This is a genomic window from Helicobacter pylori (assembly GCF_014496485.1).
Classification (GTDB): Bacteria; Campylobacterota; Campylobacteria; order Campylobacterales; family Helicobacteraceae; genus Helicobacter; species Helicobacter pylori_DD.
In genome coordinates this window covers 1-57,671 of sequence record NZ_JACTAX010000009.1, presented here as the reverse complement: position 1 = coordinate 57,671, position 57,671 = coordinate 1, and the positions used below count along the sequence as shown (strand labels likewise).

Genomic DNA, 57,671 nt, shown 5'->3' with positions numbered 1-57,671 from the left:
AAAGCAACTAGTGCCAATGAATCCTGACAATCAAGTCAATTATAAGCTCACTCTCAATATTAAAGAACTGGAAGAAATTACAAACCTCATCAAAGAGTTAGAAAGAATTTTAGAGTTAGATTAATATTTTTAGATAGAATTGAATGGATTAAAATGTTTTTAGGAATAGAGTTTGCTTATCTTATCTTTAAGAAATAAAATGAAGTGGAGGATAGGATGTCTAAGATTTCAAATCATTATAACCCGTCTTTGATAATGAGGGATTACCATACCCAAAGGGTTAGTCCGCACGCAAGAAAAGAAGAAAATAAGGAAATTCAAAATCTTTCAGAGAATGATGAAAAGATCAAATTGGCCAAACAAGCTAAGCAGGATAACCTAGCCATAGGGGATTTAGAAAGCCGTCTCAAAAGCTTAAAAGGCATGGATAAAGACGCTAAAGAATTGGTGGGGATTTCTAAAGCTTACGCTCATAACAATGAAAAAGATCGAAGCGATTTTGAGCATTTTAAAAGCCGTTTGGATAAAGCGATTGATTCTTTCAACCAAAAATCAGGCAACGATAGTTTGAAACTCCCTAGCAATATTGACATTGATGACACGAAGGCTTTGGAGAAATTTTCAAAATCATTAGAAAGTGAGAAAGAAAGCATTCAAAACTCTTTGCACCAGTGGAAAAAACAGCTCGCTGAAACGAATCATTTGAACAAGGAATACAACACCTTAGATAAAACAAGATTGAACGCTCAAAAATTCCAAGATGTCCATGACACAAGCAAGATCACCCCATCTCGCTTGCAAGACTTACTCGCTTGAAAGAGTTTGCTTATAGCGAGCCTTGTTTAGATGAAGAAGATAAAAAGGCTGTTTTAGAGGTTTTAAATTCTAAACAGCTCACGCAAGGCAAACGCTCTCTTTTGTTTGAAGAAGCTTTGTGCGAGTTTCTGGGCGTTAAGCATACGTTAGTGTTTAACAGCGCGACTTCAGCCCTTTTAACGCTCTATAGGAATTTTAGCGAATTTAGTGCTGATTGTAATGAAATAATCACCACCCCTATAAGCTTTGTAGCGACGGCTAACATGCTTTTAGAAAGCGGTTATACACCCGTATTTGCTGAAGTCAAAAACGATGGCAATATAGATGAATTGGCCCTAGAAAAGCTCATTACTAAAAAAACCAAAGCCATAGTGAGCGTGGATTATGCCGGTAAAAGCGTGGAAATAGAAAGCATTCAAAAGCTTTGCAAAAAGCATTCTTTGAGTTTTCTTTCTGACAGCTCGCATGCTCTAGGGAGCGAGTATCAAAACAAAAAAGTGGGAGGCTTTGCGTTAGCGAGCGTGTTTAGTTTCCATGCCATTAAGCCCATCACTACGGCTGAAGGGGGAGCGGTCGTTACTAACGATGGCGAATTGTATGAAAAAATGAAATTGTTTCGCTCTCATGGCATGCTCAAAAAAGATTTTTTTGAAGGCGAAATCAAAAGCGTAGGGTATAACTTCCGCTTGAATGAAATCCAAAGCGCTTTGGGTTTGAGCCAGCTTAAAAAAGCCCCCCTTTTAATGCAAAAAAGAGAAGAAATCGCTTTAGTTTATGATGAGATTTTTAAAGATAACCCTTATTTCACCCCTTTACACCCCTTGTTAAAACACCAAAGCTCTAACCACCTTTATCCTATTTTAATGCGCCAAAAATTTTTTACATGCAAAAAACTGATTTTAGAAAATTTGCACAAACTTGGCATTTTAGCCCAAGTGCATTACAAGCCTATTTATCAATACCAATTGTACCAACAGCTCTTCAACACAGCCCCATTAAAAAGTGCGGAGGATTTTTATAACGCTGAAATTTCCTTGCCTTGTCATGCGAATTTAAATTTAGAGAGCGTTCAAAACATCGCTCATGGCGTTTTAAAAACTTTTGAGGATCTTAAGATAGAATAAGTTTCATTTATAGGGCTTCAAATTTTAATCACTAAGAATGGTGCGGAAGAAAGGAATCGAACCTTCATGCCTTGCGGCGCTAGATCCTAAGTCTAGTGCGTCTACCAATTTCGCCACTTCCGCACACCGCACGCCATCGCATGCTATATAAGAAGTAGAAAATAAAGAAGCAGTATTTTAGCTTTTTAATCCTTTAAAAATACTGAAAAATTGAAGTTTTTTATAAATTTAGAGTTTTTTCTGGCTTTTAGGGGGTTTTAAATTCTTTTAAGGTATTCTAACAAGGCTATATCATTAGGTAGTTTTAAGGAAATTAAGGAACAAAATGGAAGTTTCACGCAAGAAAATTTACAACCCCGATTCTACAGAAAGTGTGAATGAAAGAAAGATTTTTGGGGGTAATCCTACAAGCATGTTTGATTTGAATAAAATCAAGTATCAATGGGCGGATCATTTGTGGAAAACGATGCTCGCTAACACTTGGTTTGCTGAAGAAGTGAGCATGAATGATGACAAAAGAGATTATTTGAAATTAAGCGCAGAAGAAAAGATCGGCTATGACAGAGCTTTAGCGCAACTCATTTTTATGGATAGCTTGCAAACGAATAATTTAATTGATAATGTCAATCCCTTTATCACCAGCCCCGAAATCAATTTGTGTTTGGTGCGTCAAGCTTATGAAGAAGCCTTACACAGCCATGCGTATGCGGTGATGGTGGAAAGCATTAGTGCCAATACTGAAGAGATTTATGACATGTGGCGTAACGATATGCAATTAAAAAGCAAGAATGACTATATCGCGCAAGTGTATATGGAATTAGCCAAAAACCCTACAGAAGAAAACATTCTCAAAGCGCTTTTTGCGAACCAGATTTTAGAGGGGATTTATTTTTATAGCGGGTTTAGCTATTTTTACACTTTGGCTAGGAGCGGTAAAATGCTAGGATCAGCGCAAATGATTCGTTTTATCCAAAGAGATGAGGTAACGCATTTGATTTTATTCCAAAACATGATCAACGCTTTAAGGAATGAAAGAGCGGATCTATTCACGCCAAAATTGATTAATGAAGTCATAGGAATGTTTAAAAAAGCGGTAGAAATTGAAGCCTCATGGGGGGATTATATCACGCAAGGCAAGATTTTAGGGCTCACTTCAAGTTTGATTGAGCAATACATCCAGTTTTTAGCAGATAGCCGTTTGAGTAAGGTGGGTATCGCTAAAGTTTATGGCGTCCAACACCCCATTAAATGGGTAGAGAGCTTTTCAAGTTTCAATGAGCAACGCTCCAATTTCTTTGAAGCTAGGGTGAGCAATTACGCTAAAGGGAGCGTGAGTTTTGATGATTTTTAAGGGGCTTGTTTGAATAGTATCAAAAACCATTTGATGTGTGAAGAAATCCACAAGCGTTTTCATTTGCACCCCAAAGTGAGAGAGGCCATGGAAAGCATTGAAAGGGAGGTTTTTGTGCCAGCCCCTTTTAAACATTTTGCCTACACTTTAAACGCGCTTTCTATGCAAGCGCAACAATACATTTCTTCGCCCCTAACCGTGGCCAAAATGACGCAATATTTAGAAATCGATCATGTGGATAGCGTGCTAGAAATTGGCTGCGGGAGCGGCTATCAAGCGGCGGTGCTGTCTCAAATTTTCAGGCGCGTTTTTAGCGTTGAAAGGATTGAAAGCCTGTATTTAGAAGCGCGTTTGCGCCTTAAAAATCTCGGTTTAGACAACATTCATGTTAAATTCGCTGATGGGAACAAGGGCTGGGATCAATACGCCCCCTATGATAGGATTTTATTCTCTGCTTGCGCTAAAAATATCCCCCAAGCGCTTATTGATCAGCTTGAAGAAGGCGGGATATTAGTTGCGCCCATTCAAGAAAACAACGAGCAAGTGATCAAACGCTTTGTGAAGCAAAATAACGCTTTGCGCGTCCAAAAAGTGTTAGAAAAATGCTCGTTTGTGCCTGTCATAGATGGGGTGCAATAAAGATTAAGGCATGATCAAACACTATCTTTTCATGGCGGTTTCGCAAGTCTTTTTCTCTTTCTTTTTAGTGCTGTTTTTTATCTCTTCTATCGTGCTATTAATCAGTATTGCAAGCGTAACGCTCGTGATTAAAGTGAGCTTTTTGGATCTGGTGCAACTCTTTTTGTATTCCTTGCCAGGAACCATTTTTTTTATTTTGCCGATCACTTTTTTTGCGGCTTGCGCTTTGGGGCTTTCAAGGCTTAGCTATGACCATGAATTGTTAGTGTTTTTCTCTTTAGGGGTTTCGCCTAAAACAATGACTAAAGCGTTTGTGCCTTTAAGCTTGTTAGTGAGTGCGATTTTATTAGTGTTTTCGCTTATTTTAATCCCCACTTCTAAGAGCGCTTATTACGGGTTTTTGCGTCAAAAAAAAGACAAGATTGATATTAACATCAGGGCCGGTGAATTCGGGCAAAAATTAGGCGATTGGCTCGTGTATGTGGATAAGACTGAAAACAATTCCTATGATAATTTGGTGCTTTTTTCTAATAAAAGCCTCTCTCAAGAAAGCTTTATTCTGGCTCAAAAAGGCAATATCAACAATCAAAACGGCGTGTTTGAATTGAATTTGTATAACGGGCATGCGTATTTCACTCAAGGCGATAAAATGCGTAAAGTTGATTTTGAAGAATTGCATTTGCGCAACAAGCTCAAGTCTTTCAATTCTAATGATGCGGCTTATTTGCAAGGCACGGATTATTTAGGCTATTGGAAAAAAGCCTTTGGTAAAAACGCTAATAAAAATCAAAAACGCCGTTTTTCTCAAGCGATTTTAGTTTCCTTATTCCCTTTAGCGAGCGTGTTTTTGATCCCCTTATTTGGTATTGCCAACCCACGATTCAAAACGAATTGGAGTTATTTTTATGTCCTTGGAGCGGTTGGGGTTTATTTTTTAATGGTGCATGTGATTTCTACGGATTTGTTTTTGATGACCTTTTTCTTCCCCTTTATTTGGGCGTTTGGCTCTTATTTGTTGTTTAGAAAATTCATTTTAAAGCGTTATTGAATGCGGTGTTTTAAGGCTACTATCGCTTATGATGGGGCGTATTTTTTAGGCTATGCCAAACAGCCTAACAAACTCGGCGTTCAGGATAAAATAGAGGGCGCTTTAAATGCGCTAGGGATTAAAAGCGTTGTGGTTGCGGCTGGGCGCACGGATAAAGGCGTGCATGCGAACAACCAAGCGCTGTCTTTTCACGCTCCAAAACACTGGAGCGCTGATAAATTATTTTATTATCTAGCCCCCAAACTCGCCCCGCATATTGTCTTAAAAAAACTAGAAGAAAAAAACTTTCATGCGCGTTTTGACGCTCAAAAAAGAGCGTATCGTTACCTTTTGACGAAGAATTTAAAAACGCCTTTTTTAGCGCCCTATATCGCTTGTGGGGATTATGGCTCACTAGATTTATTAAATACCGCTTTAAAGCAATTCACAGGCAAGCATGATTTTTCTTTGTTTAAAAAAGAAGGCGGAGCGGCAACCAATCCTAAACGCATCATTTTTAACGCTTTGGCTTATACAGCCTTTATCATGGGGCATGAGTGCGTGGTGTTTAAAATCATTGGCGATGCGTTTTTACGCTCCAGCGTGCGTTTGATCATTCAAGCATGCGTTCAATACTCCTTAGAAAAAATCACGCTCGCTGAAATTCAAGCACAAATCCACAACCTCAAAGCCACTATAAGAACGCCCATAATGGCTAATGGCTTGTATTTGCATAGGGTGTATTATTGAAATCTTAAAAGGTGTTCTTCCCAATCTAGAGCGCTTTTGATAATGGTGTCTAGGTTGTCATAAAGGGGTTTGAAAGGGGTGTTTTGCAAGATTTTAGCGTTATTGGCAATAAGGCTTGCTGGATCGCCCTGTCGTTTGTCTAAAATTTCCACTAAAAAATCGTTGTTTGAGATTTCTTTGACCTTTTCTATCACTTCTTTCACGCTATGGCCTTGATTGTAGCCGACATTATAGATCTCGCTCTTATTTTTTTCTAAAAGGGTTTGATAGCTCGCTAAATGCGCGTTAGCCAAATCATCTACATGGATATAATCCCTAATGCAAGTGCCATCTCTAGTGGGGTAGTTAGTGCCAAAAATCCCCATTTTTTTTCTTTTCCCCACCGCGCATTCGCATGCGATTTTGATCAAATGCGTGGCGTTAAGCGTGCGCTGCCCTAGCGTGTAAGGCGTGGTATAATCATTGTGCATGCATGCTCCAGCCACATTGAAATAGCGCAAAATAACGCATTTAAAATCCGCTATTTTAGAAGTGTCTAACAAAATCCTTTCGCTCATCATTTTAGACGCTCCATAAGGATTAATGGGGTTTAAGGGGCTTTCTTCATTCAAGCTAAAATCAGACTCGCCATAAACCACGGCCGTGGAAGAAAAAATAAAACGCTTGATTGCATGTTTTAAGCAAAGTTTGACAAGCTCTAAAGTGTTGAGCGTGTTGTTGGTGTAGTATTCTAAAGGCAAGCGCGTGGATTCTTCTACTGAGATTTTAGCCCCAAAGTGCAAAATAGCTTCAATGGGGTCTTTTAGCTGTTGCTTATTTAAAAAGGCGTCTAATTTGTGCGTTTCATTCAAATTCGCTTGAATAAAAGTAACCCTATTAGGGTAGTAATGCTCTAACGCTTTGATATGCTCTAAAAAACCGGTGCTTAAGTCATCTACAATAATGATATTTTCTTTGGTTTTTTCTAAAAACGCCCTTGCGGTATGCGAGCCTATATACCCGCACGCCCCTGTGAATAATAATGCCATAAAAACCCCTTTTGAAATGAAAAAATAACGAGTATTATAACATCTTAATCCCATTTATTATTTAAGGATTTTTTAAGAAAGTTTAACCTATAATTTCATCTTTATTGGCTTTTAAGGGCTTATAGCTCAGGTGGTTAGAGCGCACCCCTGATAAGGGTGAGGTCGGAGGTTCAACTCCTCCTAAGCCCACCATTTCTTTTACAATCTTTGGGGAATTAGCTCAGCTGGGAGAGCGCCTGCTTTGCACGCAGGAGGTCAGCGGTTCGATCCCGCTATTCTCCACCATTGTTTTCTCCTTAAATTTTTTCTTTTTATCAGTCGTGTCTTGGTTGAGAAATCTTAAACGATTGGATCGTCTTTGTTTAACGCCGCAAGTCTTTTAACTCAAAGCTCCTTGATAAAAGATTGAGTTGGATTGAGATTTTTTGTTTGCTTTGTTCTTTATATTGCGCAAAATCTCTTTTGCTTTGTAACTTTTCGCTTTCTAATTTCGCAAGCTTTTCAGTGTTCGCTTGTTTAGGGGGCTTAAAATTTTAGGGTTTTGAGTTTTTCAATGATTGTAAGCGTGTTGTTACTAAACTGTGGGTTTTGAGCGCTTCATTCTTTCTTTATCAGCTCAATTTAAGCCTTTCGTTAGAGCGTGGAAAAAATGTTAGAAACCCTTACAAAACAAGCTAATATATTCTATTCAATTTATTTCAAGGACAAACAAACATGAAAAAACTTCTTTATACCCTACTCGCACTTCTTTTAATCGGCCTTTTAACAACCTATCTTATCCTTTTCACAGAATGGGGGAATAAGATCATCGCTTCGTATATAGAGAAAAAAATCAACCCGAACGAGCGTTATTTGAGCGTTAAAACCTTTAAATTAAGATTCAACTCTTTAGACTTTGAAGCTCAAGCCAACGATGATTCCACGCTCATTCTTAAGGGGGATTTCTCGCTTTTAAAGCAAAGCGTAAATTTGAATTACCATATAGACATTAAAAATTTATACTCTTTCAAAGATTTGATACCCTACCCTTTAAGGGGGGCTATTGTTACTTCTGGGAACATTAAAGGGCATAGAAAAGCCCTTGTAGTTCAAGGCGTCTCTAATGTCGCTCAATCCCACACTGCCTACAACGCCCTTTTAGATGATTTCAAGCTTTCTCATTTAAGTTTGAATGCAAAAGATGCCAATTTAGAAGATTTGCTTTACTTAATCAATCGCCCCGCTTATGCGAACGCAAAAGTGTCCTTACAGGCAGATTTTAACTCTCTAAAGCCTTTAGAGGGGCATTTGATTCTAACAGCCAATAACGCTTTAATCAATAACGCCCTAATCAATCAAATGTTTCATTTAAACCTTAAAGACACGCTTGTTTTCAGTCTCTCGCACTCAAGCGATTTTAAAGAAAACAAAGCCATCAGCGATACCACCCTAACTAGCCCTTTAGTTAATTTCACAGCCCTAAAAAGCGAATATCTTTTCTCTGTTTTAAAACTCAACGCCCCCTACACTTTAGAAATACCCAACCTAGCCAAACTCTATAACATTACCAACCACCCCCTAAAAGGGAGTTTGACTTTAAACGGCGATATAGAGCAAAGCCCCAAACTTTTAAAAGTCAGTGGCCATTCAAATTTACTGGACGGCGCGCTAGATTTCACGCTTTTAAATAAAGATTTGAAAGCCCGTTTTTCCAATATTTCCACTTTAAAAGTCCTAGACTTATTCCATTACCCTAAATTTTTCCAATCCATTGCAGACGCTAACTTGGATTATGACCTTAGTGCTAAGCAAGGCGCATTGAAAGCCCGCCTAAAAAACGCAAGATTCCTCAAAAATGCATTCAGCGATTTCCTCTACTCCATTTCTAAATTTGATATTACTAAAGAAATTTATAACGATGCCAATCTGGTAAGCCAAATCAACCAGCAACGCCTGCTCTCTGATTTGAGTTTAAAAAGCCCCAAAACCCAATTGAAAATCCATAACGGCTTATTGGATTTAAACACCAAACAAATGGACATGCTCATGGATGCGGAGATTTTAAAATTCGTTTTTAAAATGAAACTTCAAGGTAACATGCACCAGCCAAAATTTTCCCTCATTTTAAATGAGAAAGCCATCCAACAAAACCTGCAACAAGGCTTGAAAGAGATCCTAAAAAACGACACCCTTAAAAAAGGTTTAGACCATTTGCTTAAAGATGATAAGCTCAAAGAAAAGCTTGAAAAAGGGCTTAAGGGGCTTTTTTAAAATTTTAAAGGATAGAAATGGCACACATTTTAGTTAGCGGGGCGACTTCAGGGTTTGGGTTAGAAATCGCTAAGGCGTTTTTACAAAAAAGCCATGTGGTTTTTGGCGCAGGGAGGCGAAAAGAGAATTTGCAAGAATTGCAGCTCGCTTACCCCAAACATTTCATTCCCTTGTGTTTTGATCTTCAAAACAAGCTTGAAACTAAGCGGGCGATAGAGGCTATTTTTTCCATGACGGATCGCATTGACGCTTTAATCAATAACGCCGGCTTAGCGCTAGGCTTGAACAAGGCTTATGAATGCGAGTTAGACGACTGGGAAATCATGATAGACACGAATATCAAGGGGTTGTTGTATCTCACTCGTTTGATCTTGCCCTCTATGATAGAGCATAATCAAGGGACTATCATCAATCTTGGCTCTATCGCTGGCACTTACCCCTATCCCGGTGGGAATGTCTATGGAGCGAGCAAGGCGTTTGTGAAGCAATTTTCTTTAAATTTGCGAGCGGATTTGGCTGGCACTAACATTAGGGTGAGTAATGTTGAACCCGGTTTGTGTGGCGAAACCGAATTCAGCATGGTGCGTTTTAAAGGCGATAAAATCAAAGCCCAATCCGTCTATGAAAGCACTCTTTACCTCAAACCACAAGACATTGCTAACATCGTGCTATGGATTTACGAACAACCCTCGCATGTCAATATCAACCGCATAGAAATCATGCCCACAAGCCAAACTTTCGCTCCCCTACCCACCCATAAAAACCCTTAAGGGGTTTAAAGAATTTAAGGGGTTTAAGAATAAATTTAAACTTTAACAACTCTTTAAGTTTCAAAAAAAAAGAATTTTGGTTGCTTTATTTTAAACTCATTATCTTAAGAGAATAGGAAATATTTTGAAATAATTCTCCCCTAAAATCCGCCTAACCCCCAAAAAACCGCCTTTTAAAGCCGTTTGATCAAGCCTTATTCAAACTAAACTTTGATCTTAAGCTGCTTGAGGATATCGCATGCCCCTTTAGCGCCTAATTTACAGCCTTTTTTAAAGTTTTCTATGGCTTGCTTTTCATTCCTTGTTACGCCTTCGCCATTGTATTGCATAGCCCCTAAATTGAAACACCCTCCGCCATTTTCCAATTCGCATGCTTTAGAATAACGAGCGAGAGCCTCTTTAAAATTCTTTACCACGCCATCGCCATGATGATACATATTCCCTGCGTTAAAGCACCCCGGGCTGTCTTTTAAGTCGCAAGCTTTATCATACGAAGCGAGCGCTTTTTTCAAGTCTTTAGGCGTGCCTCTGCCTGCATCATACAAGCTCCCTAATATCGTGCAGCCATCGCCATCGTTTAAATCGCACGCTTTAGTGAAATATTCCACCGCTTTTTTAAAATCCCTAGTTACCACTTTACCATCATGATAAATCCCCCCTAAGCTCGCGCACCCTTCAGCGTATTTCAAATCGCACGCTTTAGAATAGTATTGTAGGGCTTTATTGGTGTTTTGGGACACGCCTTGCCCGCTGTAATATAAATTCCCTAGCAAATGACACCCATTGCTGTAATTCAAATCGCAAGCTTTAGCGTAAAAGGAAGCGGCTTTTTTCAAGTTCTTTTCCACCCCATGCCCTTGATAATAAAGCACCCCCAAATTAAAACACCCGCTATTTTCTTTCAAATCGCAAGCTTTTTCAAAATATTTCTTAGCCTGAGTGAAATCTTGCTCTTTGTAGCTCTTTGCCCCCAAACCCACAAGCTCTTTAGAGTCTTGCTCTGCCATTAGCCCCCCTAAACACAACGCACCCAAGCACAAAACCCTAAAAAGGGATTTTTTGACATTTTCTAACATGATGTATCTCCTTATTAAAAATTTTATTATAGTGTTATTAAGCAAATACAAAATGCCATGATCTCTTTGTTATCTTAAGCTAACGCCCTCTTACAAATTTCTGTGATCTTATCCCACTCTTTGTTTTGAATTAAATCCTTAGGGGTAAGCCAGCTCCCCCCCACGCACAAAACATTTTCTAAATTCAAATAAGAACGCATGTTATCTGCACTAATCCCCCCAGTGGGGCAAAATTTCACCCCTTTAAAAGGGCCGTTAAAAGCGTTTAAAAGCTTAACGCCCCCACAATACTCTGCCGGGAAAAATTTTAAAGCGTGATAGCCCAATTCTAAAGCTTGCATGACTTCACTACTGCTAGAAACCCCAGGTATTAGGGGCATGCCTTTTTTCTTTGCGTGTTCTAAAAGCTCTATCGTAAGGCCCGGGCTAATCAAAAACTCTGCCCCCCTATTTTGCGCTTGCTCTAATTGAGTAAGATTTAAGATCGTGCCAGCACCCACGCGCATTTTTGGCACATTCTTAGCGATAAGCTCTATGGCTTCTAAAGCGCAACTGGAGCGCAAAGTAACTTCTATGATTGGAATACCCCCCTCTATCAGGCTTTGCGCTAAAGGCACAGCGTCTTTTATATTTTCAATCACCACCACAGGGACAATGGGGCTGATTTGTAAAACCTCTATTATTTTATCTTGCATTTTATCTCCTTTATCTTTTTATATCTTTATGCCAAAACTCATGCCACCCTCTTCAGCCGTATTAACATTCAATCTCAAACTCGTAAACAATTCCCTACCCAACCCAAAAGTAGGCTTTTCTAAATTTTCTAAGGTTTCTAAAAACAAGGGGTTGATCCCTCTATTTTCAAAATCCTTTTCAAGCACATTCAAGGCGTTATTAGGAGCGTCTAATTCTATCCAATCGCCATCTTTAATCTTAATGATCGCCCCATTTAACGCTCCCTCAGGGCTTAAATGAATCGCGCTAGGCACTTTCCCACTCGCCCCGCTCATGCGCCCATCCGTAACCAGCGCGACCTTATAGCCCATATCCTGCAAAGCCCCTAAATTCGTGGTGAGTTTGTGCAATTCTGGCATGCCATTAGATTTAGGTCCTTGGAAAGGCAAGACCGCCACAAAGTCCCTTTCTAATTCTTTATTTTTAAAGCGTTCTAAAAATTCGCTTTGGGTTTTAAAAACAATCGCTCTGGCTTTAACTTTCCTGTGCTCATCTTTAATGGCTGAGATTTTAATCACGGCCCGCCCTAAATTACCTTTTAAGATTTTAAGCCCCCCATTAGCGGCAAAAGGCTCGCTAACAGGGCGTAAAATATCCGTATTCAGGCTATGATTGATGGCGTCTTTATACACCAAGTGGTCGTTTTCTAAAAAGGGGGTTTTGGTGTAATTTTGCATGCCTTTTTGCGTTTCTGTATCCATAATGGTATGAGTGTCTTCAAATAAAAGCCCCTCTTTTAACAATTCTTTGATCACAAACGCTAAACCCCCACACGCTTCAAAAGCGTTCACATCTGCTGATCCGTTAGGATAGACTTTAGCTAAAAGGGGTATGAGGTTAGAGACTGCGTCAAAATCGTCCCAATTGAGAATCACCCCGCAAGATCTAGCGATAGCGATCAAATGCAAAGTGTGGTTAGTAGAACCTCCGGTTGCCATTAAGCCTATAAGAGCGTTAAGAATGCTTTTTTCATCAATGAGTTTGGCTAAAGGCAGAACCTTCCCGCTCGCTAATCTTTTGGCGCTCTCTTCTACTAAAACCTTCCGTAAGGGGTTGTTAGGGTTGATAAAGCTAGAATTAGCCACATGCAACCCCATAAACTCCATCATCATTTGATTGGAATTAGCCGTGCCATAAAAAGTGCAAGTGCCCACATCATGATAGCTTTGCATTTCCACTTTTAAAAGCTCTTCTCTGTTGATTTTTCCTAGTGCAAAATCTTGGCGCGCTTTGGCTTTTTTATAATTTTCTATCCCGCTCACCATAGGCCCGCTTGGCACAAACACGCTCGCTAAATTCCCAAAACTTAACGCTCCTATAAGCAAGCCTGGCACGATTTTATCGCACACGCCCAAAAAAAACGCCCCGTCAAAAACATTATGGCTTAACCCTACGGCGGTGCTTAAGGCGATCACATCTCTACTGAATAAGCTCAATTCCATGCCATCATAACCCTGCGTGATACCATCACACATCGCTGGCACTCCACTAGCGACGCTCGCATAAGCGTTATGCTCTTGCAATTCTTTTTTAATCCAGTCAGGGTAATTTTTAAAAGGTTGGTGGGCTGAAAGCATGTCATTATAAGCCGTGATAATCGCAAAATGCTTTCTTTTATGCGAACCTAAAGGCATTTTTAAATGCTCTGGCATGCTCGCAGTAACATGCGCAATATTTGCGCAACCCAAGCTCTCAATCTTGGGCTGGTTTTTAGGGTTAAAGATATTTTCTAAATAAAGCTCTCTGGTTTTTTTGCTACGCTCTGTAATTTTTTCTTTGATTTGTTCTAAAGAATGCTTAGGCATGAACACCCCTTCAATTAAGATTTAATATATAATAATAACTTAAAAACACTCTAAAAGGGTTATTGATGTTGGATTTTGATTTGGTTCTTTTTGGCGCGACTGGGGATTTAGCCATGCGAAAGCTCTTTGTTTCGCTCTATGAAATTTATACCCATTATGGTTTTAAAAAAGATTCTAGAATTATCGCATCGGGGCGTAAGGAGCTATCCAATGAAGAGTTTTTAGTGCTCCTTTGTGAAAAGACACAACTGCATTCAAGAGAAAAGGGTGAGGAATTTTTAGCCCATATCAGTTATTTGCGTGTCCGTTTGGATAACCCTAAAGACTTTGAAAAATTGAGTAAAATCGCTACAAAAAATAAGCCCTTGATTTTCTACTTTTCTATCTCGCCTAGTTTTTTTGCAACGACCGCTCAAAATTTGGCCCAAAACGCGCTCAATCACGCTAACACTCGTTTGATTTTAGAAAAACCCTTAGGGCATGATTTAAAGACATGTAGAGAGATTTTTCAAAGCATTAGCGCTTTTTTTAAAGAAGAGCAAATTTTTAGAATCGATCATTATTTAGGGAAAAAGGGCGTTCAAAATATCCTTGAATTGCGCTTGAATAACCCTATCTTAAACATTTTATGGGATCAAATCAGCGCAGTTGAAATCTGCGTGTATGAGACTTTGGGGGTAGAAGAAAGGGGCGAATTTTACGATAAAATCGGGGCTTTAAGGGATATGGTTCAAAACCATCTCTTACAAGTTTTATCCCTTATCGCTACAGATTTACCCCACGATTTAAAAGACTTGAGAAAAGAAAAAATCAAAGTTTTAAAAACCTTACAACCCCCTAAAGATTTTAAAAAACAGGTTATTCGCGCCCAGTATCAAGGCTATAGAGATGAAAATAAGGTTAATAAAGAGAGCCAGACAGAAACTTTTGTCGCTATTAAAGCCTTTTTGGATACGCCCAAATTTAAAGGCGTGCCTTTCTACCTTAAGCACGCTAAAAAAATGCCCCACAACCAAGCGAGCGTGAAAATCCATTTTAACGCAATCAATACGCTGGAATTTTTCCTCTCTCAAGATAAAATCACTCTCACCCTAAAAGACAATCAAAACCCCCTTATTTTAGAAACCCATAACAAACAAGAATTTTTACAGCCCTACGCTAAATTGCTCTATGATGCGATACAAAATAACCACAATAATTTCGCCCACCAGCTGGAATTGGAAGCGTCATGGGTTTTTATTGACATGCTCATAGAGGGTTTTATGAATAACGCCACGCCCTTATATTCCTATGAAAGCCACCATCTCAACGAATCAGAATTTTTAAAACCACTCTATCAATGAAAGGGATTTCATGGGCTATCAATTGTTTGAATTTGAAAATTTGAAAGATTGCCACAAGGCTTTAATAGAGCGTTTTAAAGAATTTTTTAACACCGCCTTAAAAAAGCACCATCAAGTTTCTATCGCTTTTTCTGGGGGCCGTTCGCCCATTAGTTTGTTGCAAAAATTAAGCGTTTTGGATCTCAAATGGCATGAGTGTTCAATTAGTTTAGTAGATGAACGCATTATAGACACAAGTCATAAGGATAGCAACACCAAATTATTGCACGATTACTTGTTGCAAAATAACGCCTTAAAAGCTTCTTTCACCCCGCTTTTGCCCAAAAAGATTTCTAGCGATACAAACGTGCTTTTTCATTTTGCTAACCAGCATTTCAAACAGCCCCATTTAGCCATTTTGGGCATGGGGACTGACGGGCATACGGCTAGCCTTTTTCCCAAAACGAGCGCTTTTTTAAACGAAGAAAAAGAAAATATCGTTTTGACTAAGCCAATTAACGCTCCTTATGAGCGCTTGAGCATGTCTGTTAACGCCTTAGAAAATTGCGAAAAACTTTTCTTAAGCATTAGTGGGACAGAAAAAAGGGAGGTTTTAGAAAAAGCTTTAAAAGAAACCGCCCCCTATTCTCTGCCGATTGCTCGGATTTTACATTCTCAAAAAGTTACCACGGAGGTGTTTTATGCCAAAAACTGAAACTTACCCAAGACTATTAGCCGATATTGGCGGCACGAACGCGCGCTTTGGTTTGGAAGTCGCCCCACGACAGATTGAATGCATTGAAGTCTTGAGGTGCGAAGATTTTGAGAGCTTGAGCGATGCGGTGCGGTTTTACCTTTCTAAATGCAAAGAAAGCCTTAAACTGCACCCTATTTATGGCTCTTTTGCTGTGGCTACGCCCATTATGGGGGATTTTGTCCAAATGACGAACAACCACTGGACTTTTTCTATTGAAACGACACGGCAATGTTTGACTTTAAAAAAATTGCTTGTCATCAATGATTTTGTCGCACAAGCCTATGCCATTAGCGCGATGCAAGAAAACGATCTGGCTCAAATAGGCGGGATTAAGTGCGAAATCAACGCCCCTAAAGCGATTTTAGGGCCAGGAACTGGGCTTGGGGTAAGCACTCTTATCCAAAACAGCGATGGCTCTTTAAAAGTCTTGCCCGGTGAAGGAGGGCATGTGAGCTTTGCCCCTTTTGATGATTTAGAAATTTTAGTGTGGCAATACGCCCGCTCTAAATTCAACCATGTGAGCGCGGAAAGGTTTTTGAGCGGGAGCGGTTTGGTGTTGATTTATGAAGCTTTATCCAAACGAAAAGGCTTAGAAAAAGTGGCGAAATTGAGCAAGGCTGAATTGACCCCACAAATCATTAGCGAACGCGCTTTGAATGGGGATTACCCTATATGCCGATTGACCTTGGACACTTTTTGCTCCATGCTAGGCACGCTCGCTGCTGATGTGGCTCTCACTTTGGGGGCTAGAGGGGGCGTGTATTTGTGTGGGGGGATTATCCCACGATTCATTGATTATTTTAAAACTTCGCCCTTTAGAGCGCGCTTTGAAACGAAAGGGCGCATGGGAGCGTTTCTCGCTTCTATCCCAGTGCATGTCGTGATGAAAAAAACTCCCGGACTTGATGGGGCAGGCATTGCGTTAGAGAATTATTTACTGCATGATAAAATTTAGCAAATAGTAGCCGCTTAAGATAAAAGCGATTAGTGTAAGGGGTGCGTTTAAACGCGCCAAACAACGCTACCATATAACCAACAGCTATCAAATTAGTTAAACCTATAGAAACATAAGCAAACCATAAAAACGATACAATAGCGGTATTTTAATCAAACAAGGAGTTTTTATGAGAGTTCCATCTAAAGGTTTTGCTATTTTTTCTAAAGACGGGCATTTCAAACCCCATGATTTTAGTCGCCATGCTGTAGGCCCTAAAGATGTGTTGATTGACATTCTTTATGCAGGGATTTGTCATAGCGATGTTCATAGCGCTTATAGCGAATGGAGAGAAGGCATTTACCCTATGGTTCCTGGACATGAAATTGCTGGGGTCATCAAAGAAGTGGGTAAGGAAGTTAAGAAATTTAAGGTTGGCGATGTGGTGGGCGTGGGCTGTTTTGTCAATTCATGCAAAGCGTGTAAGCCCTGTAAAGAACACCAAGAGCAATTTTGCGCCAAAGTGGTATTTACTTATGATTGTTTGGATTCTTTCCATGACAACGAACCCCACATGGGCGGTTACTCTAATAATATTGTCGTGGATGAAAACTATGTGATTAGCGTGGATAAAAACGCTCCTTTAGAAAAAGTAGCCCCCTTGCTTTGCGCGGGCATCACCACTTATTCGCCCTTAAAATTTTCTAAGGTTACTAAAGGCACAAAAGTGGGCGTCGCTGGGTTTGGCGGGCTAGGAGGCATGGCGGTTAAATACGCTGTGGCTATGGGGGCTGAAGTGAGCGTTTTTGCAAGAAACGATCATAAAAAGCAGGACGCTTTAAGCATGGGGGTTAAACATTTCTACACGGACCCTAAACAATGCAAAGAGGAATTGGATTTTATCATTTCAACCATTCCTACCCATTACGATTTAAAAGACTACCTCAAGCTCTTAACTTATAATGGCGATCTAGCCCTTGTGGGACTCCCCCCTGTAGAAGTCGCTCCAGCACTTAGCGTTTTTGATTTTATCTATTTAAGCAATCGCAAGGTTTATGGCTCATTGATTGGGGGCATTAAAGAAACCCAAGAAATGATGGATTTTTCTATCAAACACAATATTTACCCTGAAGTGGATTTGATTTTAGGCAAGGATATTGACACCGCTTATCATAACCTAACCCATGGGAAAGCGAAATTCCGCTATGTGATTGACATGAAAAAATCGTTTGATTAAAAGTTTTGGCTCTAGTTCTTTTTTAAGAGCTTGAGTTGGATTAGGATTTTTTTCACCAGTGCATGGAGTTTTAAAATTTTAAGGGTTTTACTAATAAGGCTCTTGAGTGGTATGAGAATGCAGTGTTTGACAAACACCCCAAAGAGTCTCTTTCGCGCGTTTTTAGGATAAACATGCGAGAAGTAGTGGTTCAAGAACGCTTCAAGGGAGTTTTCTTTGATCTCTGCATGGGCGTGCGAGAAGTAGTGGTTCAAGAACGCTTCAAGGGAGTTTTCTTTGATCTCTGCATGGGCATGCGAGAAGTAGTGGTTCAAGAACATTCCGAGATTTTCTTGCTTGATTGTGGCATGGATGCACGAAAAATAATGGTCTAAAAAGGTCTTGAGCGCGTCGTGGGCGATCTGCTCTTCAGTCTTCCATAGGGGAAAGTAGTAGTGATAGGCAACAATGCTGTGGTAACGATGCCATTTTTCGCTGCCTATTTCCACCCTAGCAATCGAATCAATCCAGTCGCTCATAAAAGGGGTTTTAGCCAAAGCGTTCAGCCATAAATCCGCTTTTAAACCAAAAGGATAGTCCCAAGGCTTCACCGCTCCCCACCAAACATCATAATGGATGATTATAGGGTTTTTGAGCGCGTTTGAGATGGTTTTCTTATAAATCTCATGCAAAAAATAATTCTCAGGCAAGGATGCAGAAAAATCTTTGACAGTGTAATAATAAGGGAAAACGCAATACTCAATCCCTAAAGCTTTCATATTGGGCCAACACCATTGGGTGAAATCCAATTCTTCTGTAGCCTTGTTTTCTTCCAAAAGTGCATGGGTTTTTGAGACAAAATGGTTCTTGCGCTGGTAATCTAAATTACAAAACAAAAACCCTTCCAACACATGGCGCTCTCCACCTCCTAAAACCCCATAAAAATAATTCTCATCATTTTCTTTAATGCTTAAGAAATCAGCGCTAAATTCATTGCAAAAGATAACATCCACATCGCTCCACACCATTTTAGAATATTTGGGGAATAAATCCGCTAGAAAATACTTCACTAACACCATTTTAGAAAAACGCTTAGTGAAATCCTCATCAAAAGGGTTAGGGATAGTGTCTAAAAAAGGTTCAATATCTTTTACTTCTAAAACAGCAAATTCTTTAAAAGGCTCTGCGATTTGATTAAGCTTTGCTTTATCTTCTTCATTCAAGCCCACCACTAAAGCGTGTAGGGTGTAACGGATTTTTTTATTAGCTTTAGCGATGCTTTCTAGCAAGGAATAAAGACACGCACCCGCAGGAATGAGGTAATTCTTATCAAAAGCAAAAGCGATAGGAATATGAAAATCTTGTTCTTTAAAAGAATGGTTTGAAGCTGAAGTCATAAAAAATTAAACACCCTTTTTTAATGGCTATTTTATCCAAAAAAAAAAAAACCGAACTTGAAAGGGTTCTGTTTTTTGGTTTTTATGCTGTTTTTAAAGCAAATTAATTTAAAATTTTACCTTATTTTTGCCACCATTTTTAAAGGGCGTTGATGAAAGGGGCTGTATTTTAGTTTGATTTTCTTAAAAAAATCTCTTTGCGCGTTGTTATTTTCAGGTTTTTTCATACCACCTTTAATAAAAGCGGCTAGTTTTGTCTATGACTTGAAGTTCATGAGCTTTAATTTCAATCTGGCTTCCCCTCCAAATAACCCCTATTGGAATAGCCTAACCAAAATGCAAGGTCGTCTCATGCCTCAAATCGGTGTCCAATTAGACAAAAGACAGGCCTTGATGTTTGGGGCGTGGTTCATTCAAAATTTGCACACGCATTATAGCTACTTCCCTTATTCGTGGGGGGTTACGATGTATTACCAATACATAGGGAAAAATTTGAGGTTTTTTTTAGGCATTGTGCCGCGAAGCTATCAAATAGGGCATTACCCTTTAAGCGCTTTTAAAAAACTTTTTTGGTTTATAGACCCTACTTTTAGGGGAGGAGCGTTCCAATTCAAACCGGCTTATGATCCCAATCGTTGGTGGAATGGGTGGTTTGAGGGCGTTGTGGATTGGTATGGGGGGCGTAATTGGAACAACCAACCCAAAAAGAAAAATTACGATTTTAACCAATTCTTGTATTTTGTTTCTTCAGAATTTCAGTTTCTTAAAGGGTATTTAGGTTTGGGGGGGCAGCTTGTCATTTTCCATAACGCCAGCTCTCATAGCATGGGAGATAACTACCCTTATGGTGGGAATTCTTACTTAAAACCGGGCGATGCAACCCCACAATGGCCTAATGGCTACCCCTATTTCAGTCAAAAAAATAACCCACAAGGCGGAGAAATAGGGAAATACTCTAACCCTACCATTTTAGACAGGGTTTATTACCATGCTTATTTAAAAGCGGATTTTAAAAATCTCATGCCTTATATGGATAATATTTTCATGACCTTTGGCACGCAGTCGTCTCAAACCCATTATTGCGTGCGTTATGCTAGCGAGTGCAAAAACGCCCGATTTTACAACAGCTTTGGGGGGGAATTTTACGCTCAAGCGCAATACAAAGGCTTTGGGATTTTTAACAGATATTATTTTTCCAACAAACCCCAAATGCATTTTTACGCTACTTATGGCCAATCCCTTTATACCGGCTTGCCATGGTATAGAGCCCCTAATTTTGACATGATAGGGCTTTATTATGTCTATAAAAATAAATGGGTGAGCGTGCGAGCGGATGCGTTTTTTAACTTTTTAGGTGGGGGCGATGGGTATCATTTGTATGGCAAGGGGGGCAAGTGGATCACTACCTATCAGCAATTCTTAACCCTAACCATAGACACACGAGAGTTAATTGATTTTGTCAAATCTAAAACCTCCAAATAACTATATCTAAAAATTATAGATATAATTGAAATAAGCTACCGGTAAGCGGTGCCATAAAGTGGTCGCGCTCAAACCATCAATAATTTCAGTTCTTTTGTTAGGAATGAAAGGGAATTTCAACCCGAAAGTGATTTCATTGTGGAAAAAGCCAAAACGAAAGCCCACTTTCACAAGCAATTGGAAAAGCGAATTTTCTTTGCCTAAATTTTGAGCGATAACCCCATGCATAGCCCCTCCTGGCATGTAAGTCGCCCCAGCGATGCCTAAGCCAAATTCTAACCCTAAAAACCTCTTTGGCGAATTGAAAGCGTCCCACAAACCGCTAAATTCCAAACCATAGGTAGAAATATAGGATTTGTGAGAAGAAAAGGTCTGATCATAAAACAACCCGTAACGGAAACCCACATGCTCTACAGCTTGCGTTTTGGCCACAAATTTCCCCCCTAACACCACACCAAAGCCATTGCCGGTCATGAAATACGATTTATCTACAGACTCGGTGCTAAAAGATGTGTTGATTGCACTAAGCTGATACCCAACCCCTAAATAAAAGGTATTCCTGTCCGCAAATTTAGTTTTTTTTGATTTTTCATCAAGTTCTGCCTCTGCGGCTTGAAGCGATGATAATAACGCCATGCCCATTAATATTTTAATCGTTGTTTTATTCATAACCCAATTCCTTTTGTTATCCTTCCCCACACTCGCTCCATACAAACTAAAATCAAATCACGCCCTAATAATAACAAAGTTTAAAATAAATATTAGTGGTTTTTATTAAGAACGCCTATTTTTTTAGAATAAATAGCCATAAAATAGCCATAATTCTTGTAAGTATGCCCCCATTTTCCTATAAAAATTCCTAAAAAGATATTGTTATAAGACACATTAATAGTTTTTCTTGTATAATATTTGGGCTAAATTCAATTTATTTTATACGATATTAAGGAGACATATTACCATGTTTCAAATTAGATGGCATGCGCGAGCTGGTCAAGGTGCTATCACTGGCGCTAAAGGGTTGGCTGATGTGATTTCAAAAACAGGCAAAGAAGTGCAAGCGTTCGCTTCCTATGGTTCAGCTAAAAGGGGGGCTGCTATGATGGCTTATAACCGCGTTGATGATGAGCCTATTTTAAACCATGAACGCTTCATGCAACCGGATTATGTGCTGGTGATTGACCCTGGTTTGGTTTTCATTGAAAACATTTTCGCTAATGAAAAAGAAGACACGACCTATATCATCACTAGTTATCTCAGCAAAGAAGAATTGTTTGAAAAAAAACCTGAATTAAAAACCCGTAAGGTGTTTTTAGTGGATTGTTTAAAAATCTCTATGGAAACCTTAAAACGCCCTATCCCTAACACGCCCATGTTAGGGGCGTTGATGAAGGTGTCTGGCATGCTTGAAATTGGGGCTTTTAAAGAAGCTTTTAAGAAAGTTTTAGGCAAAAAACTCACGCAAGAAGTCATTGACGCTAACATGCTCGCTATCCAAAGAGCTTATGAAGAAGTTCAATAACATTAAGGATTAAAGATGAAAGATTGGAATGAATTTGAAATGGGAGCGGTGCTCTTCCCTTTTGAAAAAAACGCGCAAAGCGAAATGGAAAAACACAATGATGAGCGCCATTATACCGAACAGAGTTACTTCACCACTTCAGTGGCTCATTGGCGCGTGGCTAAACCTGTGCATAACAATACTATTTGTATCAATTGCTTTAATTGTTGGGTTTATTGCCCAGACGCTGCCATTCTTTCAAGAGAGGGCAAATTAAAGGGCGTGGATTATTCTCATTGTAAGGGCTGTGGCGTGTGCGTGGATGTCTGTCCCACTAACCCTAAATCGCTATGGATGTTTGAAGAACAGATTGAGCCTGCCACCGCTCTCACTCAATGGCCGCAAAAACAAGAAAAGAAAAAATCATAAGGAAAAAATATGGCAAAAAGTATTGAATTGCAAGAGATAGAAGTGTGGGATGGCAATACCGCTAGCTCTAACGCCCTGAGACAGGCTCAAATTGATGTCATTGCAGCCTATCCTATCACCCCATCAACGCCCATTGTGCAAAATTATGGATCGTTTAAGGATAACGGCTATATTGATGGCGAGTTTGTTTTAGTGGAATCTGAGCATGCTGCCATGAGCGCATGCGTGGGAGCTGCGGCTGCTGGTGGGAGGGTCAGCACTGCGACTAGCTCTCAAGGCTTAGCGTTGATGGTAGAGGTTTTATACCAAGCTTCTGGCATGCGTTTGCCTATCGTTTTGAATTTAGTCAATCGCGCTCTAGCAGCCCCTTTAAATATCCATGGCGATCACTCTGATATGTATTTAAGTAGGGATTCTGGCTGGGTAAGTTTATGTACATGCAACCCTCAAGAAGCTTACGATTTCACTTTAATGGCGTTTAGAATCGCAGAGCACCAAAAGGTACGCGTGCCTACTATTGTCAATCAAGATGGTTTTTTATGCTCGCACACCGTGCAGAATGTCCGCCCTTTGAGCGATGCAGTGGCTTATCAATTTATAGGCGAATACCAAACCAAACATTCCCTTTTGGATTTTAATAAACCGGTAAGTTATGGCGCGCAAGCTGAAGAAGAATGGCATTATGAGCATAAAGCCCAACTCCACCATGCGATCATGAGCGCGTCTTCTGTGATTGAAGAGGTGTTCAATGATTTCGCTAAACTCACAGGCAGACAATACCATTTGACTAAAACTTTCCAGCTAGAAGACGCTGAAATCGCTATCTTTGCGTTAGGCACTACTTATGAATCAGCGATCGTAGCGGCTAAGGAAATGCGTAAAAAAGGCATTAAGGCCGGCGTGGCCACCATCCATTCCTTGCGCCCTTTCCCTTATGAAAGATTAGGGCAGGATTTGAAAAATCTTAAGGCTTTAGCGATTTTAGACAAGAGCTCTCCAGCGGGCGCTATGGGGGCGATGTTTAATGAAGTAACGAGTGCGGTGTATCAAACGCAAGGGACTAAACACCCTGTGGTGTCTAACTACATTTATGGTTTAGGCGAAAGGGATATGACGATCGCGCATTTATGCGAAATTTTTGAAGAAATCAATGAAGACGCTCTTAAAGGCACGCTCACGCACCCTACCCAACAATTCGTAGGTTTGCACGGCCCTAAAATGAGCTTTTTTTAAAAAGGAAATATCATGGTAAAAGAAGTCAAAACACTCAAAGGTTTTAGCCAAAGCGCTGAGAAATTTCAAGGCTCGCACTTGCTTTGCCCGGGTTGTGGGCATGGCATCATTGTGCGCGAAGTTTTAAACGCTGTAGATGGGCCTATTGTTTTAGGCAATTCTACCGGTTGTTTAGAAGTATGCTCGGCGGTGTACCCGCACACTTCATGGGATGTGCCTTGGATTCATATCGGTTTTGAAAATGGCTCTACCGCTATTTCGGGGGTTGAGGCGATGTATAAGGCTTTAGTGAATAAGGGCCGCTATCAAGGTCAAAAACCGAAATTCGTGGCGTTTGGAGGCGATGGGGCTAGTTATGATATTGGTTTTCAATTCATCAGCGGTTGCATGGAAAGAGGGCATGACATGACTTACATTTGCCTAGATAATGAAAACTACGCCAATACCGGCGGTCAAAGAAGCGGATCTACGCCATTAGGGGCTAGCACTTCTACCACGCCAGCAGGATCGGTTAGCTTTGGCAAAAAAGAAAAGAAAAAAGACATCGTCAATATCATGGCAAGCCATGGGGTCCCTTATGTGGCGCAACTCTCGCCTAATAAATGGAAAGACATGAATAAAAAGATTAAAACCGCGCTAGACACTGAAGGGCCTTGCTTTATTAACGCTCTTAGCCCATGCACGACTGAATGGAAATTTGAATCCAATAAAACCATTGAATTAGCGGATATGGCTGTGGATAGCTTGATGTTCCCCTTATTTGAAATCTTTAATGGCAGGGAATTAAAAATCACTTACCGTCCCAGAAATATCATTCCTGTAAGGGATTATTTAGCGGCTCAAAAGCGTTTCAAACACCTTTTCAAAAAGGAAAACGAACACATCATTGAAGAATTGCAAAAAGATGTGAATGATCGTTGGGAATACTTGCAACGCAGAGAAGAAGCTAAAGTATAACTCTTAAATTGAAATCAAGGGGCTTTCTTGTGCCTTGTGCGATTTTGCCCCTTGATTCTTACCCCTTTAAAGTAACATGATCCCATTTTGATTTTAAGGATTGCCGGTGTTAGAACGCTATGCGAATGAAGAAATGAAAGCCCTATGGAATGAGCAAACCAAATTTGAAACCTATTTAGAAGTGGAAAAAGCTGTCGTTAGGGCATGGAACAAGCTTGGGCAAATCCAAGATAGCGATTGTGAAAAAATCTGCAAGAAGGCGGCATTCAACCTTGAACGCATCAAAGAAATTGAAAAAACCACTAAGCATGATTTAATCGCTTTCACTACTTGCGTGGCTGAAAGCTTGGGCGAAGAGTCTCGCTTTTTTCATTACGGGATCACTTCTAGCGATTGCATTGATACGGCTATGGCGTTATTGATGACCAAAAGCTTAAAACTCATTCAAAAAGGCGTTAAAAACCTCTATGAAACCCTTAAAAATAGGGCTTTAGAGCATCAAGACACGCTAATGGTGGGCAGAAGCCATGGGGTATTTGGCGAGCCCATCACTTTTGGTTTAGTGTTAGCTCTTTTTGCTGATGAAATCAAACGGCATTTAAAAGCCCTAGATTTAACGATGGAATTTATCAGCGTAGGGGCAATCAGTGGGGCTATGGGGAATTTTGCGCACGCCCCTTTAGAATTAGAAGAATTAGCGTGCGGATTTTTAGGCTTAAAAACCGCCAATATCAGCAATCAAGTCATTCAAAGAGACCGCTACGCCAGGCTTGCATGCGATCTGGCTCTTTTAGCGAGCAGTTGTGAAAAAATCGCTGTCAATATCCGCCATTTGCAACGCAGTGAAGTCTATGAAGTGGAAGAAGCTTTTTTAACAGGGCAAAAAGGAAGCTCTGCGATGCCCCATAAAAGAAACCCCATACTGAGCGAGAATATCACCGGGCTTTGCAGGGTGATTCGCTCTTTTACGACCCCCATGCTAGAAAATGTCGCCTTATGGCATGAAAGGGACATGAGCCATAGCTCTGTGGAGCGTTTTGCATTGCCCGATCTGTTTATCACGAGCGATTTTATGCTCAGCCGCCTAAATGGCGTGATTGAAAATCTGGTGGTTTATCCTAAAAACATGCTTAAAAATTTAGCTCTAAGTGGGGGGCTAGTCTTTTCGCAACGAGTGTTATTGGAATTGCCTAAAAAAGGTTTGAGTAGAGAAGAAAGCTATTCTATCGTGCAAGAAAATGCGATGAAAATATGGGAGATTTTGCAACAAGGCGCTTTTAAAAACGCTGATGAAAATTTGTTTTTAAACGCCCTACTCAACGATGAACGCTTGAAAAAATATTTGAGCGAGGATGAAATCAAAGCATGTTTTGATTACAGCTATTACACTAAAAATGTGGGGGCGATTTTTAAAAGGGTGTTTGGATAAGGCGCGTTTTTACAAAAACAAAACTATAAAATAAGCGGTAAAAATTGAAGTTTTAAGGGGTTTTTTGAAACGAGCGTTATACTTAATTTTAGGGCTTTTTTGCACGCTTAATGCAGAGAGCTTTAAAGATGTTTTGACTAAAGGGGATTACACTTTTTTTAATAAAAAGGTGGTTTCGCCTATCAAACGCTATGCGGATAGATCGGCGTTTTATTTGGGGCTTGGGTATCAGTTGGGGAGCATTCAGCACAACTACAGCAACTTGAATCTATCCCAACAATTCAATAAGAGCCAGATTATTTTTAGCGATGGCTTAAGCCCTGTTTTTAAAAATTCGTATGTGTCTAATGGTCTTGGCGTGCAAGCGGGCTATAAATGGGTGGGTAAGCATGAAGAAACGAAGTGGTTTGGCTTCAGGTGGGGGTTATTTTATGATTTGAGTGCTTCTCTTTATGGTGCTCAAGAATCGCAGTCTGTCATCATTTCCACTTACGGCACTTATATGGATTTATTGCTTAACGCTTATAATGGGGATAAGTTTTTTGCCGGGTTCAATCTGGGGATTGCTTTTGCTGGAGTGTATGGCAAAGTGAGCGATGAATTGTTGTATCAAGCGCTTCTTTTAGACACTTTTGGCGGGAAAGTGGATCCAAATGGCTTCCAGTTTTTGGTGGATTTAGGGGTTCGTTTAGGGAATAAACACAACCAATTTGGCTTTGGGATTAAAGTCCCTACTTATTATTTTAACAATTATTATTCCATGAATAACATTAGCAATAATAGTGGAGATGTCCTAAAGGTTTTACGATTTTTAGAATACGGGATCAACAGCTTGTTATACCAAGTTGATTTCAGGCGCAATTACTCGGTTTATTTCAACTACACTTATAGTTTTTAAGCGATAGTTTTTAAAGCGTTCTTAATTGAGCGATTTCGTCTCTCAAACGCATCGCTTCTTCAAAATCCAAATTTTTTGCACATTCTCGCATTTTTTTATCCAGTTCTTTAATGATTTTTTCCCTTTCGCTTTTAGGGATTTTGTCCTTTTTTAAGGCTTTAGCGATTCTAACCTCATCGTCTCTTAATTTCAACTCCTCTTCTAAAGCGCGAGTAACGGTTTTGGGAGTGATATTATGAATTTTATTAAACTCTTCTTGCTTAGCGCGCCTATAGCTAGTAATTTCAAAGGCTTTTTGCATGCTTTGAGTGGTTTTTTTAGCGTATAGTAAAACCTTGCCATTAGCGTTTCTAGCGGCTCGCCCCATGGTTTGAATGAGACTTGTTTCGCTCCTTAAAAACCCTTCTTTATCCGCATCCATGATCGCTACTAAAGAGACTTCAGGCAAATCCAACCCTTCTCTTAAAAGATTGATCCCTATTAAAATGTCAAATTCCTTAAGCCTTAAAGAGCGGATAATGTGATTTCTTTCAATCGCATCAATTTCACTATGCATGTAACGCGCTTTCAAGCCCCATTCAGCATAATATTTGCACAATTCTTCTGCCATTTTTTTAGTGAGCGTGGTGATTAGCACCCTTTCATCTCTGGCCACCACTAACTTGATTTCATCAAATAAATCCTGGACCTGCTTATCGCTGTCTCGCACTTCAAATTTAGGGTCTAAAAGCCCTGTAGGGCGAATGATTTGCTCAGCGACATTCTTTTTGGAAAGCTCTAATTCTAGCTTATTGGGCGTAGCGGACACAAAAAGGAACTGGCAATTTTTATGGATAAATTCATCAAATTTTAAAGGGCGGTTGTCTAAAGCGCTAGGCAATCTAAAACCATATTCCACTAAAACGCTTTTCCTGCTCATATCCCCTGCATACATCCCCCCAAATTGCGGCAAACTCACATGGCTTTCATCTACAATGACTAAAAACTCCCGCTCAAATATCCCTAAATAATCAAACAAGCAAAAAGGCGTTTCGTTAGGGGCTTTACCCGTAAAATGGCGCGCGTAATTTTCAATGCCCTTACACACACCGGTCGCACTAATCATTTCTAAATCATGCTCGGTGCGTTGTTTGAGGCGGTTGTATTCAAGCATTTTATCCTGCTCTTTAAAAAATTTCAATCTTAAAGCGAGTTCATCTTCAATGCTTTTAATGGCTAAATTCAACCTCTCACTCCCTACGGCAAACTGACTGGCCGCATAAAGCATGACAGAATCCAAGCGCTTGATTTCATTTTTTTCTAAAACATCAAAGACAGCAATCCTTTCTATCTCATCGCCAAAAAATTCAATCCTAATAAATTCAGCGTCATTATAAGCGGGGAAAATATCCACGCATTCCCCCGTCGCCCTAAAGCTCCCCCTATCAAACACCACTTCATTACGGCTATAACCCATTTCCACCAGCTTTAATAAAAAGCTCTTGTAAGTGCGCTTCTCGCCCACTTTGATTTTTTCCATGACTTTTAGATATTCTTCAGGGTTACCCAAACCATAATTAGCCGAAACGCTCGCTATCACGATCACATCATCATAACCTAAAAGCGAAGTGGTCGCACTCAATCTCAAACATTCCAAATCATCGTTAATAGAGCTGTCTTTTTCAATGAATAAATCCCTCCTAGGGATATAGCTTTCAGGCTGGTAGTAATCAAAGTGGGAGATAAAATACTCCACCCTATTATGCGGGAAAAACGCCTTAAACTCGCTATAAAGCTGCGCGCATAAGGTCTTATTATGGCTCATGATCAAAGTGGGTTTATTGGTTTGAGCGATGATATTAGCCATCGTGTAAGTCTTACCGCTCCCTGTAACCCCCACTAGAGTTTGATAATGGTTGTTATTTTTTAAGCTTTTCGTTAAAGCTTCTATGGCTTGGGGCTGATCGCCTGCTGGTGGATAAGGGCTTTTTAAATCAAATAAAGGCATCTTTAAAACTCGCATTTTTTAGGGGTATTATAGTGGTTTTTAACACGCCTTATTCAAACTCAAAAAAATCAATGTTTTGATAATGATCGGTTTTTTTCGCTTCAATGATCTCGCTTGTGGCTTTGGTTTTTTCTTGCGTGATGTGGTTTAAAGCTTCTTGCTTGTTGTTGCTTATTTCATTATTAGCGGTTGTTTTGGCTTCGTTAATGTTGTTTATCGCTTGCGTTTGGTTGTTGCTTATTTCATTATTAGCGGTTGTTTTAGCTTCGTTAATGTTAGCTATCGCTTGCGTTTGGTTGTTGCTGATTTCGTTGTTAGCGCTCGTTTTAGCGTTCGCTATCGCTTCAAGGCTTTGAGTCTTGTTTTCGGTGATTTGATGATTAGCGTTATCTCGTGCTTGGTTTAAAAAAACCTGATAACTCGTTAAAAGCCTGGTCGTGGTTTCTATCAATTGATTTTCTAGCTTTTGTGTTTCGCTTTTGATGTTTTCGGTGTTGGCGTTTAAGGTGTTGGTTACTTCTTGCTCGTTGGCGCGCATGCTCGTATTGAAATCGCTAAAAAAGCGCTCGTATTCTTTCATTTTAGTTTGTAATTCATTGCTTGAATTTTCTAACCATTTAACGCTCCCTCTCAATCTCTCATCAATTTCATTGGCTTTTTGAAAAAAATCCAAACTCAAAAGCACCTCTAAAATCCTAACAATCCCTTTAAGGCTTAATTCCACTTGCTCGGTGAAAAGATGATTACCTTTTAAAGCGTTCTGTAATTGCTTTAATAACTCGCTTGTGATTTCTTTAAACGCTGGTTTTTCTTTAGTGGTGATCTCTGGGCTTGGTGGATTGGGATAATTCATTTTTTAGTTCCTTTTAAAAACTTCTCATGAGCGTTAAACTTTTTTTCTAACTCTGGCAATAGATCCAGTAATTCCCTGCTCTCCTTACTGCTTCTACCGCTTTCAATACCATATTTAATAAAATCAAATATATTTATTTTGCTAATAGGCTTACTCGTTCCTGTAAAAACATTGGATGCGTTTTCTATCATTTGTTCTTTAGCTTTTACTAAAAAATCATAAAACTGCGCACTAGGATTTTCAAGACGCAAAAAGCGTGCAAAAGAACTCCCTAATAATTGGCTTATTAAGCTATCGTAAGCGTCCTTATTTTCTTTAATGAAAGCATTCATGCCGTTTTCATCTGTTGTATTAATTAGGTAGTCAATGTCATGCGCTAACTTAGAAAAATTATCAGATCTGTTACCGCTTTCAAGCATTTTAGCGGTAGTGTCTAGCGCATCGGTTAGATAAGGTGAAATCGTGAAATTTTTAATCACGGTGTCGTTATTGAGATTGTGAAAATTCGCGCTGTTATTGGCAAACATTTCCTTAAACGCTTTAAATTGCTCTCTATCTAGGTTTTTATAAGCGTTATCAAACACTTCTAAAAAGCTGTTATTAGGGGTGTTTGTGGCGTAATGACTCAAAAGGCAAAGGTTAGCGTTTTCCACTTGATTGGCGCTTGGGATTTTAGCGTCTCTTTCTAACACTCTTGCAACCTGATTGGCTAAATTCTCCACGCTGTCGCTTTCAAATTTATGCGGCAAATGTTTCAATTTGTCGTTATAACTGCTCATCGCACTCAAAAGCGTATCGCTAAAGCTGTTTGCTCGGTTTTCGTTAGATTTGCTCGCTAACTTGAAAATTTCTTTATCGTTTAATTCCTGCTCTGGCATTCTAACTAAAAGCTCATTAGGTTTTAATCTAATATTGAGGTTTTCCTTAATCGCTTGTTCGTATTTTTTTCTACTCTCTGAATTAAAGTTTAGCATGCCTTGTGCTCTGTGGTTTCCTGCTATAATCTGCCCATCTGGTAAGATAATGGGCAAATCATCAAAACCCCCTCGCCCTATAATCAATTTAGGATCAAAGCGCTTGGCTATCTCTTCTACTTTCTTGCTATCCACTGCGGTGCGTGTTTGCGTTCCTGTGTTTTTGAAATTGGGCTTTAAATCGCTCTTATTGACGATCACAAACTTTAAGGGGTGTATTTCATCATCGTTTAAGCTAACGCTCGTTTTAGGGGCGTTTTCTAGCTCTTTATAGGGTATATTATCGCTTCTGAAAATTTCTCTGTCTAATTCGCTTTTGCCTAGCGTGGCGTTTTTTTGTGCTCTGATTTTATCTCTCAATTCGGCTTCTTCTTTATCTTTAATCTTTTGGGCGCGTTCTTTTTCTGCTTTAGCTAATCTTTCGCTTTCTAGTTTCTTTTGCTTCTCTAGTTGGCTTTTTTCTAATATAGATAAGTTTGATTCTTGACTTGTTAAGCTTTCTTTAGTAGGATTGTTTTCATTAAGGTTTAAGGCACTATAGTTGCTATTGCCTTTGTAATCGTTAGAAAGTGGCGATCGGGTTTCTAACTCCCTTAATACTTTTCCATCCCTCTCGTAGCTAGTAACTATTAAGTGATTTTTCAAATCATTACCAAACCATTGATTAGTTAAACCTACTTTTACATCGTTCAATTCCACGCTAATGCGCCCTAAATCGTCTTTAAACAGTGCCCCGTTCTCAATGACTTCAGGGATAGATTTCACTAACTCATCGGTTCTTTCTTTGATTTGCTCTGCATTCAATCCTAATCTTGTGTATTGTTTTTCTCTCTTTTCTAAGATGTGCGCTAATCCGTAGCCATCTTTACCATCCTTGCCCCAAACAAAATCAATCCCTCCTAAATCCTCCCTATACGCTGCGCCTGCAACTTGTCCGTTTTTCTCTTGTAAGAGTTTCTCTAACGCTTCTTTTGGCTTTAGAGCAAATTCTGCGTAATTATTACCAAATTGTTTTAAGGGCGTTATAGCGTCTTGTAACGCTTCCTCTTGCTTAGTAATGTTTTCTTTAGCACTTTTAATGCCTTGTGTGATCTCTTCAATCTTTCGCATCGTAGCGTTAGAAAACTTGGAATTTTTAGCGCTCAGTTCTAAATTCTTGGTAAAGTCGCTTATCGTATGGCTTCTTTCTAGCGCTCGTTTTATGTGGTATTTTAAGGCGGCGCCTGCGGTGGCTTCGTTTAAAGCTTTGGGTAATTTCACGCCTAAAATGCGATCGGGCGCGTTTCGGTATAAAGTCCCTAGCGTGAATTTAGTCCATTGGTATTTTAACGCTCCGCTTAAAGTGGTCGCTAAACCTTGGCTTAAGTTCTTGGTGGTGGCTGGTTTTAGGCTTAAAGCGATCTTAGCGTCGTTTTTGAAAAGCTTATGAAAACCGCTCGCTATTGTTTGGAGTTGGTAAATTTAGGGGGTTTGTTAAGGCAGGGGGAGTATTTAGGCAAGGCAAACAGCAAAATTATAGCAAACAATATTTTGGCTAAAGTTTTTGCTATAAGGCTACTTAGCCATGAAAAACGCAATATTTTTAATCTATCGCTTCAAATCAATTGTTCAAAAGACACATGCTACTCAAAATAAAACAAAAATCCTTGAATCAAGCCCAAGTTTGAGAGTTATCGGCTTGAAGTGTTCTTTTTCTTACAATTTTTATCAATGTCAAAATCGCATGCTTTTTGCATGTATTCTTCAGCCTTTTGTTTATCTTTTTCCACGCCTAACCCATACCGATAAGACTCTGACAACCCTTCATAAGCTCTAGAAGAACTCATATCAGCCGCCATTTTATAATAGACAATCGCCTTATCTTTGTCTGGCTCAATACCCAATTGATCATTTCCGCTATAATAAATATCCCCTAAAAGGATATAAGCTTCTACATTACCCTTATGCATCGCTTTTCTAAAACACTCTGTCGCTTTCACATAGTTGCTTGGAACGCCCCTACCCTCCATATACATGATGCCTAAGTTGATATAAGCGTTAGTATAGCCTTTCTCTGTAGCTATTCTAAAATATTCCACGGCTTTTTTTTCATCTTTAGGCACGCCCCTACCCTCTTTATACATCACGCCTAAATTGTTATACCCTCTAGGTATATCGTTATCAACCGCTTTTTGAAAATATTCAGCCGCTTTCTTGTAATCTTTAGGCACGCCCCTACCATTTTCATACATGATCCCTAAAAGAACATAAGCAAGCGGCTCGCCATTTTTAATCGCGCTCTTATAAAAAGAAGCCGCCCGCTCATATTCCTTATTACTATAGGCTTCCTCCCCTTTATAAATATAATTCCTTTTTTGTTCAAGGTGTTCTGCACCAAGAGTGCTAAATAAACATAAACTTGCCAAACAAATCTTCAAGGCTAATTTGCTTGCGTATCCCATTGTTACTCCTCTGCTTTAATTAAGATCAAACATAATGTCAGTGGCTACCAATCTTAAAAAAGAAACTGCATGCATCCTAGAACTAATAAACATTCTCAAACTCCATTCTGCATACACCATTTTAGATCTAATATCGTCTCTTGTAATGAGAAATTTTACACTATTTTTATGAATTTTAAAACTAAATTTAGGACTTCCTCGCTAAAAAGTCCCCCCTCCAAAAAAAAATAAGGCTAAATAAGATTAAAATTCTTTCCTTGGATCCGTTGATCCATAGAAAACGCTCCCCTTAGTTTTAGGCAAAACTTGGATCGCATTCACATCACCCATGACCGGCTTAGTAACGATTTGATAGCCCATTTTAGTGAGGTTATCTTTCACATCAGCGGGCATGCCAAACTTTTCAATCCTTAATTCATCAGGGAGCCATTGCATGTGGAATCTAGGGGCTGAGACCGCTTCAGAAATATTCATATTATAATCAATGACATTAGAAATCACTTGCAACACCGTCGTGATAATCCTAGACCCTCCAGGGCTTCCCACCACCAAAAAAACCTTATTGTTTTTCAACACAATCGTAGGCGACATGGAGCTTAAAGGACGCTTATTGGCTTCAATCGCATTCGCATCGCCCCCCACTAAACCATAGAGATTAGGGTTTCCTGGTTTTATGGAAAAATCATCCATTTCATTGTTCAATAAAAATCCTGCCCCATCAATACTAGCAGCGCTCCCATAAGAAGCGTTAATGGTGTAAGTAACGCTGACTGCATTCCCCCACCTGTCCGCTACAGAATAATGCGTGGTGTTGCTCCCCTCGTGCAACTGCCCCATTCCTGGTTTGATTTGAGAGCTTGGCGTAACCGTATCTGGCTGGATAGTGTCAAAAATCTTTTTGGCATACGCCTTATTAATCAATTTATCCACCGGCACCGAAACAAAATCAGCATCTCCCATATAAACTGATCGGTCCGCATAAGCTTGGCGCATCGCTTCTGCAGCGATATGGATATTCTTAGAAGCCCCATACCCAAGGGCGCTTAAATCCGCATTTTCCATGACATTTAAAATCTGGATCAAATGCGTACCCCCTGAACTTGGTGGCGACATAGAAATGATCTTATACCCACGATAACTCCCTACTACGGGTTTGCACCATTTCACATTGTAGCTGGCTAAATCTTCTTTAGTGATAATCCCCCCATTTTTTTTCATGTCTTTCTCAATAAGATCAGCAACCTGCCCTTGATAAAAGCCTTTAGCGCCTAGCGTTTTGATTTGATTCAAAGTCTTGGCTAAATCTTTTTGGACAAACAAATCCCCTTCTTGATAATCAAGATGCCCTTTTTTAAAAAAATACTTTTTGCTAGAACTGTATTTTAAAAACCGCTCCCTCGCTTCTTTTAGGGTTTCTGCTTGTCTTTGTGAAATCGCATAACCATTTTCAGCCAATTTAATGGCAGGATCAATGAGCTGCGATAGTTTTTTAGTGCCGTATTTTTTCAACATCGCTTCCATGCCCGCCACCGTTCCAGGAACCCCAGCCGCCAAATAGCCATCTTCACTGAGTTTAGGGACTACATTGCCTTGCTTGTCTAAAAACATGTTTTTAGTGGCTTTTAAAGGAGCTTTTTCTCTAAAATCTAAGGCAACATTTTCGCCATTAGCTAAATGGATAACCGCAAAACCTCCACCACCAATATTGCCTGCTGCCGGATGGACAACCGCTAGAGCAAATCCCATCGCTACGGCCGCATCAATCGCATTACCTCCCTCTTCTAAAACCTTTTGCCCGATCTCACTAGCTAGCGGGTGGCTAGAAAGGGCTAACCCTACTTTAGTGTTTTTAATGGGCGGGTAACTCGCTGCACTCAAAGGGCTTAACAAACCCAAAGAGAGCGCTATCACGCCCAAGCCAATCGTCTTTAAAAAACTCCGTCTCATCTGTTTTCCTTTCAATCAACAATAATCGTTATTATAACACAAGCTTTACAAAACACCCTCTCGCTTATAGCTTATAATTGCTATTAAGCATTATCGTTAATGAGTTTTAAAATAAATAGAGTTTAAAAAATAAGTTAAATAAGGCTTATTTGATCAAAACGCTATGGGTAGAAAACTTATTGTTTAATCCCCAACAGAGTGTCTATCATCCGATCAATAGCGGTAATGACCTTAGCGTTAGCGGCATAACCGCTTTGAAACTTGATTAAATTCAGCATTTCTTCATCCACGCTCACTTGCGAAATAGAGAGTTGCTCTTTTTTAATGGTCTCTAACATGCTCTTTTTAGTGTCCAAAATACGCCCGGATTTTTCAGCGTCCGTGTTGATTTTACCGGTTAAAAATTGATAAAACTCGCTGATTTTCATTGGTTTAATATCAAACTTGTCGTTATAAAAATCCACGCTGTCGTATTGCAATTGCTGCATCATGTTCGCCACATCAAAATTCCCGTTAATGGGAGCAAGCCATGGGCGGATAGTGGTAGGCTCTTTTTTGTATTCCTTATTCAAGCTGATATTAGAAGCGTCATCGCCTTGAAAAAAAGGGTTGAGCTTTAACGCTCCCATAAAATTCGTGCCGTTATCTTTCATAGAGACAAACAACCCTTGCGAAGCGTTTTTAGGCTGGATAACAAACTTTTTAGTCTCATTGTTAAAGCTCGCTGTGAAATAATCATCAAAATCGTTTTCGGTGTTATTGTCCTGATTGTCATCAGTATTAGCGTTAATGGCTTGGATAATATCGTTCATGGTTGTAATGGGCGTGATAGCAATGGTTTTTCTGGCGATTTCTTTACCATCGGTGTTGTAAGCGATTAAGTCAAACGAGCCGTTTTTGATATTGTAGTTCGTGTCTTTAAAGGCTTCATCGCTGTTAAACTCCACAGGCTCACCCTCAATATGATGACTCGCGCTTTGAGCGTAAATCGCATTAGTGGATTCTATCAAGCCCCTAGCAAAAGAATCCAACAAATCAATATAATCTTGCAACTTGCCCTTTAAAGTCCCGTTAGAGCCGTCATTATACACATTCAATAACGCCCCCACTTTCCCTTGATTGAGCTTGTCAGTAATATTAGTGAGCTTAAAATCATCGCTTTGAAAATAAACCTGGTTCAAACCCCCTTTATTTTCGGATTCTTTAACCACTAAAGGATGGAAAATAGAGCCATCAATGATATTGAACCCATGCCCAATGTTAAGGTTATAGCTCTCATCAAAATCCGCTGAGTCTTTATCTGTGAGCGAATGAGTCTTAATGCTGCTTTTAAAAACATTCCCCCCTAAAAGCTCTCGCAAATGAAACTCTAATTCATCTCGCTTATCCCTTAATTCATTCGCATGCTTTAAACTCTTGTTATTTTCCACTTCTTTAATGCGTTTGTTGATCTCAGCGATTTGAGAACCCAAGCTATTGACTTCTTTAATCACGCTTTTTAATTCTTCGCTCGCTTTATGCTGTAAGGTCGTTAATCTTTCTCTAGTGTCTTTAATGTTGTGCGTCAAAGCTTCTGTTTTTTGAGCGAGAGCCTGTTTTTGAGCGGAGTCTTTGGCGTTTTTAGACAATTCTTTCCATGAATTAAAATAATCTTGTAAATCCGTAAAAAGGCTCGCTTCATCAATGTCCGGAAAATACGCGCTCGCTTCTTTTAAATGCGAAAACTCTGTATCGTAATAAGTGTTTTCGTAATTAGCCTTCGTGTAACGAGCAAAAACAAACTCATCATGCACCCTTTCAATGGCTTCTACATCCACGCCCATATTCACATTTTTAGTGCCATACATGTAGGCCGCTTGAGGCTTTGCAATCACACGCTGACGGCTATAAAATTCATCGCTAGCGTTAGAAATGTTATTCCCAGTAACATCCACCATGCTCTGATGGGCTTGTAGGCCCGTGTAAGAAGTGTTGAGTGAAGATAAAATCCCGCCCATTTTACGCCTGCACTCTTAAAAAATGACTCCCCACATGCCTAGAGCCTTTATAGTCGCAAGTGTCATGGGGGATGATTTGTTGGATGAGCGAAGAATAAAACTCAGAAACCGCAAACGCCATGCGCGAATAAATCAAGTTTTTTTCTTTCAAAACAAGCAAGGACTCTCGCATTTGGTTTAAAAAATCGCTCGTTTTTTCGTCTAGCAATTCACTCATTTCTTTATTGGGGAATTGGTTTTTTAAAGACAGCATTTGTGCATCTATACCCGCTTTTTCTTGTTCAAAAACTTGAATCGCTAGCTGTTTTTGATGGTTTCTTTCAAAAATTTCGGCGTGTTTAGCGAGCTTGATGTCTCTTATATCGCGCTCGGTTAAATCAATCAATTCTTTCAATTGGTTGAGCGCGTTTTCTAAATGGGAATGTAAAACGACCATAACAAATCCTTTAGCTCTTGTTTCAGCCGTATTCAAGCAAATACTATGCCATTTTTAGTTTTATTATAAAACTCAATTTCTTAAGGGGATAGGGGGTATTTTGAAATCATTTTCCCCTTAAAGCCCCCTTATTAAATCGCCTTTAACATTTGCTTAGCGATAGCAGCAATCACATTCACGCTCATCGCATTCCCCGCTTGGGATAGCAAATGGCTTTCCTTAAAATGTGGATTATCTTTGATTTTAGCGATCAAATCCCTAGGAAATCCTTGCAAAAGCAGGCTTTCAATAGCGTTTAATCTTTTGATTTTGCCTTTTTGAATATAAAACAGACCATGCCGAGAAGTCCTTAAAGTAGGAAAAACATTAGAATACAACCTTAAATCAGATTGTCTTGTGTCTAAAACGGCGTTTTCTAAAGCTAAAATATTCTCTAAAAAAACCCGGTTGTGGTTGTATGGGTTGCGCAAGTATCTTTGAAAAATAGCGTTACTCACATCCAAATAGCATTCATTATCAGCGTCTAAAAAATCGTTAAAACAATAATCATTGGCTAAACCTAAAGGGAAATGAAATGGGTGTTTCAAATCCTTCCTAAACCCTACGATATAAAGGCGTTCTCTCTTTTGGGCTAATTGGAAATCAGCGCTATTTAAAATTTGATAATAAGTTGTATAACCCACTTCTTGTAGGGCTTTGATAATGGTTTTAAAAGTTTCTTGTTGCTTATGACTAATCAATCCCTTAACGTTTTCAAGCAAGAAACATTCAGGCTGTTTGACTTTTAAAATGCGAATAAGCCCATAAATAATCGTCCCTCTTTTATCTTCAAGCCCCTTCCTTTTGCCATTGATAGAAAAAGCCTGACAAGGAAACCCGCTAACTAACGCATCAAAATCGGGTAAATCATTAGGATTGATTCGCATCAAATCCCCAAAATTATGGGTGTCCTTAAAAAATAATTCATAAGTTCTAAGGGCTTCATGATTGATTTCGGCATGTCCTACGCATTTTAAATGGCACCGCTCCAAGCCCAAACGGCCTCCACCAATACCAGAGCAAAAATCCATAAAAGTTAAAATTCCCAATCAATCATTCCTGACACACAAAAAAACACGCCCTATTTAAGAAAGCAACAAACTCATTTTAAAACACAGAGAAACTAAAATTTAATGAAAAGCAAAATCACAACAAGAACAAACCCCCTAGAAATGAAGCCGTTAAACCCCCTAGCTTATCCCCAATAAATCCTGTGCCATTTTGTGAGAAGTCTCATGCAAGTTGATTTTATACTGGTTATTTTCAATCGCTTTCTTGATCTCAGCTACCCTATCAAGAGCGGCCTCATTGTTTTCAACTTTTTCATTCTTTTCCACACGCTTGTAATTCCCCAAAGACTGCACCGGAGCAAGAGAAGAAACGGCATTGATCATTGTAAAATCCTTTAATTTGATATTCATTCCATTACAGCAAATATCGGCAAAAAAGAAAAAAAGTTAATGGATTTTTGAAATCTGTTTTTGCAATTCCTTACCAAATTTCTTGGTGGTGGTGATGGGTTTTTTTCCGGTTTCTGCCACAGAGCCAAACGATTGCGATTGCAAACTTTTAAACATAAAAAACATTAAAAAAATTAAAATATAACAAAATAAAAAAAAGCAAATGGTAGGGAATAGCCAATTCTTGAGATTAGAGCTATTCATGACCTTGCCTTTTAAATACTCCTATACCTTACTACCCATGCGAACATGAGCAACCACAACCCCCACCTTTCTTTCCGCCATGACCCCCATGACCGCCACAGCAACCTGTCCCACCGCCATGGTGTGAAGCTAAAATTTCTTCTTCGCTCACTTCCCTAAAACCTAAAACCTTGAAACGGAACGCTAAAGTTTTCCCGGCTAACGGGTGGTTATAATCCACCATCACATGCGTGTTGCTAAAGTCTTTGATAGTGGCTTGAATGGTTTGATTGTCTTCAGTTTGCCCAAAAACGCTCATGCCTTTTTCTAATTCAATGCCTTCAAATTGATCTCTAGGGACTTCTTGCAAATAGCTGCTTTCATAAACCCCATAAGCTTCCTCTGGGGCGATGACAACCTCTTCCCACTCGCCAATTTGAGCCTTTAATACCGCTTTTTCTAACCCTGCTATGATTTGATTAGCGCCTATAATAAACTCTAAAGGCTCTTTAGAAATATTGCCATCTAGCACTTCGCTAGAGCCTTGTTCTCTCACTTCATATTCAATCAAAGCGGCTTGCTTGATTGATTCTAAATCATGGTTTTGCATGGTGGTGTTTCTCCTTGTTTTCTAAGATTTTTTGTGCCATTTTAGCTTGTTCGCTTGAAGGATACAAGTGCTGCAAAGTGTTTAAAAATTTATAATAGTTTTGATCGTCTTTGATTTTTTTAAACGACCATGCCGTATGCCACAAAAGCACAGGCATGTAAGACGCTTTTTTATTTAAAAGAGCGCTCTCTTTGTAATACTTGATCGCTTCTTTATATCTCTTTTCCCCATAAGCCACTTCTCCAAGCGCATAACGCACATAATAAAGTCTGTAACTATTGGCTTCTAACCACAACAAACGCTCTTTGGCTTCTGCATAGGATTTGTTTCTAAAAAAAGACAGGGCTTCTTGAAAGATCTCTTTTTGCTTGGACAGATCTTTATCAAACTCCACTTTCGCCTTTTCTTGGGTTTTTTTCTCTTGATTTTTTGGGGTTTCGGCTTTCAAAGGGGGGTTCTTATTGTCCGGAGCGCTTGATTTGAGCGGCTTTTCAGCTTTTTCCTCTTGTTCTTTGAGGGCTTTTTGGATTAAGGCGATTTGTGAAACCAAATCCTGGCTTAACTTGGTCAATAATTCACTCATCTCTTTATTTTGCTTGTCTAACTGCTGGATAGCTTGCTGGTTAGCGTGAATCTCATTCCTCAAATCCTCTAAAGTTTGCGATTGCTGCTTGAGCGTGTTAGCTTGCACTTCTTGCGAGGCTTTTAAGGCTCGCAAGGATTCTTCTTGGGAAAGGATAGCGTTATTGAGATCTTTAATCTTATTAGCCTGCCCTTCATAAACGCTCCTTAGACCCTCTTGAGCTTGAGTGTTAGCCTCCACTTGCGAATGGATTTTGGTCAAAATATTGGAAAAATTCTTGCTATTGACTTGCAACTGCTTGAGTTCTTTTTTGGTCGCTCCGCTTTGCAAATCAAACGCTGAAGGCTCCCCATTGAGAAAAAAGGGAGTGATAAAAGGGATAAAAAAAAGCCTTTTCATCCTAGAATTACTTCACTAATTTGACATCCACTCTTCTGTTTTCTCTGTAGCATTCTCTAGTTTTTTGGACGCATTTGGGTTTGGTTTCACCAAAACTGATGGTTTTGATCATATCTTTTTCTACCCCTTTAATGACTAAAGCGTTTTTCACGCTCAAAGTCCTTTTAACGCCAAGCGCTTGGTTGTATTCGCTAGATCCAAATTCATCGGTATTGCCTTCCAAAAGCACTTGCATGTGGTTTTCTTTAGCTTTTTGCACGATCTCATCTAAAGTCTCTTGATCGGATTCTTTGATTTCATACTTGTCAAAATCAAAATAAATAGAAGCAATGATAGTCCCGCTCTCAACAGCCGGCTTTTCTTCAACCACTGGAGCTGGCTCTTGTTTAGGCTCTTCTTTCTCTGGAGCTGGTTCTGTAGTAACAGGCGCAGTCTGAACCGTTTTAGCACTCACATCGCCAGCCACAGTCTTATTATCCATTTTATGACTACAGCCAGCTACCAATAAAAAAGCTACCAAAAAACTAAATGCAGAAGATCTCTTCATTATAAATTCTCCAAGAATCAAATTTTAATAAGTGTAAATATTAACTCATATTCGCTTAATTTAACCTTACCAATCAAAGGCTTGTATTTTCACATTCTTTAAAGGGAATAAAAAACTCTGATTATAGTCTAGCAAAATAAGCCCCATGGCGTATTCTTGGGGTGTCTTTTTGATATACATGATATTTCTCCCATCCGTAGAAAAACGAGGCATCTGGTTAGAGCCATTCACGGTAAGCCTGCGGATATATTTGCTGTTTAGAGTGATCAGATTCAAATTAAACACCGTTTTGCCAAATTCATTAAGGTTTTCTCGGCTCACATACACAATACTATCTTTATAAGCGTCAATGGATTCATTGCTTCTTCCTTCATAAAGGAGTTGCTCCGCACTTTCTTTTAACCCCAATTTCTTCATGTAGATGTTAGGATAACCGGATCTATCCGAAACAAAAGCCATAGACTTGTCATCTTCTAAAAACACTCCTGAAACATCTATCCCAGGATAGCGCGTTATTTTAGTTTTAGTTTTTTTATGCGTGTCATACAAATACACATCCGGTTGGCCATCAGGGGCTAAAGACATTAAGATTTTAGAGCCATCAGAACTCACGCTAGAGACCACAGCCATTCCTTGAGAGCTAGCGATATTCTCATGAGTGGCTTTTTGAATGTTGTATTTTAAAATCATGGGCGTTCTTTCGCCATACTGCGTGTAATAAAACTCCGTTTGCTCAGCGTTCGCCCATTTAGGGAAGATATTGAGTCGGTTGTTTTTGATGATTTCTTTTTGATAACGCATCGTATAATCGGCTAAGGCGATATTTGTGATTCCTGGTCCAATGTATTTAGAAAAAACAATAAGGCGCTTCATCCAAGCGATAGAAGGGGCTTTTAAATAATCATTCACCACAATGGCCATGTTGTGCGCTGCAAAAGGGTATAGATCTAAACTTACAATGGGGTAGTCAAAAGTCTTTTTGAGCGTTTCTGTATCCACATCATAAAGTTTTAATCGTGAAATTTTATTGCCGTTTTCTAAAGCCACGCTCACAAGCGCTACAAGATGGACTTTTTTATCTTTGAGTTCTGCGTAATTGATAGCACCTTGATCCTTGTTTTGAGAAACATCAAAATGCTGGCTAGTCTTTAAATCATTCGCCAAGACTTCATGCAATTTTAAAGCGTAATTGGCATCGTTATCTATAGAGTAGCGCACTTCAATCTTAGGAAGTTTTTGAATGGTTTTAATAATATCTAGTGTTTTATCTGTTGCAAAAAGCCCTATAGTGTGTATTAAAAAAAGCCATAAATACCTCATTGTTCTTCCTTAGTGGTGAAATTAACTTGAATAGAAATCATGTTTCCTCCAGGATATGGGGGGAAATCCACTTTCTTTAAATCATTTAAAAGGGTCATCACACTCTTGTTATAATCCTTAAAATCAGAGTAGCTAAGAATGGTATAATCAAACTCCCCATCTTTAGTGATCATAATCAGAGCGCTCACTGAAGCCTTGTGATAAAAAACCCCTTTCCAACCTTTATATAAAATCTGATAGATTTGAGCGTACCACTCTTGGTAAGCCTTTTCATCAACCCCATCTTGTTTAGGAATTTGCAAATCTAAAGTTTTGTTTTTAACGCTTTCTAGTTTTTGCGCGAATTGATCCAAATTCTGTTGCAAACCTTTCAACATCTCTTGATTTTTTTGGTTTTGCTTTAAGCGTTGCTGTTCTTTTAAACGCCTTTGCTCTTCTTCTTGCTCATTTTTTTGCTCATCTTTTTGAGCGTTTTTGTCTGTCTTTTCTTGAAAATCATTGAGTGAAGAAAAAATATCTTCAAGGCTTTCTTCTTGCTCTTTAGGATCAATAAAATCGCCCTCCTTATCAGTTGCATTTTTTTCAACTGCTTTTTCATCTTTTTTTTCTTCTGCTTTTTCATCTTTTTTTTCTTCTGCTTTTTCAGCGATTTTTTCATCTTTTTTTTCATCGCTTGGCAAATCTTCTAAATTCAAATCAATGACTTGTTCGTTTTTTTTGCCCAAATCCAAAAGGATTTTCTCCGCTTCTTTATTATGCCTTTCTAGCAACAAACCATATAATAACAAAGCATAGAGCAAGAACGCTAAAAAGCCAGAAACAACAAAGATCGCGCTCTTACTCATGCAAATTAGCCCTACTTTTTAAGGACTTGTGATTAAAGAAACTTTTAAAAAACCCGCTTCTTTAATCGTTTTTAGCAAATAAATCACTTTGTCATAAGTCAATCGTTTGTCCGCGCGGATACTAACCCTAGTATCTTTATCGTATTTCTTAGAAAGCAAGTTGAAAGTATCCGGGAAAGAGTTGTATTCATAGGTTTGACTATCTATATAGATTTTTGCGTCTTTATCCATGCGGATCTCTATCATTTTATCTTGAGTGGCTCTAGCAGTTTTTGAACCAGAAGGCAAAGCAATCTCTTCTTTATAAGTGAGAGTGGGCGTCGTTACCATAAGAATAGCCAATAAAACAAGCATCACATCCACTAAAGGCGTGATATTGAGTTCTGGCTTGTCTTCATCCCAATAGTTATCATAATTCATAAAAACCTTCTAACTCCCTATTTAAGATATTTATAAAATCCCCTTAAAGCTTTATTTTTTAGAAGACAAAATATCCACTTGCATCTGCACATAAACCGATAAATCATACACCTTGCGTTTTAAAATCAAGTAAAAAGAATAGGCTGGAATGGCCGCTAAAATACCTGCAGCGGTGGCGATAAGAGCCTTAGAAATAATGGGCGCGATCACCCCAAAAGAAGCTTGACCTAATGCGCCCAAATTGTTAAACGCTTCTAAAATTTCAACCACCGTCCCAAACAAACCAATAAAGGGGGCTGTAGAAGAGATAATGCTTAATACCACTAAACCCGTCGTGCTTTGCTTAAGAACTTGATGTTTCCAAGCCTGCAACAATTCATTAGAATACCTCTTGGCTTCATCATTTCTTTTTTTATTAAACATAAAATGCTCTGGAGCGTCTTGTGCTCCATTAAGAATGTTAGACAAAGATTGCATCTCGCGCTTGAGTTCAATCTTTAACACAATGCTCTTATACAAAAAGACCCATAAAGTCATCACCAAATAAAGCGAAATCCAAACTAAAACAAGCGTGGTAACAAACCCACTCTTATTGAAAAAATAAACGATTGAATCTAACATGATTATCCCCTTAAAGAGACTCAATCTTAGCAAGCACGCTAGAAACCGCTAACCTGTCAGAGCTTGCGTCCTCTAAAAGCTTTTTAGCCCTAGAGATAGCATCATCTCTGTCGTCTGATCCTTTTTTAATAAAGACCGCCCCATCGGCTAAAATATCCACCCGTTCTTTGGTAACTTCTGCATAACCCCAATTGATCGCAATGTGCTCTTTTTGGTTTTCAGCTTCAATCTCAATCACTCCCGCTTGAAGTAAGGTGATCATGTTGCTATGCCCATAAAGCACCCCAAATTCCCCTTCAACTCCTGGCAACACAACGCTTTTAACCTCTCCTGTATAAACTTCCCCCTCAGGAACTACCACACTAATTTTCAACAAAGCCATGGCAAAACCCTTAGGAATTTTTCATGTTTTTAGCTTTTTCTAAAACCTCTTGAATGCTGCCCACCATGTAAAATGCGTTTTCAGGAATGTGATCGTATTTGCCCTCTAAAATCCCTCCAAAGCCCTCTAAAGTCTCTTGAAGGGTTACATATTTACCGGGACTTCCCGTAAACACTTCAGCCACAAAAAACGGCTGGGATAAAAACTTCTCAATTTTTCTGGCTCTCTCAACAATCTTTTTATCCTCTTCGCTCAATTCGTCTAAGCCCAAAATCGCAATAATGTCTTGCAAATCCTTGTATTTTTGCAAAACTTGCTGGATACCGGTAGCGATTTCATAGTGCTTCTCGCCGATCATTTGAGGGCTTAAAATCCTTGAAGTGGAATCCAAAGGATCAACTGCTGGATAAATCCCTTTTTCAGCGATCTTTCTATTCAACACCGTAGTCGCATCTAAGTGCGCAAACACCGAAGCAGGGGCTGGGTCAGTCAAGTCGTCTGCTGGCACATACACCGCTTGAACGGAAGTGATAGAGCCATTTTTAGTGGAAGCGATGCGCTCTTGCAGTTTCCCCATTTCCCCGGCTAGCGTGGGCTGATACCCCACGGCTGAAGGGATACGGCCTAGTAGCGCACTCATTTCCGCACCGCTTTGAGCGTATCTAAAGATGTTATCAATGAACATCAACACATCTAAGCCCTTTTCATCACGGAAATACTCCGCCATCGTCAAGCCGGTGAATGCGATGCGATTCCTTGCGCCTGGTGGCTCATTCATTTGCCCATAGCACAGCGCGACTTTGTCTAAAACGCCCCCTTCTTTCATCTCAAAATACAGATCATTCCCCTCTCTGGTGCGCTCCCCCACACCCGCAAACACCGAATACCCGTTATGCTTATAAGCCACATTATGGATAAGCTCCATAATGATCACCGTTTTCCCCACGCCAGCCCCACCAAACAAGCCTACTTTACCGCCCTTAGAATAAGGCGCGAGCAAATCAATGACTTTGATACCGGTTTCAAACATTTCTGTTTTAGTGCTTTGCTGCTCAAAACTAGGGGCTTTTCTGTGAATGGGCCAAGTTAAGGACGGCTTAAGAGGCTCTAAATTGTCAATGCTCTCGCCCACAACATTAAAAATGCGCCCTAACACTTCTTCGCCCACAGGCACTTCAATCATTTTGCCACGAGCTTTGACGGCTTGGTTACGCACTAAGCCTTCTGTCATATCCATAGCAATCGCTCGCACCCGATTACCTCCCAAATGGGCTGCCACCTCTAAAACTAAAGCTTTTTGAGTGCCATTGACTTCAAAATTAATGTCTAACGCTTCAAAAATCGCCGGTAGATAGGATTCAAATTCCACATCTACCACCGGGCCTAAAACCTGAATGATTCTACCTTCCATCGCTTTCATCGCTCCTTATTTTAATGTAATTTTTATTTTAGGGCTTCTACGCCAGCATTGATTTCTACTAGCTCGGTCGTAATCGCCTCTTGTCTGGCTTTATTATAAGAAATAGTTAAAGTTTTAACCAAATCTTTAGCGTTATTCGTCGCTGTATCCATAGCCTGCATTCTAGCGCTATGCTCTGCAGCTAAAGAATCAATCAAAGCATAGTATAAACTATACTCCACATATTTTTCTGCTAAAGAGTCTAAAATTTCATCTTCACTCCCGCTTGGCTCACTAGTAATAGTCTCTTGCGTCTCATTAGGCTGAGGGTTTTGGTGGATGATTTTATACCCAATAGGCAAAATTGTTTTGACTCTTATTTCTTGAGTGATCATGTTTTTAAAGCCATTATGAATGATAATCACCTTATCGGTTTTCCCACTCAAATAATCCTCTACCACTTTTTTCATGAATTCCTGCGCGCGTTCATAATTAGGCATAGAACTCAAATTATTGATCTTGTCTAAAACCTCTATCCCGTTAAAGCTAAAATACTCATTACCCTTTTTACCAATACCGCGCAAACGCACTTTAATGTCTTTTTCTTTGTATTCATTCGTGCATGCTAAAACTTTTTTAATGGTATTGGTGTTAAAGCCCCCACAAAGCCCCTTATCGGCTGTGATAAAAATAATATCCACTTTTTTGATTTCAAGTCTTTCTAGTTCCCTAAAATACTTGCTTTGAATGTCTTCAATCCCTTGATTTTTCATCTTGGATAGCACATCATCAAACACAGCGTCTAGTTTTAGTGCATACGCTCTGGAATTTCTTGCAACTTCTTCAGCTTTTCTTAGCTTGGAAGTGGAAACGAGTTTCATCGCATGCGTGATTTTTTGCGTGTTTTTAACGCTTCCAATTTTCTTTCTAATGTCTCTTAAATTCGCCATATTCTAGCCGTCTCCTACTCGCTATAAGTGAGCTTAAATTCCTCTAAGACTTTTCTTAGCATGGCTTCTAAATCCTTATCTAGCGCTTTTTTAGTGTGGATTTCTTCTAAAACTTGGGGGTATTTTGCTTCCAAGAAAGGGTGCAGTTGCTCTTCAAAATCCACGACTTTTTTCACGCTCACGCTATCTAAAAAGCCCTTAGCTCCAGCATAAATAATGACCACTTGCTTTTCAATAGGCAAGGGCGAATAAGGGGCTTGTTTCAGCACTTCCACCATGCGTTGCCCCCTTTCTAATTGCTTTTTACTCGCTTCATCTAAATCAGAAGCGAATTGCGTGAAGGCTTGCAACTCTCTGTATTGCGCTAAATCCAGGCGCAAAGTCCCTGAAACCTGCTTGGTCGCTTTGATTTGAGCGGCCCCTCCAACCCTTGAAACCGACAAGCCCACATTAATAGCCGGGCGGATCCCTGAATAAAACAAATCCGTTTCTAAGAAAATTTGCCCGTCTGTAATAGAAATGATATTCGTAGGGATATAAGCTGAAACATCGCCCGCTTGAGTTTCCACAATAGGGAGCGCGGTCAAAGAGCCGGCACCCTTTTCATCGCAAAGTTTAGCCGCTCTTTCTAAAAGCCGTGAGTGGATATAAAACACATCTCCAGGAAAAGCCTCCCTACCTGGGGGTCTTCTCAAAATCAAAGAAATTTCTCTGTAAGCGACAGCATGCTTACTCAAATCATCATAAATAATTAGGGCATGGCGGGCATGATCTCTAAAGTATTCCCCCATAGCCACACCTGAATAAGGGGCTAAATATTGCATCGCAGCTGAATCGGAAGCCGAAGCGTTGATCACGACGCTGTATTCCATCGCCCCGTATTCTTCTAATTTGCGGACCACTTGCGCGACAGTGGATTCTTTTTGCCCAATAGCCACATAGATACAGATCACATTTTGCCCTTTTTGGTTAATGATCGCATCGATCGCTACGGTGGTTTTACCGGTTTGTTTATCCCCAATAATCAATTCCCTTTGCCCGCGCCCAATAGGCACTAACGCATCAATGGCTTTAATGCCAGTTTGCAAAGGCTCATGCACCGATTTCCTGTCCATAATGCCCGGGGCTTTTTGCTCTATTAGGCTAAACTCATTCGTTTCTATCTCACCCTTGCCATCAATAGGCTCACCCAAAGCGTTCAACACACGCCCTACAACCGCATCACCAACAGGAACTTTCATCAAACTCTTCGTGCGTTTAACGCTAGTCCCCTCTTTAATATTGTTGCCAAAACCAAACACAATCACGCCAACGCTATCTTCTTCTAAGTTAGCTGCAACGCCCTTATCCCCTGTTTCAAACTCCAGCACTTCATACGACATCACACCATTTAAGCCATAAACCTTAGCCACACCATCAGCGTATGAAACGACTTTTCCTACTTCAGCCATATCGCAATCAAGTTCAAAATTCTTGATTTTTTCTTCAATAACCGAGCTGATTTCTTCCAATTTTAGTTGGGACATTATCTTTATCTCCTTAGATTGATTAAATAGATTGAATAACCTGTTTTTCTATTTTCTTTAAAATATCTTCTTTAGAAAAGCCTATTTCTAAATCCAGGCTTGAAACGCTCAAAGAAACCCCTTTTTTAGACCAAGTGTCTTGAGTGATTTCTACAGGAGCGTTAAAACGCGCTTGCAATTTTTGTTGCACGGCTTCTAGTTCATTATTTTCAAGCTTTTGTGGGACTAAAAGTGTGGCTTCTAAAGTCCTTTTAGAATCAAAAGACAGCTCTTCAGCGACTAATTCCAACATGTCAAGCCGGTTATTTTTTAACACCACTTCCATTACAGGCTTTAAAACTGAACATGCTTTTGTGGGAGTTATTTTTTCTAAGATTTCAAATACAACCTCTTTTTTAACTTTTAAAGAAACATGAGCTAACACCTGGTTGAGTTTGTGTAATTTTATGGCTTCTGCTGCATTTTTAAGCCCTACAACGATTTCTTCCAATAACGCTAGATCGCTTTTAGTGTGGTTTTTCAACGCCTTAGCATAATGCTTAGAGATCACTTTTAAATCTTGCATTTAAAGCCTTTGTTTCAAAATATTCACGCAATCTTGCGCATTGAAAGAGACTTTTTTGCTCTCTCTTAGATCTTTAAAAACGCTTTCAACCAGCTCTCTTTTGATCTTTTTAACTTCTAAATCCATCAACGCCTTAGAATTTTTGATCAAATTTTCCACATCCATTTTGGTTTGCAATTCGTATTTTTGCGTGATCGTGTAAGCTTCTTTATTCGCATCAGAAATAATTAATTCAGCTTTTTCTTTGGCTTGCTCTAATTCTTTTAAGAGTTTTTTCTTATTTTCTTTACTCACTTTGAGTTGGGCTTGAATTTCTTCTAAGCGTTTGGAGATTTCAAGGCTTTTGGAGTGCAAAAACGCTCGCAGTTTTTTAGCCAAAAAATACCACAAAATCCCTACAAATAAGAGAAAATTTAAAGAACGCTCTATAATATCTGTTTGTGAAATATCCAATCCAGTAGCGCACAAAGGGCTTAAAAGGATCAAAAACCCTAACACCATTTTAACTACAAACATCCATCAACTCCCTAAACCCATAGCCACACGCTTGTTTAACTCGTCTTCAAATACCGGCATTTGCGCTTGCAACTGCTCTTTTAAGACTTGCTTTTCATTTTGTAATTGCTTTGCAAACGCTTCAAACTCTTGATTGAGTTCGTTCTCTTTTTGCTTGATCACAGCGTCATAGGACTCTGTGGCTTTTTGAATCGCTTCTGCTATCACTTCCCTACGCTTTTCAGCCGCTTCTTTAAGAAGAGTCTCAATTTGATGGCCAATCTCCACGCTTTGGGCATTATCCGTTTTGATTTTAGCCAAGCTGTCCTTTATCTCTGCCTGTCTGTTATCCATAAAAGCCAACAAAGGCCTATACACCCAAACATTCATCGCCCACAACAATAACACAAACACCACAAAAACGACCGCCATTAAATAGGGGTTAACCGATATATTCATAACCTATTTCTTTCCTAAAATCCTACAAAATATTTGAAACTCGCATTTGTTATAAAAACATTAACTCTATCTTAACAAAAAATCGCTTAAAATTTGAGGATATTCAAGCGTTAAGACATCATTTTTTTCATAAAAGCCTCTAAAAGAGAATTTTCATAACATCGTAAAATGATTTTATTCCCTTTCAAAACCGCTTTAAGCTTGTAATGATCCCACAAACTTTGATTAAAGCGTTCTAATTCATCTTCAGCGATGAGCGTTTGGGTTTCTTTGAAACCATGTTTTTTATTTTCACAATTTGCGTTTGTTTTAAAATCACGCGTTAAATCTTCTGTCTGGCGCACGCTGAGTTTCTGCCCTATGATGGAATTTAAGATCAATTCTTGTTTTTCTTCATCCAAACCCACCAAGACTTTTGCATGCCCTGAAGTGATTTTTTCTTCTAAAAGAGCGTTTTGAACCTTAGAAGAGAGCGTCAATAAACGCATGATATTGGCCACATGGGCTCGGGATTTTTTAACGATTTTAGACAGCTCTTCTTGGGTCATTTGATAGCTTTCTAGCAATTCCTTATAAGATCTAGCCAACTCTAAAGGGTTTAAATCTTCTCGTTGGATATTTTCAATCAAAGCGACTTCACGCATTTTTTCTTGCTCAATATCCACAACAATCGCCTTAATCGTAGGCATTTTAGCTAATTTGCTCGCTCTTAAGCGTCTTTCACCGGCGATCAAATGGTAACGCCCGTTCTCACTCACCACTAAAACCGGTTGCAACAAACCATGTTCTTTAATGGATTGTGCTAATTCTTCTAAAGAATCTTCGCTAAAGATTTTTCTGGGCTGGTAAGGATTAGGCATCACCTCATCAATACCAAGCTCCACAACCCGATTCGCTCTTTCATACAGCCCCTGCTCATACACTTCATTGATTTCAGGGAAAATATCCGCTAAACCCCTACCCAACACTTTATTTTTTGCCATATGCTACCCTTGAAGAATGCTTTGAGCTAATTTTTGATAAGCGATACTGCCATTAGATTTAATATCATAGAGCAAGATGGGCTTACCAAAACTAGGCGATTCCGCTAGCTTCACGCTTTTAGGGATCATAATATACTCTCCTGTAGCTGAATCTCTAAAAAACTCTGAGTCAAAATACTTAAACAATTCCGCTAAAACCCCTTTTGTCAAATTGAGCTGAGGGACATGCATTGTGGGTAAAAAACCTCTGATTTTGAGCTTAGGGTTCGTGCTTTTTTGCAACATTCTAATGGTGTTAAGCAATAATTTAGTGCCTTCAAGGGCAAAAAATTCGCATTGGATAGGAATGATCACCGAATGGGCTGCTGAAAGCGAATTGATCGTGAGAGGCCCTAGAGCTGGTGGGGAATCAATAATGATATAATCATAAAGCCCCACCACGCTCTCTAAGGCGTTTTTGAGCATGAGTTCGCCTCGTTTGTTCTCATCTTGGCTGTCATAAAAGGTTTTTTCAAACCCGGCCAAACCCAAATTAGAAGGCACTAAATCCAAAAAAGGCATTTGGGTTTTTAAGATCACTTGAGAAATTTGCTTACGGCCAATCAACACATGATAAATATCATAGTCAATTTTATCGCGCCTAAAACCCAAGCTTGAAGTGGCGTTGGCTTGAGGGTCAAAATCAATCAACAAAATTTTTTTTTCATGCGCCGCTAAAGAAGCCGCTAAATTAACCGCTGTTGTCGTTTTGCCCACACCCCCTTTTTGATTAGCCACTGCAATGATTTCACTCATCATACTCACATCCTATCATAAATCTTACCTTTAATACAAATGCGGCCGTCTTCTAACAATTCCGCATCTTTCAAACTCATCACTTCGCCCCAATCATTATGGAAACTAAAAGAGTTGCTTCTATGAAATTCTAACGCATACTTACTTAAAACTTCCCCCCAAAACAGATTTTCTTCTATTTTTTTTAAAAAGCCTTCTATAATTAAATCATCGCTTGCGACAATATCTAAACATGCCCATTTCTTTGAAACCCTATTCACGCCAATCCCACACACCCGCATGCCTTTATAAATATTAACCAGCACGCCCCCTATTTTTTGACCCCCCAAATACAAATCGTTAGGCCATTTAAGCCATGTTTGAGAGCCTAATTCTTTTAAAACTTCTTTGAATAAAAACCCTAAATACAAAGCGTTCGCTTGCATGGGTAAATCTTTAGGCAAATCGCTTGCGTTTAAAGCGAGCGAAAAAGTCAAAGCGCTTTTTGCACCCTCCCAAATATTCCCCCTACTGCCTATCCCAGCGCTTTGGTTTTTAGCCAAGATCAAAATAGGGGCTTTGAGTTCATTATTTTTGAGTTTTTCTAAAAGATAGGTTTGCGTGGAAGGTAGGCTATCAAAAACCCTTTTTTCACATTTTCTCATACCAAAATACCGCCCACTTTCAAACGCTTGCCATTCAAATAATCCTTCGCTTTCAAGGGCTTTTTACCCACCGCTTGCAACCTTGCTATACGCACGCTACCCTTCAAACAACCCACAAGAACGCCTTTTTCATCAATTTCTAAAATCTCGCCTTCCTTGTGGCTCTTTTCATTCTCCACCAACCCCACTTCTAAAAGCTTAAGGTTACTTTCTAAAAAGATTTCTGGCCAACTCTTAAACGCAAGCGATTTTAAAAACAAGCTTTTAGCGTCTTTAAAACCCACTAAACCATCGGCTTTAGTGATTTTTTTACAAAAAGTAGCTTGCGTGTGATCTTGAGGCTTTCTTGTGATGGAATGAAAATTTTTGAGCGTTGAAAGGAGTAAATCCGCTCCCATATGCGCTAATTTTAAACTTAAAGCGTCTAAATTCAAATAATCTTCTCTTAAAAATGAAGTGCTTTCTAAAATATCCCCGCTATCCAATTCCAAATCCATAAGCATGGTGCTTATGCCATAGATCTTATCGTCATTGAGTATCATCTCATGAATGGGCGAAGCCCCCCTGTATTTAGGCAATAACGACGCATGCGCATTGATGCAAGGAGCGATGGTTAAAATCTCTTTAGGCAAAATCTTACCATAAGCCACCACCACGATAAAATCAGGCTTCAAGTCTTTTAAAATTTGAACCTCAGGCTCTTTCAAACTTTGTGGCTGGAAAATGGGGATATTTAAATGATTTTCTAAAATGTATGTTTTAGTCTCTGGGGCTTTCAATTCTTTTTTGCGCCCAAAAGGTTTATCCATCTGCGTGAATAGCCCCACCACTTCAATATGGTTATTTTTATTTTCAACCAACGCCCTTAAGATCACTTCAGCAAACCCCGGCGTTCCCATAAATACGATGCGCATGTTATCCCTTGTTTTTAGTTTTTTTATCCACACTCTCCATATAAGATTTTGTTTGATAAGGATTTAAAATTTTCATAGCATTAATAGCTATTTTGGCAAACTCTTGGACATTTTCAAGTGAAATTTTATAAGGGCTAAAAAAATCCATAACGCTTCCATGACTATCTAAATGCAAGCCTTTTACGATCCTTAAAAATTTTTTAAAAAGCATATCTTTATTTTCTATATTACAATTATTATCCTCATTAAAAGGTAGATTTGAAAAATTCAATTCAACTTCTCTATTTGCTGTTTCTATCAATTTTTTAATCTTGCCTTCATCAAAAATGCTATTCGCTCCAAGAAAAGAATCAATAAAGTTAATCTTTAAAAAACCTTCCAATAAAATCCTTACTTTGTTCCCATAATTTATAGCTTCGTTAAAATTATCTTGCACTTTTTCTTTTTTCGCAAATGCATACACTTCTTTAAATAAAAGCAAGTAGAAAGTGTCAAAATAACCAACCACTTTATTTTTACAAACAATTTTTAATTGATTTTGATGGCGTTCTAATTGGAAATAGCGAGCATTTTTGCCTACCATATTGATTAAGCGTGCCATAAAAGTATGATTATGAGTTAAAACAAAGACTTGTGCTTCTTCATCTTTTTCTAATGCTTCCCCTACTAGTTCTTGATTGATTTTTGCCACTATATTAGAAGTGTTATAAATCCTTTGCTCATCTAAACTGGATATAGGATCATCTATGACAACAACCAAATTTTTTAAATTCTCTTTTTTATAAAATGATTTTAAACGTGCTAAAAAATACGCAAACGCAAGCGTGGTTTTTTCACCATCGCTTAAAATCATCCTAGCCTCACTATTTTCTAAAGCATCAGAATTTAAAACAATTCTATAGTCTTTATTCAAAGAATATTTAGGCAAATTTAAAACTTTAAGATAGTTATTAATGATTTCAATATCAGGGCGTTTTTGATCATTTAACTCTTTGAGTTTATTGTCAATTTTTTCTAAAAGACATTTTAATCTCTTATGCCCACGATCTAAAACTAATAGTTTTCTCTCAGCCTCTTTTTTACTCTTTTGCCAATCGTAGCTATCATGTTTAGCCTTTTTAATCCTTGCTTCTTTCAGCTTGGTTTTTAATTTTTCTAATTTCTTTTTTTGCTCTTTCTTTTGGTTTAAAATCTTTCCAGTCTCACCAACACATTGTTGGATATTTTCCTGAATTTCCAACAATTTTTTATCTATCTCTTGAAATTTTCCCTCATTTTTAACTCCCTCTTTTTTATCCACTTCTTTTTGAAGTTCTTCTAATGAATCTTTTATTTGCTCTAACGCATTTTCTAAACTTTTCTTTTCCTTTAAAAAATCCTCCATGAAAGGTTCAAATCTTTCAAATGATTGCAATATTTCCTTTATATTCCATTGATTTAAAATATTTTTTAAAGTCCCACTAATCTCTAAAGAATCTTGATTGAATTGTTCAATACTCTTATTAAAGTAACTTGTATAAGCTTGAATAAATAATATTATTGGTTATTTTTTGAGTGCAAAAAGGGCATGCATTATCAGGCATCTCTTTTTGTAATTTTATTCCTTTCTCAATAAATTCTCTTCCAACCTTGCTAATATGCTCTTTAATTTTCTCTGAAACCTGCCCCGCCTCTTTATCTATATCAAAAGAAAATAAAGATTCTAACTTATCTTTTATTGTTTGATAATCTTTAGGCAATTCCATTTCTTTTAAACCATCAAATTTTTTCATGGCTTCATTCAATTTATTAAAATCTTTTTCCAGATCCGTTAATACATCTTCTTGATATTTAAATTTATCCTTTGACACTTTACAGGAATTATTTATTCCAATCTCATCTGGTGTTATTTTAATGGTATTTGAAGTCATTTTTTTTCGTATTTTTTCTATTTCTTTATCATATTTTTTAATTTCACTTTCTTGCTTAGCGCTTAAGGTATTCTCAGAGTCGTTCTCGTCTTTAATTTTCTTTTGTCTTTTTTCTACTTTCCCCCTACAATCTTTTAATTGATTGATTTCTTTCGTTTCTTCGCCCAAAACCGAGCCTTCTAAAATGATTGTGCCATCATCTAGTTTTTTAAGTCCAAACTCACTATTTAAAGGCGCGTTATTGTGCAAAAAATCGCTATTATAAATTTCAACCTTAAAGGGTGGCACTCTAATATCGCTATTTGGCTCTATTTTATAGCTTCTATCTTCGCATTCAAACTCAATACTTGGGGATTTATCAGCAGAAATGGTGCGATACTTTTCAATGTGCTTATTTTTTAGAATCAGTAACTCAAAAGCCCTTGTCAAGCTTGTTTTTCCGCACCCATTATTTCCAAAAATGATATTACAGTGTTTAAACTCATCCATTTCAATCATGTCTAAACCACAAAACGCCTTAAAAGATTTTATCTTTTTGATATTGATCGCCATATTTTTTCTCGCTTTTTTCTTTAATTTTTCTTATACAACTCAATTAGATACAAAATTATATCACTCTAAATCTTCCCCATCATACCCAAGCTCTAGCGCCTTCACTTGCCCAATAGCATTACCCGCAATGCCCTTGATAGAGCCATACATGTTAATCGTGCCCTCAAACACTTTGTCAATTTGTTTTTCCCTGCTTTTCCAGATCCTAGCCATCGCGCGTTTTTCGCTTTCTAAATCCGCTCTCAATTGCTCAAACCCCTCTATAATCGCATTCACTTGCATAAAAAATTCAGAGCTTGTTAAATAATGATAGAGCAGATTCACTTTATCGCCCTTATTTTCCTGACTTTTTTTAGCCAAACCCACTTGAATAACCCCCTCTCTTAACACCGCGCTCAACCCCTTAAACTCTTCAAACGAACACACCCACACCCCTTCAAATAACCCCATCCTCTCCATCTCTTTAGGCAACGCTTCGCTCACAATGACCCCCACATCAGCCCCAATCTCTCGCATGTCGCTTTTAAGCTTTTCAACCCAAGCTTTTTGAAATTCTTTAGTGCGTTTGCTCTCATAATAAATTTTCCCGCAATTTTGAAATTCCCTAGTGTGCACCACTTGAATGCAATCGCCCCCTCTTTGCCCTTTTTTGATTTCTTCAACACTATCTAGGGGGAATTTTTGCCTCAAAAACTCTTCAATCGCTAATTCTTGCACCTCGCCTTGGAATTGCTGTGAGCTTAATTCTGCCTTTCTTTGAGCGTTTTTCAACTCGTTTCTTAACATTTCTAATTGCTCTTCTTGCTGCTTGAATTTCAATTCATTTTTTTCATGCAAGGCTTTTTCTATTTTTTCCCTTTCCAGATCCAATTTTTCATTCAATTTTTTTTCATTTTCCGCTTTCAATCGGCTCTCTGCTTCGTTATTTTCTCTTTTGAGCCTTTCAATTTCCGCTTCTTTTTGGTGCAATTCTTGGACTTGTTTGGACTTCTCGTCTAATTCTTTTTGCAACAATTCCAAGCCCTTTTGCTGCTCTAAAAAAGCGTTTTTCCTAGCTTCTTCAATGATTTTAGCCCTTTCATCTTGCAAGGCTAAAGCGCTCGCTTGTTTGACCGCCTCATCAAATTTGGCCTTTTGCTCTTTCTCTCGCTCTTTTAGGGCCTCTTCTTTTTGCTTTAACATTTTAAGATGAGTGTGATACTGCGCTCTTTTTTCATTCACTTCTTTTTCAAACTCTTTCTGTTGGGCTAAAAACTTATTTTGATTTTCTAGCTCAATCTGTTTGTATAGCGCTTCTCTCACATCAATGAGCGTTTGGCACTTGGGGCATGTGATTTGATTTTCTTGCATGATTTTCCTTTAAGATTTGGTTTTTTATATTTTATAATAGAATCGATTTCTAATTCTTATGGGTTATGCGTTTTAAGGGTGCTACTTCTATGTTTTTGGTTTTTAGACGCTTATTATCTCACGCAAGAAAGGTCATTCAGGGAGCAATACCAATGGCTGATA

The 57,671-nt window shown here is 39.0% G+C and carries 56 protein-coding genes, 3 tRNA genes and 2 pseudogenes (1 of these 61 running past the window's edge); 24 read left to right on the top strand and 37 right to left on the bottom strand.

The annotated features are described in order from the left end of the window. The 3 genes from IC572_RS07945 to pseC form a co-directional block, all read left to right on the top strand. Positions 1–124: the 3' portion of a type II restriction endonuclease gene (locus IC572_RS07945; RefSeq protein WP_306344447.1), read on the top strand. The gene continues 83 nt to the left of window position 1, outside the view; 124 of the gene's 207 nt are visible here — the last part of the coding sequence; its start codon lies off the left edge, out of view; it ends in the stop codon at positions 122–124. 92 nt (positions 125–216) lie between these two features. Then, positions 217–816, top strand: coding sequence for a hypothetical protein (locus IC572_RS05855; protein ID WP_039088562.1), 600 nt, complete (start codon positions 217–219; stop codon positions 814–816). After that, a complete protein-coding gene (gene pseC / locus IC572_RS05850; protein WP_187855376.1) occupies positions 813–1,940 on the top strand; it encodes a UDP-4-amino-4,6-dideoxy-N-acetyl-beta-L-altrosamine transaminase in 1,128 nt (375 codons plus the stop codon). The genes IC572_RS05855 and pseC overlap by 4 nt, the downstream gene beginning before the upstream one ends. Before the next feature lie 38 nt (positions 1,941–1,978). Here the strand turns inward: pseC and IC572_RS05845 are convergent. After that, a tRNA-Leu gene (locus IC572_RS05845) sits at positions 1,979–2,063 on the bottom strand. Between the two features lie 202 nt (positions 2,064–2,265). Here IC572_RS05845 and IC572_RS05840 point away from each other — a divergent pair. From IC572_RS05840 to truA, 4 genes are read left to right on the top strand one after another with little or no spacing between them, the layout of a single operon-like run. After that, complete coding sequence (locus tag IC572_RS05840; protein WP_000453983.1) at positions 2,266–3,291, top strand: ribonucleotide-diphosphate reductase subunit beta; 1,026 nt, start codon at positions 2,266–2,268, stop codon at positions 3,289–3,291. Positions 3,292–3,300: 9 nt separating this feature from the next. After that, positions 3,301–3,930, top strand: a complete 630-nt coding sequence (gene pcm, locus IC572_RS05835) for a protein-L-isoaspartate O-methyltransferase (protein WP_187855374.1) — start codon at positions 3,301–3,303, stop codon at positions 3,928–3,930. Positions 3,931–3,940: 10 nt separating this feature from the next. Next, the gene (locus IC572_RS05830; RefSeq protein ID WP_000589949.1) at positions 3,941–4,978 is read left to right on the top strand and encodes an LptF/LptG family permease; all 1,038 of its coding nucleotides are present in this window, start codon (positions 3,941–3,943) and stop codon (positions 4,976–4,978) included. Continuing rightward, positions 4,979–5,707 carry a tRNA pseudouridine(38-40) synthase TruA gene (gene truA, locus IC572_RS05825; RefSeq protein WP_187855372.1) on the top strand — a complete coding sequence of 243 codons (729 nt, stop codon included), beginning with the start codon at positions 4,979–4,981 and terminating at the stop codon, positions 5,705–5,707. On the opposite strand, the gene galE is transcribed toward truA, so the two are convergent. Next, the gene (gene galE, locus IC572_RS05820) at positions 5,701–6,735 is read right to left on the bottom strand and encodes a UDP-glucose 4-epimerase GalE (protein WP_187855370.1); all 1,035 of its coding nucleotides are present in this window, start codon (positions 6,733–6,735) and stop codon (positions 5,701–5,703) included. The genes truA and galE overlap by 7 nt on opposite strands. Before the next feature lie 115 nt (positions 6,736–6,850). Here galE and IC572_RS05815 point away from each other — a divergent pair. The 4 genes from IC572_RS05815 (at position 6,851) to IC572_RS05800 (ending at position 9,755) form a co-directional block, all read left to right on the top strand. Next, positions 6,851–6,927 (top strand) — tRNA-Ile (locus IC572_RS05815). A 17-nt stretch (positions 6,928–6,944) separates the two neighbouring features. After that, positions 6,945–7,020: transfer RNA gene (locus IC572_RS05810), tRNA-Ala, on the top strand. 429 nt (positions 7,021–7,449) lie between these two features. Next, positions 7,450–8,985: a hypothetical protein gene (locus tag IC572_RS05805; RefSeq protein ID WP_187855368.1), complete on the top strand. Its 1,536-nt coding sequence runs from the start codon at positions 7,450–7,452 to the stop codon at positions 8,983–8,985. Between the two features lie 17 nt (positions 8,986–9,002). Continuing rightward, positions 9,003–9,755, top strand: a complete 753-nt coding sequence (locus IC572_RS05800; protein ID WP_187855366.1) for an SDR family oxidoreductase — start codon at positions 9,003–9,005, stop codon at positions 9,753–9,755. A gap of 203 nt (positions 9,756–9,958) precedes the next feature. On the opposite strand, the gene hcpC is transcribed toward IC572_RS05800, so the two are convergent. The 3 genes from hcpC to edd all read right to left on the bottom strand — a co-directional run bounded on the left by hcpC (position 9,959) and on the right by edd (position 13,371). Then, the gene (gene hcpC / locus IC572_RS05795) at positions 9,959–10,831 is read right to left on the bottom strand and encodes a Sel1-like repeat protein HcpC (RefSeq protein ID WP_187855364.1); all 873 of its coding nucleotides are present in this window, start codon (positions 10,829–10,831) and stop codon (positions 9,959–9,961) included. A gap of 74 nt (positions 10,832–10,905) precedes the next feature. Beyond that, positions 10,906–11,526, bottom strand: coding sequence for a bifunctional 4-hydroxy-2-oxoglutarate aldolase/2-dehydro-3-deoxy-phosphogluconate aldolase (locus IC572_RS05790; RefSeq protein ID WP_187855362.1), 621 nt, complete (start codon positions 11,524–11,526; stop codon positions 10,906–10,908). Between the two features lie 18 nt (positions 11,527–11,544). After that, entirely contained in the window at positions 11,545–13,371 is a 1,827-nt protein-coding gene (gene edd / locus IC572_RS05785) for a phosphogluconate dehydratase (protein ID WP_187855360.1), read from the bottom strand. 65 nt (positions 13,372–13,436) lie between these two features. On the opposite strand from edd, the gene IC572_RS05780 reads away from it, so the two are divergent. From IC572_RS05780 to IC572_RS05765, 4 genes are all read left to right on the top strand, one after another. Continuing rightward, complete coding sequence (locus IC572_RS05780; RefSeq protein ID WP_187855358.1) at positions 13,437–14,714, top strand: glucose-6-phosphate dehydrogenase; 1,278 nt, start codon at positions 13,437–13,439, stop codon at positions 14,712–14,714. A 10-nt stretch (positions 14,715–14,724) separates the two neighbouring features. Beyond that, positions 14,725–15,408 (top strand): 6-phosphogluconolactonase, encoded by a 684-nt coding sequence (pgl, locus tag IC572_RS05775; protein WP_187855356.1) that lies wholly within the window; start codon positions 14,725–14,727, stop codon positions 15,406–15,408. Beyond that, positions 15,395–16,405, top strand: a complete 1,011-nt coding sequence (locus IC572_RS05770) for a glucokinase (protein WP_001126889.1) — start codon at positions 15,395–15,397, stop codon at positions 16,403–16,405. The genes pgl and IC572_RS05770 overlap by 14 nt, the downstream gene beginning before the upstream one ends. 169 nt (positions 16,406–16,574) lie before the next feature. Further along, positions 16,575–17,621 (top strand): NAD(P)-dependent alcohol dehydrogenase, encoded by a 1,047-nt coding sequence (locus IC572_RS05765; RefSeq protein WP_187855354.1) that lies wholly within the window; start codon positions 16,575–16,577, stop codon positions 17,619–17,621. A gap of 11 nt (positions 17,622–17,632) precedes the next feature. On the opposite strand, the gene IC572_RS05760 is transcribed toward IC572_RS05765, so the two are convergent. Next, a complete protein-coding gene (locus IC572_RS05760; RefSeq protein WP_187855352.1) occupies positions 17,633–18,997 on the bottom strand; it encodes a glycosyltransferase family 8 protein in 1,365 nt (454 codons plus the stop codon). Positions 18,998–19,171: 174 nt separating this feature from the next. Between IC572_RS05760 and IC572_RS05755 the strand changes: the two genes are divergently transcribed. Beyond that, positions 19,172–20,479 (top strand): hypothetical protein, encoded by a 1,308-nt coding sequence (locus IC572_RS05755; RefSeq protein WP_187855350.1) that lies wholly within the window; start codon positions 19,172–19,174, stop codon positions 20,477–20,479. A 6-nt stretch (positions 20,480–20,485) separates the two neighbouring features. On the opposite strand, the gene IC572_RS05750 is transcribed toward IC572_RS05755, so the two are convergent. Then, positions 20,486–21,148 (bottom strand): outer membrane protein, encoded by a 663-nt coding sequence (locus IC572_RS05750; RefSeq protein WP_187855349.1) that lies wholly within the window; start codon positions 21,146–21,148, stop codon positions 20,486–20,488. A 289-nt stretch (positions 21,149–21,437) separates the two neighbouring features. Between IC572_RS05750 and IC572_RS05745 the strand changes: the two genes are divergently transcribed. From IC572_RS05745 to IC572_RS05720, 6 genes are all read left to right on the top strand, one after another. Then, complete coding sequence (locus IC572_RS05745; protein WP_000486470.1) at positions 21,438–21,998, top strand: pyruvate flavodoxin oxidoreductase subunit gamma; 561 nt, start codon at positions 21,438–21,440, stop codon at positions 21,996–21,998. Positions 21,999–22,013: 15 nt separating this feature from the next. Next, positions 22,014–22,406 (top strand): 4Fe-4S dicluster-binding protein, encoded by a 393-nt coding sequence (locus tag IC572_RS05740; RefSeq protein ID WP_000656179.1) that lies wholly within the window; start codon positions 22,014–22,016, stop codon positions 22,404–22,406. Between the two features lie 9 nt (positions 22,407–22,415). Beyond that, complete coding sequence (locus IC572_RS05735; RefSeq protein ID WP_187855348.1) at positions 22,416–23,639, top strand: 2-oxoacid:ferredoxin oxidoreductase subunit alpha; 1,224 nt, start codon at positions 22,416–22,418, stop codon at positions 23,637–23,639. A gap of 12 nt (positions 23,640–23,651) precedes the next feature. After that, positions 23,652–24,596 (top strand): thiamine pyrophosphate-dependent enzyme, encoded by a 945-nt coding sequence (locus IC572_RS05730; RefSeq protein WP_000238146.1) that lies wholly within the window; start codon positions 23,652–23,654, stop codon positions 24,594–24,596. A 106-nt stretch (positions 24,597–24,702) separates the two neighbouring features. Beyond that, entirely contained in the window at positions 24,703–26,025 is a 1,323-nt protein-coding gene (gene purB, locus IC572_RS05725; protein WP_187855347.1) for an adenylosuccinate lyase, read from the top strand. A 64-nt stretch (positions 26,026–26,089) separates the two neighbouring features. Further along, on the top strand, positions 26,090–26,923 hold the full coding sequence (locus tag IC572_RS05720; RefSeq protein ID WP_187855346.1) for an outer membrane protein: 834 nt from the start codon (positions 26,090–26,092) through the stop codon (positions 26,921–26,923). Positions 26,924–26,933: 10 nt separating this feature from the next. Here IC572_RS05720 and uvrB read toward each other — a convergent pair whose 3' ends face one another. The 3 genes from uvrB to IC572_RS05705 are packed head-to-tail and all read right to left on the bottom strand — an operon-like array spanning position 26,934 to position 31,847. Next, positions 26,934–28,910 carry an excinuclease ABC subunit UvrB gene (gene uvrB / locus IC572_RS05715; RefSeq protein WP_187855345.1) on the bottom strand — a complete coding sequence of 659 codons (1,977 nt, stop codon included), beginning with the start codon at positions 28,908–28,910 and terminating at the stop codon, positions 26,934–26,936. A gap of 49 nt (positions 28,911–28,959) precedes the next feature. After that, positions 28,960–29,763 (bottom strand): hypothetical protein, encoded by an 804-nt coding sequence (locus IC572_RS05710; protein ID WP_187855344.1) that lies wholly within the window; start codon positions 29,761–29,763, stop codon positions 28,960–28,962. Continuing rightward, positions 29,760–31,847, bottom strand: coding sequence for a putative barnase/colicin E5 family endoribonuclease (locus tag IC572_RS05705; RefSeq protein WP_232263349.1), 2,088 nt, complete (start codon positions 31,845–31,847; stop codon positions 29,760–29,762). The genes IC572_RS05710 and IC572_RS05705 overlap by 4 nt, the downstream gene beginning before the upstream one ends. A 118-nt stretch (positions 31,848–31,965) precedes the next feature. Here IC572_RS05705 and IC572_RS05700 point away from each other — a divergent pair, with 118 nt between their 5' ends. Next, entirely contained in the window at positions 31,966–32,166 is a 201-nt protein-coding gene (locus IC572_RS05700) for a hypothetical protein (RefSeq protein WP_187855342.1), read from the top strand. After that, positions 32,163–32,404 (top strand): annotated as a pseudogene (locus IC572_RS07940) (hypothetical protein). Before IC572_RS05700 ends, IC572_RS07940 begins: the two are co-directional and overlap by 4 nt. Before the next feature lie 3 nt (positions 32,405–32,407). Here IC572_RS07940 and IC572_RS05695 read toward each other — a convergent pair. The 27 genes and pseudogenes from IC572_RS05695 to IC572_RS05565 all read right to left on the bottom strand — a co-directional run bounded on the left by IC572_RS05695 (position 32,408) and on the right by IC572_RS05565 (position 57,509). Beyond that, entirely contained in the window at positions 32,408–33,178 is a 771-nt protein-coding gene (locus tag IC572_RS05695) for an HP1117 family Sel1-like repeat protein (protein WP_187855341.1), read from the bottom strand. 243 nt (positions 33,179–33,421) lie between these two features. Next, positions 33,422–35,125, bottom strand: coding sequence for a gamma-glutamyltransferase (gene ggt, locus IC572_RS05690; protein ID WP_187855340.1), 1,704 nt, complete (start codon positions 35,123–35,125; stop codon positions 33,422–33,424). A 176-nt stretch (positions 35,126–35,301) separates the two neighbouring features. Continuing rightward, a complete protein-coding gene (flgK, locus tag IC572_RS05685) occupies positions 35,302–37,122 on the bottom strand; it encodes a flagellar hook-associated protein FlgK (RefSeq protein ID WP_021173214.1) in 1,821 nt (606 codons plus the stop codon). Between the two features lies 1 nt (position 37,123). After that, positions 37,124–37,558, bottom strand: a complete 435-nt coding sequence (locus IC572_RS05680; protein WP_187855339.1) for a hypothetical protein — start codon at positions 37,556–37,558, stop codon at positions 37,124–37,126. Between the two features lie 131 nt (positions 37,559–37,689). After that, entirely contained in the window at positions 37,690–38,646 is a 957-nt protein-coding gene (dcm, locus tag IC572_RS05675) for a DNA cytosine methyltransferase (RefSeq protein ID WP_187855338.1), read from the bottom strand. 141 nt (positions 38,647–38,787) lie between these two features. Then, on the bottom strand, positions 38,788–38,991 hold the full coding sequence (locus IC572_RS05670; RefSeq protein WP_001864146.1) for a flagellar biosynthesis anti-sigma factor FlgM: 204 nt from the start codon (positions 38,989–38,991) through the stop codon (positions 38,788–38,790). A gap of 63 nt (positions 38,992–39,054) precedes the next feature. After that, a complete protein-coding gene (locus tag IC572_RS05665; protein WP_001088955.1) occupies positions 39,055–39,261 on the bottom strand; it encodes a hypothetical protein in 207 nt (68 codons plus the stop codon). A 31-nt stretch (positions 39,262–39,292) separates the two neighbouring features. After that, complete coding sequence (locus IC572_RS05660) at positions 39,293–39,850, bottom strand: FKBP-type peptidyl-prolyl cis-trans isomerase (RefSeq protein WP_001179287.1); 558 nt, start codon at positions 39,848–39,850, stop codon at positions 39,293–39,295. Beyond that, positions 39,837–40,832: a tetratricopeptide repeat protein gene (locus IC572_RS05655; protein WP_187855337.1), complete on the bottom strand. Its 996-nt coding sequence runs from the start codon at positions 40,830–40,832 to the stop codon at positions 39,837–39,839. Before IC572_RS05655 ends, IC572_RS05660 begins: the two co-directional genes overlap by 14 nt. Before the next feature lie 7 nt (positions 40,833–40,839). Beyond that, positions 40,840–41,379 carry an outer membrane protein Omp18 gene (locus tag IC572_RS05650; RefSeq protein WP_021174766.1) on the bottom strand — a complete coding sequence of 180 codons (540 nt, stop codon included), beginning with the start codon at positions 41,377–41,379 and terminating at the stop codon, positions 40,840–40,842. Between the two features lie 66 nt (positions 41,380–41,445). Then, the gene (tolB, locus tag IC572_RS05645; RefSeq protein WP_140609165.1) at positions 41,446–42,699 is read right to left on the bottom strand and encodes a Tol-Pal system protein TolB; all 1,254 of its coding nucleotides are present in this window, start codon (positions 42,697–42,699) and stop codon (positions 41,446–41,448) included. After that, entirely contained in the window at positions 42,696–43,544 is an 849-nt protein-coding gene (locus tag IC572_RS05640) for an energy transducer TonB (protein WP_187855336.1), read from the bottom strand. The genes tolB and IC572_RS05640 overlap by 4 nt, the downstream gene beginning before the upstream one ends. 18 nt (positions 43,545–43,562) lie before the next feature. After that, complete coding sequence (locus IC572_RS05635; RefSeq protein ID WP_001105106.1) at positions 43,563–43,964, bottom strand: ExbD/TolR family protein; 402 nt, start codon at positions 43,962–43,964, stop codon at positions 43,563–43,565. Positions 43,965–44,015: 51 nt separating this feature from the next. Beyond that, positions 44,016–44,585, bottom strand: a complete 570-nt coding sequence (locus IC572_RS05630) for a MotA/TolQ/ExbB proton channel family protein (RefSeq protein ID WP_187855335.1) — start codon at positions 44,583–44,585, stop codon at positions 44,016–44,018. 10 nt (positions 44,586–44,595) lie between these two features. Continuing rightward, positions 44,596–44,967 (bottom strand): ATP synthase F1 subunit epsilon, encoded by a 372-nt coding sequence (gene atpC / locus IC572_RS05625; RefSeq protein WP_187855334.1) that lies wholly within the window; start codon positions 44,965–44,967, stop codon positions 44,596–44,598. A gap of 10 nt (positions 44,968–44,977) precedes the next feature. Next, a complete protein-coding gene (atpD, locus tag IC572_RS05620; RefSeq protein ID WP_187855387.1) occupies positions 44,978–46,378 on the bottom strand; it encodes a F0F1 ATP synthase subunit beta in 1,401 nt (466 codons plus the stop codon). A gap of 32 nt (positions 46,379–46,410) precedes the next feature. Continuing rightward, positions 46,411–47,316 (bottom strand): ATP synthase F1 subunit gamma, encoded by a 906-nt coding sequence (gene atpG, locus IC572_RS05615; RefSeq protein ID WP_000002181.1) that lies wholly within the window; start codon positions 47,314–47,316, stop codon positions 46,411–46,413. A 14-nt stretch (positions 47,317–47,330) separates the two neighbouring features. Further along, positions 47,331–48,842, bottom strand: coding sequence for a F0F1 ATP synthase subunit alpha (gene atpA, locus IC572_RS05610; RefSeq protein ID WP_000080506.1), 1,512 nt, complete (start codon positions 48,840–48,842; stop codon positions 47,331–47,333). Positions 48,843–48,864: 22 nt separating this feature from the next. Beyond that, positions 48,865–49,407, bottom strand: a complete 543-nt coding sequence (locus IC572_RS05605) for a F0F1 ATP synthase subunit delta (RefSeq protein WP_187855333.1) — start codon at positions 49,405–49,407, stop codon at positions 48,865–48,867. Further along, complete coding sequence (locus IC572_RS05600) at positions 49,408–49,923, bottom strand: F0F1 ATP synthase subunit B (RefSeq protein WP_000498438.1); 516 nt, start codon at positions 49,921–49,923, stop codon at positions 49,408–49,410. It abuts the gene before it with no gap. Between the two features lie 3 nt (positions 49,924–49,926). Next, complete coding sequence (locus tag IC572_RS05595) at positions 49,927–50,361, bottom strand: FoF1 ATP synthase subunit B' (protein WP_001027605.1); 435 nt, start codon at positions 50,359–50,361, stop codon at positions 49,927–49,929. 110 nt (positions 50,362–50,471) lie between these two features. After that, a complete protein-coding gene (locus tag IC572_RS05590; protein ID WP_187855332.1) occupies positions 50,472–51,344 on the bottom strand; it encodes a ParB/RepB/Spo0J family partition protein in 873 nt (290 codons plus the stop codon). A gap of 3 nt (positions 51,345–51,347) precedes the next feature. After that, on the bottom strand, positions 51,348–52,139 hold the full coding sequence (gene soj / locus IC572_RS05585) for a chromosome partitioning ATPase Soj (RefSeq protein WP_001879503.1): 792 nt from the start codon (positions 52,137–52,139) through the stop codon (positions 51,348–51,350). 5 nt (positions 52,140–52,144) lie between these two features. Continuing rightward, entirely contained in the window at positions 52,145–52,783 is a 639-nt protein-coding gene (locus IC572_RS05580; protein WP_187855331.1) for a biotin--[acetyl-CoA-carboxylase] ligase, read from the bottom strand. Continuing rightward, positions 52,780–53,697, bottom strand: a complete 918-nt coding sequence (fmt, locus tag IC572_RS05575) for a methionyl-tRNA formyltransferase (protein WP_187855330.1) — start codon at positions 53,695–53,697, stop codon at positions 52,780–52,782. Before fmt ends, IC572_RS05580 begins: the two co-directional genes overlap by 4 nt. A gap of 1 nt (position 53,698) precedes the next feature. Then, a pseudogene (locus IC572_RS05570) lies at positions 53,699–56,159 on the bottom strand (AAA family ATPase). 60 nt (positions 56,160–56,219) lie between these two features. Continuing rightward, positions 56,220–57,509, bottom strand: a complete 1,290-nt coding sequence (locus tag IC572_RS05565) for a DUF2130 domain-containing protein (protein WP_187855329.1) — start codon at positions 57,507–57,509, stop codon at positions 56,220–56,222. Positions 57,510–57,671 lie beyond the last annotated feature (162 nt).

Bases quoted from the DNA above. Each gene is read 5' to 3' on its own strand.
- IC572_RS05855 (WP_039088562.1), top strand. From the start codon at position 217: ATGTCTAAGATTTCAAATCATTATAACCCGTCTTTGATAATGAGGGAT.
- IC572_RS05730 (WP_000238146.1), top strand. From the start codon at position 23,652: ATGGTAAAAGAAGTCAAAACACTCAAAGGTTTTAGCCAAAGCGCTGAG.
- atpG (WP_000002181.1), bottom strand. From the start codon at position 47,316: ATGGCGAATTTAAGAGACATTAGAAAGAAAATTGGAAGCGTTAAAAAC.
- atpC (WP_187855334.1), bottom strand. From the start codon at position 44,967: ATGGCTTTGTTGAAAATTAGTGTGGTAGTTCCTGAGGGGGAAGTTTAT.
- IC572_RS05800 (WP_187855366.1), top strand. From the start codon at position 9,003: ATGGCACACATTTTAGTTAGCGGGGCGACTTCAGGGTTTGGGTTAGAA.
- galE (WP_187855370.1), bottom strand. From the start codon at position 6,735: ATGGCATTATTATTCACAGGGGCGTGCGGGTATATAGGCTCGCATACC.
- ggt (WP_187855340.1), bottom strand. From the start codon at position 35,125: ATGAGACGGAGTTTTTTAAAGACGATTGGCTTGGGCGTGATAGCGCTC.
- IC572_RS05565 (WP_187855329.1), bottom strand. From the start codon at position 57,509: ATGCAAGAAAATCAAATCACATGCCCCAAGTGCCAAACGCTCATTGAT.
- IC572_RS05655 (WP_187855337.1), bottom strand. From the start codon at position 40,832: ATGAAAAGGCTTTTTTTTATCCCTTTTATCACTCCCTTTTTTCTCAAT.
- atpD (WP_187855387.1), bottom strand. From the start codon at position 46,378: ATGGAAGGTAGAATCATTCAGGTTTTAGGCCCGGTGGTAGATGTGGAA.
- IC572_RS05635 (WP_001105106.1), bottom strand. From the start codon at position 43,964: ATGAATTATGATAACTATTGGGATGAAGACAAGCCAGAACTCAATATC.
- tolB (WP_140609165.1), bottom strand. From the start codon at position 42,699: ATGAGGTATTTATGGCTTTTTTTAATACACACTATAGGGCTTTTTGCA.
- IC572_RS05660 (WP_001179287.1), bottom strand. From the start codon at position 39,850: ATGCAAAACCATGATTTAGAATCAATCAAGCAAGCCGCTTTGATTGAA.
- soj (WP_001879503.1), bottom strand. From the start codon at position 52,139: ATGAGTGAAATCATTGCAGTGGCTAATCAAAAAGGGGGTGTGGGCAAA.
- IC572_RS05735 (WP_187855348.1), top strand. From the start codon at position 22,416: ATGGCAAAAAGTATTGAATTGCAAGAGATAGAAGTGTGGGATGGCAAT.
- IC572_RS05600 (WP_000498438.1), bottom strand. From the start codon at position 49,923: ATGTTTGTAGTTAAAATGGTGTTAGGGTTTTTGATCCTTTTAAGCCCT.
- IC572_RS05840 (WP_000453983.1), top strand. From the start codon at position 2,266: ATGGAAGTTTCACGCAAGAAAATTTACAACCCCGATTCTACAGAAAGT.
- IC572_RS05770 (WP_001126889.1), top strand. From the start codon at position 15,395: ATGCCAAAAACTGAAACTTACCCAAGACTATTAGCCGATATTGGCGGC.
- IC572_RS05750 (WP_187855349.1), bottom strand. From the start codon at position 21,148: ATGAATAAAACAACGATTAAAATATTAATGGGCATGGCGTTATTATCA.
- IC572_RS05830 (WP_000589949.1), top strand. From the start codon at position 3,941: ATGATCAAACACTATCTTTTCATGGCGGTTTCGCAAGTCTTTTTCTCT.
- IC572_RS05680 (WP_187855339.1), bottom strand. From the start codon at position 37,558: ATGGTCGTTTTACATTCCCATTTAGAAAACGCGCTCAACCAATTGAAA.
- IC572_RS05580 (WP_187855331.1), bottom strand. From the start codon at position 52,783: ATGAGAAAATGTGAAAAAAGGGTTTTTGATAGCCTACCTTCCACGCAA.
- IC572_RS05595 (WP_001027605.1), bottom strand. From the start codon at position 50,361: ATGAATATATCGGTTAACCCCTATTTAATGGCGGTCGTTTTTGTGGTG.
- IC572_RS05670 (WP_001864146.1), bottom strand. From the start codon at position 38,991: ATGATCAATGCCGTTTCTTCTCTTGCTCCGGTGCAGTCTTTGGGGAAT.
- IC572_RS05695 (WP_187855341.1), bottom strand. From the start codon at position 33,178: ATGGGATACGCAAGCAAATTAGCCTTGAAGATTTGTTTGGCAAGTTTA.
- IC572_RS05805 (WP_187855368.1), top strand. From the start codon at position 7,450: ATGAAAAAACTTCTTTATACCCTACTCGCACTTCTTTTAATCGGCCTT.
- IC572_RS05780 (WP_187855358.1), top strand. From the start codon at position 13,437: ATGTTGGATTTTGATTTGGTTCTTTTTGGCGCGACTGGGGATTTAGCC.
- uvrB (WP_187855345.1), bottom strand. From the start codon at position 28,910: ATGCCTTTATTTGATTTAAAAAGCCCTTATCCACCAGCAGGCGATCAG.
- IC572_RS05605 (WP_187855333.1), bottom strand. From the start codon at position 49,407: ATGCAAGATTTAAAAGTGATCTCTAAGCATTATGCTAAGGCGTTGAAA.
- atpA (WP_000080506.1), bottom strand. From the start codon at position 48,842: ATGTCCCAACTAAAATTGGAAGAAATCAGCTCGGTTATTGAAGAAAAA.
- IC572_RS05710 (WP_187855344.1), bottom strand. From the start codon at position 29,763: ATGAATTATCCCAATCCACCAAGCCCAGAGATCACCACTAAAGAAAAA.
- IC572_RS05640 (WP_187855336.1), bottom strand. From the start codon at position 43,544: ATGAGTAAGAGCGCGATCTTTGTTGTTTCTGGCTTTTTAGCGTTCTTG.
- hcpC (WP_187855364.1), bottom strand. From the start codon at position 10,831: ATGTTAGAAAATGTCAAAAAATCCCTTTTTAGGGTTTTGTGCTTGGGT.
- IC572_RS05630 (WP_187855335.1), bottom strand. From the start codon at position 44,585: ATGTTAGATTCAATCGTTTATTTTTTCAATAAGAGTGGGTTTGTTACC.
- IC572_RS05590 (WP_187855332.1), bottom strand. From the start codon at position 51,344: ATGGCAAAAAATAAAGTGTTGGGTAGGGGTTTAGCGGATATTTTCCCT.
- flgK (WP_021173214.1), bottom strand. From the start codon at position 37,122: ATGGGCGGGATTTTATCTTCACTCAACACTTCTTACACGGGCCTACAA.
- fmt (WP_187855330.1), bottom strand. From the start codon at position 53,697: ATGCGCATCGTATTTATGGGAACGCCGGGGTTTGCTGAAGTGATCTTA.
- IC572_RS05760 (WP_187855352.1), bottom strand. From the start codon at position 18,997: ATGACTTCAGCTTCAAACCATTCTTTTAAAGAACAAGATTTTCATATT.
- IC572_RS05790 (WP_187855362.1), bottom strand. From the start codon at position 11,526: ATGCAAGATAAAATAATAGAGGTTTTACAAATCAGCCCCATTGTCCCT.
- IC572_RS05740 (WP_000656179.1), top strand. From the start codon at position 22,014: ATGAAAGATTGGAATGAATTTGAAATGGGAGCGGTGCTCTTCCCTTTT.
- IC572_RS05705 (WP_232263349.1), bottom strand. From the start codon at position 31,847: ATGCGAAAGATTGAAGAGATCACACAAGGCATTAAAAGTGCTAAAGAA.
- IC572_RS05765 (WP_187855354.1), top strand. From the start codon at position 16,575: ATGAGAGTTCCATCTAAAGGTTTTGCTATTTTTTCTAAAGACGGGCAT.
- edd (WP_187855360.1), bottom strand. From the start codon at position 13,371: ATGCCTAAGCATTCTTTAGAACAAATCAAAGAAAAAATTACAGAGCGT.
- IC572_RS05745 (WP_000486470.1), top strand. From the start codon at position 21,438: ATGTTTCAAATTAGATGGCATGCGCGAGCTGGTCAAGGTGCTATCACT.
- truA (WP_187855372.1), top strand. From the start codon at position 4,979: ATGCGGTGTTTTAAGGCTACTATCGCTTATGATGGGGCGTATTTTTTA.
- pgl (WP_187855356.1), top strand. From the start codon at position 14,725: ATGGGCTATCAATTGTTTGAATTTGAAAATTTGAAAGATTGCCACAAG.
- IC572_RS05665 (WP_001088955.1), bottom strand. From the start codon at position 39,261: ATGAATAGCTCTAATCTCAAGAATTGGCTATTCCCTACCATTTGCTTT.
- IC572_RS05650 (WP_021174766.1), bottom strand. From the start codon at position 41,379: ATGAAGAGATCTTCTGCATTTAGTTTTTTGGTAGCTTTTTTATTGGTA.